Source organism: Pseudoalteromonas sp. SR41-8 (genome assembly GCF_014163915.1).
Taxonomy (GTDB): domain Bacteria; phylum Pseudomonadota; class Gammaproteobacteria; order Enterobacterales; family Alteromonadaceae; genus Pseudoalteromonas; species Pseudoalteromonas rhizosphaerae.
The window spans coordinates 115,344-158,581 of the sequence record NZ_JACJEE010000009.1 but is presented as its reverse complement, the minus strand read 5'-3'; the positions used below and the strand labels follow the sequence as shown (position 1 = coordinate 158,581).

General features: G+C 40.3%; 35 protein-coding genes (1 of these 35 only partly in view). 12 read left to right on the top strand and 23 right to left on the bottom strand.

The genetic code is table 11. The annotated features are described in order from the left end of the window. Positions 1 to 167 precede the first annotated feature (167 nt). Positions 168 to 1,046, bottom strand: a complete 879-nt coding sequence (locus H5162_RS08475; protein ID WP_145237498.1) for a LysR family transcriptional regulator — start codon at positions 1,044 to 1,046, stop codon at positions 168 to 170. Between the two features lie 111 nt (positions 1,047 to 1,157). Between H5162_RS08475 and H5162_RS08470 the strand changes: the two genes are divergently transcribed. Then, positions 1,158 to 2,126, top strand: a complete 969-nt coding sequence (locus H5162_RS08470) for a TDT family transporter (protein WP_182731060.1) — start codon at positions 1,158 to 1,160, stop codon at positions 2,124 to 2,126. Between the two features lie 64 nt (positions 2,127 to 2,190). On the opposite strand, the gene H5162_RS08465 is transcribed toward H5162_RS08470, so the two are convergent. The 3 genes from H5162_RS08465 to H5162_RS08455 form a co-directional block, all read right to left on the bottom strand. Continuing rightward, the gene (locus H5162_RS08465; protein ID WP_145237492.1) at positions 2,191 to 3,048 is read right to left on the bottom strand and encodes a GyrI-like domain-containing protein; all 858 of its coding nucleotides are present in this window, start codon (positions 3,046 to 3,048) and stop codon (positions 2,191 to 2,193) included. 128 nt (positions 3,049 to 3,176) lie between these two features. After that, positions 3,177 to 4,577, bottom strand: a complete 1,401-nt coding sequence (locus H5162_RS08460) for a pre-peptidase C-terminal domain-containing protein (protein WP_182759838.1) — start codon at positions 4,575 to 4,577, stop codon at positions 3,177 to 3,179. Between the two features lie 296 nt (positions 4,578 to 4,873). Next, a complete protein-coding gene (locus H5162_RS08455; RefSeq protein WP_182778256.1) occupies positions 4,874 to 5,044 on the bottom strand; it encodes a DUF2986 domain-containing protein in 171 nt (56 codons plus the stop codon). Between the two features lie 190 nt (positions 5,045 to 5,234). Between H5162_RS08455 and H5162_RS08450 the strand changes: the two genes are divergently transcribed. From H5162_RS08450 to H5162_RS08430, 5 genes are all read left to right on the top strand, one after another. Beyond that, on the top strand, positions 5,235 to 6,725 hold the full coding sequence (locus H5162_RS08450; protein ID WP_182778254.1) for a dipeptidase: 1,491 nt from the start codon (positions 5,235 to 5,237) through the stop codon (positions 6,723 to 6,725). Between the two features lie 217 nt (positions 6,726 to 6,942). After that, positions 6,943 to 7,566: an OB-fold-containig protein gene (locus tag H5162_RS08445; protein ID WP_259398190.1), complete on the top strand. Its 624-nt coding sequence runs from the start codon at positions 6,943 to 6,945 to the stop codon at positions 7,564 to 7,566. Positions 7,567 to 7,628: 62 nt separating this feature from the next. Further along, the gene (locus H5162_RS08440; RefSeq protein WP_145237480.1) at positions 7,629 to 9,731 is read left to right on the top strand and encodes a flotillin family protein; all 2,103 of its coding nucleotides are present in this window, start codon (positions 7,629 to 7,631) and stop codon (positions 9,729 to 9,731) included. A gap of 81 nt (positions 9,732 to 9,812) precedes the next feature. Continuing rightward, positions 9,813 to 15,134: a DNA repair ATPase gene (locus H5162_RS08435; RefSeq protein ID WP_182778252.1), complete on the top strand. Its 5,322-nt coding sequence runs from the start codon at positions 9,813 to 9,815 to the stop codon at positions 15,132 to 15,134. 28 nt (positions 15,135 to 15,162) lie between these two features. Continuing rightward, complete coding sequence (locus H5162_RS08430; protein ID WP_182758545.1) at positions 15,163 to 15,426, top strand: biotin/lipoyl-containing protein; 264 nt, start codon at positions 15,163 to 15,165, stop codon at positions 15,424 to 15,426. Between the two features lie 62 nt (positions 15,427 to 15,488). On the opposite strand, the gene H5162_RS08425 is transcribed toward H5162_RS08430, so the two are convergent. The 6 genes from H5162_RS08425 to H5162_RS08400 all read right to left on the bottom strand — a co-directional run bounded on the left by H5162_RS08425 (position 15,489) and on the right by H5162_RS08400 (position 22,373). Continuing rightward, positions 15,489 to 16,631 carry a N(5)-(carboxyethyl)ornithine synthase gene (locus H5162_RS08425; RefSeq protein ID WP_182759842.1) on the bottom strand — a complete coding sequence of 381 codons (1,143 nt, stop codon included), beginning with the start codon at positions 16,629 to 16,631 and terminating at the stop codon, positions 15,489 to 15,491. Between the two features lie 375 nt (positions 16,632 to 17,006). Next, positions 17,007 to 17,336 (bottom strand): hypothetical protein, encoded by a 330-nt coding sequence (locus tag H5162_RS21360; protein WP_259398189.1) that lies wholly within the window; start codon positions 17,334 to 17,336, stop codon positions 17,007 to 17,009. A gap of 624 nt (positions 17,337 to 17,960) precedes the next feature. After that, positions 17,961 to 18,113: a DUF2256 domain-containing protein gene (locus H5162_RS08415; protein ID WP_182731067.1), complete on the bottom strand. Its 153-nt coding sequence runs from the start codon at positions 18,111 to 18,113 to the stop codon at positions 17,961 to 17,963. Continuing rightward, entirely contained in the window at positions 18,103 to 19,617 is a 1,515-nt protein-coding gene (locus H5162_RS08410; protein WP_182759843.1) for a cryptochrome/deoxyribodipyrimidine photo-lyase family protein, read from the bottom strand. The genes H5162_RS08415 and H5162_RS08410 overlap by 11 nt, the downstream gene beginning before the upstream one ends. A gap of 169 nt (positions 19,618 to 19,786) precedes the next feature. Further along, entirely contained in the window at positions 19,787 to 20,752 is a 966-nt protein-coding gene (locus H5162_RS08405; protein WP_182759844.1) for a carbohydrate kinase, read from the bottom strand. A 463-nt stretch (positions 20,753 to 21,215) separates the two neighbouring features. Continuing rightward, positions 21,216 to 22,373: an ROK family transcriptional regulator gene (locus H5162_RS08400; RefSeq protein WP_220493207.1), complete on the bottom strand. Its 1,158-nt coding sequence runs from the start codon at positions 22,371 to 22,373 to the stop codon at positions 21,216 to 21,218. A gap of 288 nt (positions 22,374 to 22,661) precedes the next feature. Between H5162_RS08400 and fucP the strand changes: the two genes are divergently transcribed. Further along, positions 22,662 to 23,969 carry an L-fucose:H+ symporter permease gene (fucP, locus tag H5162_RS08395; RefSeq protein ID WP_182778250.1) on the top strand — a complete coding sequence of 436 codons (1,308 nt, stop codon included), beginning with the start codon at positions 22,662 to 22,664 and terminating at the stop codon, positions 23,967 to 23,969. Positions 23,970 to 24,049: 80 nt separating this feature from the next. On the opposite strand, the gene H5162_RS08390 is transcribed toward fucP, so the two are convergent. Then, on the bottom strand, positions 24,050 to 25,363 hold the full coding sequence (locus H5162_RS08390; protein ID WP_145237447.1) for a DASH family cryptochrome: 1,314 nt from the start codon (positions 25,361 to 25,363) through the stop codon (positions 24,050 to 24,052). A 94-nt stretch (positions 25,364 to 25,457) separates the two neighbouring features. Between H5162_RS08390 and H5162_RS08385 the strand changes: the two genes are divergently transcribed. After that, the gene (locus H5162_RS08385) at positions 25,458 to 26,069 is read left to right on the top strand and encodes a flavin reductase family protein (RefSeq protein WP_145237753.1); all 612 of its coding nucleotides are present in this window, start codon (positions 25,458 to 25,460) and stop codon (positions 26,067 to 26,069) included. Positions 26,070 to 26,176: 107 nt separating this feature from the next. Here H5162_RS08385 and H5162_RS08380 read toward each other — a convergent pair whose 3' ends face one another. Together H5162_RS08380 and H5162_RS08375 are read right to left on the bottom strand one after the other, a co-directional pair. Then, positions 26,177 to 26,605: an OsmC family protein gene (locus tag H5162_RS08380; protein ID WP_145237444.1), complete on the bottom strand. Its 429-nt coding sequence runs from the start codon at positions 26,603 to 26,605 to the stop codon at positions 26,177 to 26,179. Between the two features lie 219 nt (positions 26,606 to 26,824). Further along, positions 26,825 to 27,424, bottom strand: coding sequence for an FMN-dependent NADH-azoreductase (locus H5162_RS08375; protein WP_182731070.1), 600 nt, complete (start codon positions 27,422 to 27,424; stop codon positions 26,825 to 26,827). A 361-nt stretch (positions 27,425 to 27,785) separates the two neighbouring features. On the opposite strand from H5162_RS08375, the gene H5162_RS08370 reads away from it, so the two are divergent. Then, complete coding sequence (locus tag H5162_RS08370) at positions 27,786 to 28,289, top strand: DUF6622 family protein (RefSeq protein WP_182731071.1); 504 nt, start codon at positions 27,786 to 27,788, stop codon at positions 28,287 to 28,289. A 44-nt stretch (positions 28,290 to 28,333) separates the two neighbouring features. Here the strand turns inward: H5162_RS08370 and yghU are convergent, their stop codons facing one another. From yghU to H5162_RS08355, 3 genes are all read right to left on the bottom strand, one after another. After that, positions 28,334 to 29,173, bottom strand: a complete 840-nt coding sequence (gene yghU / locus H5162_RS08365) for a glutathione-dependent disulfide-bond oxidoreductase (RefSeq protein ID WP_145237410.1) — start codon at positions 29,171 to 29,173, stop codon at positions 28,334 to 28,336. 235 nt (positions 29,174 to 29,408) lie between these two features. Further along, positions 29,409 to 30,005 carry a rhomboid family intramembrane serine protease gene (locus H5162_RS08360; RefSeq protein WP_182778248.1) on the bottom strand — a complete coding sequence of 199 codons (597 nt, stop codon included), beginning with the start codon at positions 30,003 to 30,005 and terminating at the stop codon, positions 29,409 to 29,411. A gap of 103 nt (positions 30,006 to 30,108) precedes the next feature. Next, a complete protein-coding gene (locus H5162_RS08355) occupies positions 30,109 to 30,792 on the bottom strand; it encodes a type 1 glutamine amidotransferase domain-containing protein (protein ID WP_149980845.1) in 684 nt (227 codons plus the stop codon). A gap of 144 nt (positions 30,793 to 30,936) precedes the next feature. Here H5162_RS08355 and H5162_RS08350 point away from each other — a divergent pair, with 144 nt between their 5' ends. Then, on the top strand, positions 30,937 to 31,860 hold the full coding sequence (locus tag H5162_RS08350) for a LysR family transcriptional regulator (protein WP_149980844.1): 924 nt from the start codon (positions 30,937 to 30,939) through the stop codon (positions 31,858 to 31,860). A gap of 8 nt (positions 31,861 to 31,868) precedes the next feature. Here the strand turns inward: H5162_RS08350 and H5162_RS08345 are convergent, their stop codons facing one another. From H5162_RS08345 to H5162_RS08320, 6 genes are all read right to left on the bottom strand, one after another. Beyond that, the gene (locus H5162_RS08345; protein ID WP_182778246.1) at positions 31,869 to 32,603 is read right to left on the bottom strand and encodes a dienelactone hydrolase family protein; all 735 of its coding nucleotides are present in this window, start codon (positions 32,601 to 32,603) and stop codon (positions 31,869 to 31,871) included. Positions 32,604 to 32,672: 69 nt separating this feature from the next. Beyond that, positions 32,673 to 33,998 (bottom strand): glycerophosphodiester phosphodiesterase family protein, encoded by a 1,326-nt coding sequence (locus H5162_RS08340; RefSeq protein WP_182778244.1) that lies wholly within the window; start codon positions 33,996 to 33,998, stop codon positions 32,673 to 32,675. A gap of 69 nt (positions 33,999 to 34,067) precedes the next feature. After that, positions 34,068 to 34,913, bottom strand: a complete 846-nt coding sequence (locus H5162_RS08335; protein ID WP_182759850.1) for a carboxylate/amino acid/amine transporter — start codon at positions 34,911 to 34,913, stop codon at positions 34,068 to 34,070. A 91-nt stretch (positions 34,914 to 35,004) separates the two neighbouring features. Continuing rightward, a complete protein-coding gene (locus H5162_RS08330; protein ID WP_182778242.1) occupies positions 35,005 to 36,432 on the bottom strand; it encodes an amidohydrolase family protein in 1,428 nt (475 codons plus the stop codon). Positions 36,433 to 36,576: 144 nt separating this feature from the next. Beyond that, positions 36,577 to 38,709 carry a M3 family metallopeptidase gene (locus tag H5162_RS08325; RefSeq protein ID WP_182778239.1) on the bottom strand — a complete coding sequence of 711 codons (2,133 nt, stop codon included), beginning with the start codon at positions 38,707 to 38,709 and terminating at the stop codon, positions 36,577 to 36,579. A 252-nt stretch (positions 38,710 to 38,961) separates the two neighbouring features. Beyond that, positions 38,962 to 39,171: a hypothetical protein gene (locus tag H5162_RS08320; protein WP_145237750.1), complete on the bottom strand. Its 210-nt coding sequence runs from the start codon at positions 39,169 to 39,171 to the stop codon at positions 38,962 to 38,964. Between the two features lie 180 nt (positions 39,172 to 39,351). Here H5162_RS08320 and H5162_RS08315 point away from each other — a divergent pair, with 180 nt between their 5' ends. Continuing rightward, positions 39,352 to 40,224 carry a mechanosensitive ion channel family protein gene (locus H5162_RS08315; protein WP_145237382.1) on the top strand — a complete coding sequence of 291 codons (873 nt, stop codon included), beginning with the start codon at positions 39,352 to 39,354 and terminating at the stop codon, positions 40,222 to 40,224. A gap of 77 nt (positions 40,225 to 40,301) precedes the next feature. Here H5162_RS08315 and H5162_RS08310 read toward each other — a convergent pair whose 3' ends face one another. Beyond that, positions 40,302 to 40,850, bottom strand: coding sequence for an HdeD family acid-resistance protein (locus H5162_RS08310; protein ID WP_145237379.1), 549 nt, complete (start codon positions 40,848 to 40,850; stop codon positions 40,302 to 40,304). 720 nt (positions 40,851 to 41,570) lie between these two features. Here H5162_RS08310 and H5162_RS08305 point away from each other — a divergent pair. Then, on the top strand, positions 41,571 to 43,238 hold the 5' portion of the coding sequence (locus H5162_RS08305) for a mechanosensitive ion channel family protein (protein ID WP_182731078.1). Its footprint extends 18 nt past the window's final position; only the first 1,668 of its 1,686 coding nucleotides appear in the window; it begins with the start codon at positions 41,571 to 41,573; the stop codon falls past the right edge of the window.

Here is a 43,238-nt window from a genome sequence, read left to right as displayed (position 1 = left end):
AGTATTATCAACAGCCGTTAGGCGGAGTCAGTATTGCTGATTTTAAAACAGATATGAGCGAAGGCTTCAGCCAATTAGCAGGACAAGGTCGCTCGGTTAATGCCGGTATCAGCTACGCATTTTAAGTAAATTACCTAAATGTAGCCATGATGTTTAGCATGGCTAAATTACAGCTGATCACAAAAATCTATAAACTGCGTTAACAACGGATTTTTGTATTTGTCTTTATGCATCACCAACCAAAACTGCCTTTGCATGGGGTGGTTTAAGTTAAGCTGCGTAACGCGGCCATCTTGTAAAGCGTACTGTGCCGCGAGTGACGATAAACACCCCAGCCCTAACCCTTCAGCAACGCTGTTGATCAGTGCCTCTGTCGTGTTGAGTTCAAAACTTTGGCTCCAATTATCGATATGCGTAGCGAGGTTTTGTAAAAAGAATGAGCGTGAACCAGAGCCAGCTTCCCTTAATACCCATTCGCTGTTTGTTAAATCATTAAAACTAAGCTGTAATTTTGCAGCTAAAGGGTGGGATAGCGGTGCAATAATACACATAGAGTCTTGGCTAAACACGGTTGAGACTAAGTCGCTTTGCTGGGCTTGGCCTTCTATTAGTGCAATGTCGAGCTCAAAATCGCGCAGTTTTTGGCAAATAAGCTCAGAATTTGAAATAAAAACTTGCTGTGAATAATGCTGCTGTTGTTGGCGAAATCCACTGAGTATAAAGGGCAACACATGATTACCAATGGTATCGCTGGCACCTATTCTTAAGGTGCCGCTGGCTTTTGCTTGGGGCGAAAAAAGCGTATTAATATCATTTGCTCTGTGCAGTAATTCATCGGCCAAGGGCAGTAATTTTTGCCCTTCTTGATTTAAAATTAAGCGATGATTTACTCGGTCAAACAGTGGGTGACCTAACTGCTTTTCAAGCTCGCTAAGCGCCATACTGACTGCCGCTTTAGATAGATAAAGCCGCTCTGAGGCTGCGGTAAGTGTTGCATGCTGAGTAATACCTACAAACACTTTAAGTTGTTTAAGAGAAATATTCATGAGTTTTATGTTTAGTTTTTATGAACATGTGTTCTATATAATTAGATTTAACTAAACAAAATGCAAGGTTAAACTTCTGTATAAGATAAACAGTGAGTGTGGAGTATAAACATGTTTAATTATATAAAAGCCAAAGTAATAACCGCACCTACCCCAATGGGTGGATTAGCATTAGGCATAGCCAGCCTTGGTTGGGCTTGGGAAAACATGTTTAATGCAAATGGCGCAGCGCAATACACTGGGGCGGCAATTGCGAGCGTATTATTATTAATACTTGGCTTAAAATTTTTACTGCACCCGCAATTACTAAAAGCCGATTTAGCGCACCCTGTTGTAGGTAGCGTTGTGCCTACTTTTGCTATGGCAACGTTGGTGGTATCTAATTCGTTAGGGCACGTTAATCCATTAGCAGGGGATGTGCTTTGGGTAGGCGCATTTTTATTGCACTTAGGATTTTTATTGAGCTTTGTTATTCATCGTGTTCGTGAATTTAAAATTGAACACATGGTGCCAAGTTGGTTTGTACCACCTGTGGGTATTATTGTTGCCGATGTAGCGTTCTCGGGTAACCCAGCACTGTTGTTTTTAGCACAAGCAGCACTTTATTTTGGCATGTTAATGTACGCAGTTATGTTGCCGTTAATGATTTACCGGATAATATTTGCTGAGCAAATTCCTGATGCTGCACAGCCCACATTAGCTATATTAGCGGCGCCGGCAAGCTTATCGTTGGCGGGGTATTTCACTGTAGTGACCCAGCCGTCGCCAGTGATAATTGGGGGGTTATTTGGTATTGCCATACTAATGACATTAATTATTTATACGGCATTTTTTAAATTACTACGCCGCAGGTTTTGCCCTGGGTTTGCTGCATTTACCTTTCCCATGGTCATTGGTGCTACGGCGTTATTTAAACTCGCGGATTGGATGCTAACTATGAATGTTGATGTACAGTTTATAAACCAAATACATCATTTAGCGGTAGTTGAATTGCTAGTAGCAAGCGCTGTGGTTGGCTATGTAGCGATCCGTTATACGCATTATTTTAGTTCCTTGGCTTTAAACGGCTTGAGGGTGTGAAATTGTAATAGTTTGAATACAGAACGAAGAGGCAATAATGAGATTTTGCCTCTGCGGTTAATTATTATTTTAGCGGCAAGTAAATATCAGTTATTAAATCACACTCATCTACTTCATGAATGAGATTTAAGTAATGAAAGAAGCACGGAAAATCTCTAACTTCTTCAGCACTGTTTGGTAACCATTGACGATATAGATAATAAACAGTGTCGCTGATAGTGTCATGACTGCCAAAGTGCCTGACTAAAGCGCAGCGACCTGCCGGGATCTCACCATTTTTTACGCCGTATTGATTATCGCTAATTGGTTGCTTGACGCTGCCGGCGAAGTCAAAGCGAAAATCGTTGTCGTCAGTCACCGCAGGATCGCTATAAGGGATGCCATAAGTATCACTGGTTTTTACCGGTGATAAGCCTGACTCTTTTCGCCATTTAATAAACTGTGCGGCTGTTTCCATAAGCTTAGTGGCCGAACCGTTGTGGGTAAGCAACGCAACAGCTTGCGGTGCAAAGTGAACAATTTCTACTTTCATATTACTAACCTTTAATTCAGGTATTTTAAAGTCAAACTGCGCATGCCAATGTGGCCAGTTTGGTGTGCTTCTGAACTGAGTTGGGGATTGAGCAAAAACACGTTTGAAAGCACGACTAAAAGCTTCAGGACTTTCAAAACTTGCCTCTAATGCAATATCAATAATGCGTTTGTGATGCTCAAAAGCAAGCCGATAAGAGGCGCGCTTTAAGCGAGCAAATTGCGTGTACTTAGTAACGCTTACCCCCATTATTGAGATAAATAAACGATGAAAATGAAATTTAGAACAACAGGCAACGGCACTTAAACTATCTAATGTAAGTGGCTCATCAATATGGTGGTTTATATAATCACAGACATGATGGATGCGCTGTAGGTGCGTGTTTTTCATAGTTACTCGTTATACTTTTATTCAGAAGTGGCGTCAGTGTGACAAAGTAAGAGAATGCCTGCCTGATTGAAATTGCTCAAGTTGCTTTTTAAATAAAAAAGAGCCCAAAGGGCTCTTAACTGGGGGAATTAATAAGGATTGATAGGGGAGTAGAAGTTATTGTTATTACCATTAATGCTCACGTCTAGTTGCATACCATTATGAGCGTGGCTAACCACATTGTAATTATCACCAGGTAGTAGCTTTACTCTATTAATATTTTGATAGTTTACTGGGCTCCCACATTGCAATGTCACTCTTTGCGTATTAGCCGTTTCTTTAAAGATGTAAACTTCATTGCTGCCGTCAACAACACCTGTACCAGAGGCATCGATGAACAGTGAGGTTGCCTCACTGGCTGCAATAGAAAAATACTGATTGCTGTGATGGCCTAAAGACACTATGGCACGCCCCATTCTGTCTCGTTCTTGGAAGTGTGTATCGGTTAAGCTGTTGTTTAATACAGGCACATCAATAAATCGACTGCTGAAGTTAAGTGTTTCGTGGCAAAAGTCAGTGACTACTTCATCTGATACTGCGCCAGCAACGCCATCTGGGTCGTACACGCTGTTTGCCATTAATGCCATGCCTGCAGACGTTCCGCCAACGACACCGCCCTTATCAAAAACGTGTTGCACAGCGGTTTGTACTTTTGTACCTTGCCATTGATTAAGATAATCAGATTGGTCACCGCCTGCAATCCATACAAATTCGGCACTGCGGATAGCCCAGTCAACATAGTCATCATTCGCTTTGTTGCGAGTATCAATGATCAGTGTTTCTACTGAGTCGGCATTCATTAAGTTCAGTAAATAATCGTTATAAGCGTCAGTACCAGAGGTTCTAAGCACAACAACATCGGCACCGCTGCCAACATGGTTAGCAACGCGATTACTAAATGCTTGATCAACATCGCTGCCACCGCCCATAAGTAATACAGCACCTTGATCAGCTGTTAATGTGTTGCATGAATCAGCACTGCCACCTTGTAAATATGCTTGTAATGAACCTGGCTTTGCAGGGCGAGAGCTATAGCCACAATCACCGCTGCCACTTCCGCCACCGGTGTTACTACCTTCACCAAAATTGACCGTTAAATCGTACCAACCTGTACCGGAGTAACGCGTTACTTTTACATAATAAGTACCCGTTGATTGTGCACTATAACTGCCTGTTTCTGGTACATTGCTAGTTGCCCCTTCGGCAACAGCAGATCCTGTTTCTTGGTATAATGCCCAGTCAAAATCATCGTTAGTGTTGTGCTCAAGGCTGACCTCAATAGGCCCGACTTGAGTTACTTCAAAGCTAAACCAATCAGTATCATTGCGGCTCAACGAGCCTGCAACGGTGGTATTACTACAAAGTTGGGTATTTGCATTGCTTTCAGTGTCGTTTGATTCAACTTCACTTGTTAAGCAAGCATTGCTTGCAAACGAAAAAAACATGCACGCGGCTAGTGATCCATTAAGAATTGAGAGTTTTCTTTTCATTATTGTTACCTGAATTTTAATTACATAGAAGCCTTCCTACTGCGAGGCATTATTGCTTTTAAATTATTCAGGTTTTTTTATTCGTCGAACCATTCACTTAAATGATAGTTGACAGAACATTCTTGAGGAGCACTAGGAGCGATAATAAATAGTTTGTTCATTTATGCCTCCTAAGTGATTATTGGTGTGTTTCAGCATTGTTGCTGAATATTCAATATTACAGTTAGATGTGCAATTTGCAACTATTTATTAACTTTTATTTCACTTCGTCTCAAGCTTTTGTTTTTATTGATTTATCAACACGCTTCATCGTTTAAAGTGTCTATTTGCTGTTCTTGAGCGAGTAGTGCCAATCTTTCACGTTCAGCTTTAGACACATAAGCAGGCTTATTACTTTTATGTAATTTAGCGTTAGCGCGCTTATCTCTTTGATTAAATTTAGTAACGATCTTTTTTCTGCGGTTCATGGTTTATCTTCACGCGCTTAAAATTGGTGGCATAGTATACAGCCTTATTGCAGCCATTAGCTATTTAAATATTTTGCTCTGAATCTTGCTGTGATAGGTACAGTGCTGGCTTAATAAAGGTTAACAACGTTACAATTGCAGAGTCGTTTGGTTTATCCAATTCTCGGTCTTTTAAAAATAGGAATTTGTTTTGAAACAGTTTATTTTAGCCAGTTTGGCACTTTTGGCCGCCAATGCACATGCTAACCTTGATACGCGCAGCGATGCTGCGGCGCAATATGCGGTCAATATATATCAAAGTGCACAAATTCATACCTTAGCTAATTTAGTATCATTCCCGACGGTTAATAAAGACGGCATCAATACTCCTGATAATCCCGACTTTATTGGCTTTAAAGCTTTGTTAAAAATGAAAGCTGCTGAACTTGGTTTTGATTACCAAGATTTAGGTTACACAGTCTTAATTGGTATGGGTCAACAAACAGATAAAGTAACCATAGTAACCCATGGCGATGTGCAACCTGCCAACGCAAGTAAGTGGAAAAAAAGCCCGTTTGAAATAGATAGTACCTCAGAGCCAGGTAAATTAATTGCGCGTGGAACAGAAGATGATAAAGGTGCTATCGCAACCGCTTTATATGCAATGAAAGCTATAAAAGATCAACAGATCACACTTAATAATCGTATTGAGTTGATGATTTACTTAGCTGAAGAATCTGATTGGGGTCCGCTTGAAGAGTTTATGAAAAGCTATCAGCAGCCTAAATATGCGGTTACTATTGATGCGTCATACCCGGTGGTTGTCGCGGAGAAAGGTTGGAGCTTAATTGCACCAACGTTTAATGCTACCTCAGCACAAACAGGAGTGTATGTAAGTGAACTTACTGGCGGCGCTTTTAAAAGCCAAATACCAGAAGATGCGAGTGTGGTGTTACATAACGCCGATACTGCGTTAGTCAGCAAACTTAAACATGCAACGAGTGCGCTTAACGCTGTGGAATTTAACTTTAGCGAGCAAGCTGATAGTGTTGTTATCAGCGTAAAAGGGTTGTCTGCTCATTCATCAGAGCCAGAATCTGGGGTTAACGCCATTGCTTACTTAGCAGAAGTTTTTAAAGGTGTTGAGCTTGAGAATAACAGTGATGGCCAAGTAATTGCGTTTATTAATCAGCTAATTGGTCTTGATATACATGGCAAACAGTTTGGTGATATTGCTTATAAACATGACTTTATGGGACCTATGACAGTAGCACCAACGCTTATTGAACGTAATGGTAATGAACTCACACTCGCTGTGAATTTACGTCGCCCAATGGGTAAAGATGAAGCGGTATTGCGTACGCAAATTGATACCGCACTGAGTAATTGGCAAGTGAGAAATAACGTAAAGTTATCTGGTGTTGATGTGGTGATTGGCACGCCAATGTTGCTCGACAGCGCACCTCATGCACAAGCATTGTTAGATATTTTTAAACATTTTACCGGTGATCAAGAGGCTGGGTTTGTATCTATTGGTGGTGGCACCAATGCCAAGTTATTTGATAATGCGGTATCGTTTGGGCCATCAATGCCAGGCAAGCGCTACACCGGTCACTCGGAGCATGAGTTTATTACAGTTGAACAACTTAAGCTCAATCTTAAAATGTATACAGCAATGATGATAAAGCTGGGTAATATGTAACTTAGGTTGTCATACACACAAAGTAAAACGCCGCTAAATTGCGGCGTTTTTTTACTTCTAAGTCGTTAATTAAGCTAAGTTAACGTTTCAAAGTAGTCGTTCATTTACAATTTTTTATATTAACAACGTTGATTTTCCATAAAACACTTAACATTTACGCGACTAAATGATAAAAAGTTTTATCGCCTACTGCGTTTAAAATAAATGGATAGTTGTAATGATGGAATTTTTAAACTTAGCGCTTACTTTCCCCACCGTTATTTTTTCAGCCCTGTTGTTAGTTGTGATGTTGTTTTGGCTAATAACCCTTATTGGCTTTGCTGATATTGACATGTTTGAATCAGATCTAGAAATTGAAGCCGATGCGTCGCAATGCTCAGGATTGAGTTCATGGTTTAGCATGGGCTTTGGTGGCATCCCAATTACTGTATCTATTAGTCTCGTAGTGATGAGCAGCTGGTTGATCAGCATCTATGCCCATAAGTTTTTTGCCTATCTGTTAGGCGATGGTATGTGGTTTTATATTTTTGGCGTGCTAATGCTGGGCGTTTGTTTACTGATTGCTATGCCAATTGCGGCCATTATATCTCGGCCATTACAGCGCTTTTTTAGCAGCGCACAAACCTCGCAAAGTTCAGATTTACTGGGTTTAGAATGTGTTGTTGTCACTGGCAAAGTAACCAATACATTTGGCCAAGCACGGGTTAAATTTCAAGGTACTGAGCAGTTACTTGAAGTTAGAGCTGAAAATGACGAGCAATTTACATCAGGTGACACTGCGGTGTTGCTTGAATACCTCAAAGAGCAACACTGTTACATTATTACCGCCAAACCTTGGTAATACCCTAGTTTATTTAGGGGCAAGTAACACATAATAAATCGATAATCACGTTAGGACATAACATGGAATTTTTAGATAATCTCATACCTATATTGACATTTGTAGGTATAGCAATCGCTGTTATTTTTGCTATTTTGCTAATTATCGGCAAGTTTTATCGCAAGGTAGAGCAAGGCCAAGCACTGATCATTAATAAAATGAAGAACGAGCCCGATGTCACCACTACGGGCGGAATTGTTTACCCTGTGATCCATAAAATGGAAGTGATGGACATTTCAACCAAGCGCATGGTGCTTGAGCGTAAAGATAAAGGCGGTTTGATTTGTAAAGATAATATTCGCGCCGATATCGCCATTACTTTTTATATTCGTGTTAACGAAAACAAAGAAGATATTTTACGCGTTGCTAAGCAAGTCGGTTGCGCCCGTGCATCAGAGCACGCCACATTGCAAGAATTGTTTGAAGCGAAATTCTCAGAAGCACTTAAAACTGTTGGTAAGCGAATGGATTTTGTTGAGTTATTTACTCACCGAAATGAATTTCGCGATAATATTAAAGAAGTGATTGGCCAAGATTTATCGGGTTATTCACTTGAAGATGTTGCTATTGATTACCTTGAACAAACGTCAATTGATAAGCTCGATCCGCAAAATATTCTCGATGCCGAAGGTATTCGCCGCATCACTGAAATGACCGCAGTACAAAATGTATCTACCAATCAATTGAAGTGTGATGAACGCGCTAAAATTGAGATCCAAAATCAAGAAGCCACCGAAAAGTCACTGGAAATTGAGCGCCAAAAGCAAGATGCCATGTCACGTCAAGTGCGCGAAATTGAAACCGTGAAAGCCCGCGAATATGCCGAAGCTGAAAAAGTACGCCAAGAAGAGCGCTTAAAATCAGAGCAAGCCCGCATTCAAACAGAAGAAGCGATAGGCATTAGCGAGCAAAATAAGCAACGTGAGCTTGATATTGCCGAACAAAACCGATTACGCGTTTTGGGTATTGAAGAAGAGAAAGTTGCTCGTTCACGTGAAATTGAAGTGATCGAACGTGAAAGAGAAACCGAAATCCTGCGCATCAATAAAGAAAAAGCACTGGAAGTAGAACGTAAAGAAATTGCCGATGTAGTGCGTGATCGCGTGATTGTTGAAAAATCAGTGGCTGAAGAAGAAGAGCGCATTAAAGATGTGAAAGTACTCGCAGGTGCAGAGCGCGAGAAGAGTGCGATGATCATTCGTGCCAAAGCCGAAGCCGAACAGTCATTAGTAAAAGATATCGAAGCTGCAAAAGCGCAAGAGCAAGCCGCAGAATATAAAGCTCGTGAGCTTGAAACAATGGCCAACGCAGAGCTTAGAATTGCTAATCAACAAGCTGAGTCGAAAAAGATTTTGGCGCATGCGCAACAAGTTGAAACAGCTGCTAAAGGGCTTGCTGAAGCGGATGTTATTAAAGCGAAGGCCGAAGCAAATGCAATTCAAGGTGAAACTGATGCTAAAGTAATGCGTCAAAAACTTGAAGCTGAAGCACAAGGTAACCGTGAAATTGGTTTATCTCAGGCGCAAGTACAAACAGCCATGGCTGATGCGAATGAGAAACAAGGTGAAGTGGAAGCGATTAACCTTGAGCGTAAGATGCGCGCCGAAGCAAAAGGCCTTGAAGAGAAGCTACAAGCCTTGAACGCAATGGATCAAGATGCTCGCGATTACGAAAGCTTTACGCTGCAGCTTAACCAACAAAAAGAGCTCGTATTGGCAAAAATTTCAGCCAGCAAAGATATTGCCGAGCATCAAGCACACATTATGGCGAAAGCCTTAGGTAATGCTGATATTAATATTATGGGCGGCGATGGTCAGTTCTTTAATCAATTTATGAGTGCAATTAGTTTAGGTAAATCAATTGATGGCTTAGTTGATGAAAGTAAAACCGTACAAACCGTATTTAAAGATCACTTAAATGGTGATCGTAATTTAATTGAAGACCTAAAAGGGGTGTTAGCTGGGGCGAATGGCTCAGCCGAAACACTTAAAAACTTCAACATGAGTAAGTTATTAAAGCAGTTAAGTAATACCTCTGCGGCTGAAAAAAGCCAATTACTAAGCATGTTAGGCGGTAACTTAGGTGGTGGGTTAGATGAGAAAATTAAACTAGATCCAAAAGACTAGCTTAATTTCTAAGTTCTCTCGTTGTAGCCGCAATAGTTTAACTATTGCGGCTAACTTCTATTAAATTTCAGGATAGGTTTCATGACGGACGCAACTCAACAAGCGCTAGAACAAGGCTCGTACGATTTAATTAAACGCCGCTTAAATAATTTTGGTGCTAGTTTAAAAACGCAAATAGATGATGTAAATACACAGCGTATTAACGAGTTTGGTAGCACTGATCTACAAGTAAAAGGGCGTGTTCGCGTTCGTACGGAGCAAAATTGTACCCCGCGCGATATCGTGATTATTGGCGATAAAGTTATCTTTGCTTACAACGTATTTTTGGGATTAAAAAAAGAAACCGCAATCAGTGATGTATTTAGTGTACAAAAGCTGGTGGAGCAAGACGACCATTACGAAATTGAGCCTTACCCAGAGACAACGCGTTTTTTAACCGATAGTCGTTTTATTCGTGATTTTGAAGAACTATATACCTACTACAAACAAACCAGCCTACAGCATTTATATCAACAAAATGGCAAGCTATTTGCTCTATTCCAAATCGGTGACAAGTTATCGGATGTGCGGGTTTTTCGCTGGGAAATTCACCCAGACAACACCATTAATTATATCGATAACCGCGGTGAGCGTGATATTCAACACGCACATGACTATGATTTTGAATGGCTCAAAACTGACCGAAGTAACCACATAGAAGGGCGCCACGCTCATATCAACATCGCCGACCAAGTGTTTGTTGAAACCATTGGCGGTTCACTGACCATTAAAATAGAAAACAGCACTGACACCGGTGAAGGGATTTATCAAGAAGCTGTTGATGATAAAAACCAATCCCTTGCTGACAGCGAAGTTGAGTACGCGCTGGTAGGCGACTTAGTGCTGCTAAAAATTCTCCCATACCGTGAAAAAACATGGCGTTACTTTATTTATAACACCCGCACTCAGCAGGTCATGCGCCAAGATGCAATCGGCAGTGCATGTGTTACTTTACCTGAAGATCACGGCATTATTTTCCCTGGCGGTTACTACTTACAATCAGGACAAGCACGCTCGTTTGAAGAGCAAATAGAAGATTTAGAATTTCACCGACATATAAAGTCACCAAACGGCGAAGATGTTTTATACGTGTTTTACGAGCCAAGTGAAGGCCGTTACGCGCTATTTGCCTATAATATTATTGATAAAAACCTGCAAAATCCAATTTATTGTCACGGTTATGCTATTTACAACGATGGTATAACGCTGACTTTTAAAGCCGATAAAGACCAAGCGGAGCGAGTACACCCGATTCAAATTTGGCAAAGCCCGTTTGTATCGGCTGAATTTGCAGCCAATGCGCCGCCACTTACTAGCTTTTTTGGTAAAATAGGTAACCCCGATTTAGTTCGCGGTATTTCTGATTTATACAGTGTCTGTAAAGCCATTAGCGAGCAAAGCCCGACTTTATTTCATTACGAAGATTTAATTGCCCTTAGCCGGAATATCTTTGACCGTTACCATTGGCTTAACGAAAGCGAATTTGCGGAAATCGCACAAAACCTACACAGCATCAATGAAACCGCTGAGCAAGTGCTTGATGAGTTTGAAAAAGTCACCGAGATTCAAAACAAAGCCAAGCAAGCCTTGGTGGATATTAATAAGCAATACACTGATGTAACCCGAGAAGTACGTCCTGATAGCTTTAAAGTCGCACCGCAATTTGTGCAAGGTATTGATGCATTAAAAATGCTCAAAGGGCAAGTAATAAGCCTTGAAGATATTAAATATATAGATATTGCTGCACTGAATAACTTACAAAGTGAAATTGATATACGGCTGGTGGAAGTAAGCCAAGCAACAGCTGCGTTTTTACAACAAGACAGCGCGCTGGCGCCGTACCACGAAAAACTTAAAGAGCTTGAAGAGCTAAGCAGTAAAAGCGAAAGCGTTAGCGAGCTGAAGACCTATATCGCACAGTTAGATGCGCAAAGTGTAGAGCTGGATTTACTTAACCACACTATGCTTGATTTAGACATCGACGACAGCCGTGTGCGCACGCAAATCCTCGAAGATATCAGTGCTGTTTATGCGTTGGTTAATCGTGCTAAAGCGAGCATTGAAATCCGTCAAAAGAGCCTTGGCAGTGTTGAAGCTAAAGCTGAATTTGCCGCACGCTTTAAGCTTTTTTCGCAAAGTATTACCAACGCACTAAATAATGCTAAAACCCCAGAGGCGTGTGACGAGCAACTTTCACGTTTGCTTATTCAGCTTGAAGAGCTGGAATCGCAATTTAGTGATTTTGACGAATACCTGACAGAGATCATTGCCAAACGTGATGACGTATACGAAAGCTTTGAAGCGCATAAACAAAGCTTAATTGATACCCGTCAGCGCCGCGCATTGAATTTAGCCAATGCCGCCGAGCGTATATTGCAAGGCGTTAACCGCCGTGCGCAAAGCTTTACTGAGCTTGATGCATTAAATACTTATTTTGCCGCCGATCCTATGATCAGCAAGCTTCGTGCATTGACTAGTGAGCTTAAAGAGTTAGGCGATGAAATTCGTGCCGATGATATCCAATCAAAGCTAAAAGCCAGTAAAGATCAGGGCATACGTTCGTTACGTGATAAACAAGATATTTTCACTGACGGCGGCAATACAGTCAGTATTGGTAAGCACGCTTTTAGTGTTAATAAGCAATTACTCGATTTAACCTTATTGCCGCGTGACGAGCAGCTGATGCTGCACTTAACGGGTACTGATTATTTTGAGCCAATAACAGATGAGAAAAGCTTACAAACGTTACAGCAAAGCCGTCATTTGTGGCAACAAACATTAGTTTCTGAAAGTGAGGTGGTTTATCGTGGTGAGTATTTAGCTGCACAAATATTACTCGCTTGTGAAAACAGTGAGCATTCGCTGACTTTTGCACAATTAGAGCAGGCACAACGAGATAAACAATTATTGCAGCTGGTGCAAAAATTTGCTGAACCGCGCTATCAAGAAGGCTATGAAAAAGGCATTCATGACCACGATGCATGGGCAATTATTGACACCTTACTGACGCAAAAAAATAGTCTGGATTTACTTATTTATCCGGCTAGTTGTCGTATTATTGCGCAGTTATTTAGTGCGCAATTGTCATCTGCACAACTGAACGAATATTTCCATCAAGCGAGCAATGCTATTTTGATGGATAAACACTTTGCTGCGACCAGTTTTATCAGCACGTTAACCGCGCAGTTAAGTGAACAGATCAATGTCTTTTTAACTCAAGTTAGCAAATTATCTGCACGTTTTGCTGATTTATCCAGTGACTTGGCCGCAGCTTATTTAGTGCAACAATTAGCGCAACAAAAAACGGCAGAGCAACAGCTATTTATCGTTTCTCAGCAAGCTAAAAATTTAGCTGAACAGTTTAGTAGTGACGCTAAAGCCAAAGGTTATAGCAACGAGCTTGCTCAGGCCTGTGAAAACGTAAAGCAAACTGATGAGCGAGCATTATTATTTTTAAGTTGGCTTAATGCGTACTGCATGCAAAATCCTAAAGTGTCGGCGATGGTGCAGGCGGAAGCGGCTAACTACTTGCATCTCAGTGCCACCACAACATTAAAATACACTGTGTTGGACGTCACCCCAAACACCCAAGTTGAGCGTTTAATGGGGCAGCATAAACGAGTGCAAGAGCAAACTTTACATGTTGATTATGCAGAGTTTTATGCCAGAACTCGTAAATACATCACAGAGCAAGTACCGGCTTTTGAGCAGTATCATGCACTGCGCAGTGATATTTTAGCGGCGCAAAAAGAACGTCTGCAACTTGAGGAATTTAAAGCCAGGCCACTTAGCTCGTTTGTACGTAATCAGCTAATCAATAAAGTGTACTTCCCAATTATTGGTGATAACTTAGCAAAACAAATTGGCTCAGCAGGTAAAAACAAACGCACTGATTTAATGGGCATGCTATTACTGATCTCGCCGCCAGGTTACGGTAAAACCACCTTAGTTGAATACGTTGCTAACCGTTTAGGGCTGACTTTTGTAAAAGTAAATTGCCCGTCGATAGGGCACGATCAGGTGTCACTCGATCCTGCTCAAGCCATTAATGCTACTGCTGAAAAAGAGATTGCAAAAATCAATCAGAGCTTTGAAATGGGCAATAACGTGATGCTGTATTTAGATGATATTCAGCATACTAATCCTGAGTTTTTACAAAAGTTTATTTCTTTGTGTGATGGCTCAAGACGTATTGACGGGGTGTGGAACGGTAAAAGTAAAACCTATGATTTACGCGGTAAAAAGTTTGCCGTAGTGATGGCAGGTAACCCGTATACGGAATCTGGTGAGAGCTTTAAAATTCCTGATATGTTGGCAAACCGCGCCGATATTTATAATCTTGGTGATACCTTAGCCGGGTGTGAGCAAGAGTTTGCCATGAGCTTTATAGAAAATGCGCTAACATCTAATGCAGTATTAGCGCCATTGGCTAACCGCAACATGGAAGATTTATATAAGTTAGTGAGGATGTGTCAAGGCGAAGATATTTCATTAAATGAGCTTGAACACGGCTATTCACAAGCGGAAGTTAACGAAATTAAAGCGGTACTTATACGACTAATCACTATTCGTAATACCGTATTAAAAGTGAACGCCCAGTATATTGCCTCAGCCGCGCAAGATAATAATTACCGCACAGAGCCGCCATTTAAATTGCAAGGCAGCTACCGTAATATGAATAAAATGGCAGAAAAAGTCGTTGCTGCCATGAATGACGAAGAGCTAGAAAACTTGATTTGTGACCATTATCGTGGTGAAGCGCAAACACTCAGTAAAGGCTCTGAAGAGAACTTACTTAAACTCGGTGAACTGCGTGGCACCTTAAGCGCAGAACAGCAGCAGCGCTTTAGTCAAATTAAAGGTGACTTTGTACGTTTAAATAAACTTGATGGCGCCGGCAGTCCGGTGATGATGGCGGTGGAGCAAATGGGTTATTTGCATCAATCACTGGAAGAGATTGCCGGTAAACTTAGTAAAAACAACCTAAGCCACGATTACAGCCAGTTATTACAAAGTGTTGGTGTGAATATTCAAGGTTTAGATAATAAACAAGCAATTAGTAGCATAGCGCAATCGCTTGATAATGGTTTTGTGCAAACGCCTTATATGGCAAGTTTAGAGCAATTAAGCCGTGCTATAGCTGGTAATAACTGTCAGCCACACTTGCAGGCGTTAATTGAGCAACTTGCAGCCCTTGATAATAAAGAGGCTGTGAATGCGCTAACTGCAGCGGTTACCAGTAACAATAACCAAACGTCATTTACTGAGCTTGTTAATGCAATTAACCAACAAACTCAAGGTATCAATAATAACAATGTGCAGGCTCAGTTTGAAAAATTGATTGCTGCATGGGGCGCGAAATAGCATTTAAATTAACCACAAAGGAAGCAATATGGATATCAAAGTACCTGAACTACAAGGAATGATGGGTAAGGCTACGATTTCGGCAATTTACGTTAATGAGGGGGATGCCGTAGTACGAGACCAAACTTTATTTGATGTTGATTTTGATAAAGTGGTGTTGGAAGTGGTTGCTGCCTCTGCCGGGGTTGTTCATAGCTTTAGTGCCAAGCAAGGAGATTTAGCTATATCAGAGCAAGTGGTGATGCAACTGAGAGAAAAAGTTGCTGGTGAGCAAACAACATCAGAACAATGACTCTTACAGATGAACTCGTCGAGCAGGATTAGCTGCTCGGCGTGTTTATTGATGTTTAATAACTAAAGTGCATTATAAGGCGGGTTTAATTGGCGCTTTTGAAACGCTAGAATCGCAGTATTTTTGATTATACCGTCTTCAATATTAATCGCACGACGGATAGTTTCATCTTTTTGCCATTGTGCCTTGCCTGCTAATACTGTAGGTAAGTATACAATCATGGCGGCTGAGATTGAACGTGTTGCGCTTTCCCATAAATAACTAGGTGTATGATCAACCGCGTAATAATCAACGGTTTCATAGCGAAACATCGGATTTGCAAATGTGGTGGGTTTAGCAAAAAAGAACCCCATACCTTCGTCACAGCTTACATCTATAATTAAACTGTTTGCTTTTAGGCAGTCCGCTTCAGATTCAATAACAAAATTAACTGGGTTTGCAGTTTCTTGAAAAGTGCCATTTACGATAATATCGGCTTCGCTAATGAGCTCCGTTAGTGGCCGTTGCGTCCCATCGTGTTCAACCACCATCATCCGTGCTTCATCGTGTTGGCCTTGGCGAACTTTAACGTAATGGCAGTCCAGGATCTCTTCGCGTACTTCGTGATCGGGGCGCTGGATGCAAATCGTAATATCTCTAAAACCATGGGCTTTGAGTGCATAAATTGCACCGCGACTAACAGCACCAAAACTAAAGATGATGGTTTTACGCTGATCACCATAATGTCCGTCAATGCCTTTAAGCTGCAGTGCATGTAATACCGCACAGTAGCCGGCCATTTCGTTATTTTTATAAAAAGTATGACGGCCAACATTGCCTTGTGGCGACCATACAAACATATCTTCAAACGCAATGAGAGTGAGTTTTCTATCAAGTGCAGCTTGGGTTATTTCGCGTTGCTGTACGCAATGTACGTAGCCCCAAAGGGTTCCACCTTCACGTAGCTCTTGTAAATCAGCAAGCACCGGTTTGGCGATGATCACGGTGCCTATTTGGGTTAAAATATCACTGCGACGTGCAACACCAGCGGTTAATGCGGCTATTTGCGCATCGCTCACATTAAAAGCTTCGCCGTAGCCTTGTTCAAAGATCAGTTGTTTTCTAAGTTGTTCTGGAATGCGCTTAAGGTGGTCTGGGTGGATAGGGTAACGTCGTTCATCTGTCTTGCGTGACGTACCAATTACGCCAATAGTTAATTCACTCATGCTATCGCCTTGTTTAAAGTATGCTGAGTTCATAAACGAATGATGCTACTTCGCCAACAAACTGTGGGCTGTTTTACAGGCAAGCGAAACACTTGACTGTAAACAATGGTCTCAGTAAAGGGTTTTGTTATTTACTAAATTAGTATTTTTAATATAAAGCGGTTTTAAATCAGGTGGTTAACTTGCATAGAATGACAAGTTGAAAGTAAATATGACATAGCCGCGATTGGCTTCTGCGTATTAGCATTTGAGTATAACAGTAAAACAGTGGCGCATGCGGTTAACACAGCAATAAGAAAATTAAACAAGTACAATGACTGTGGTGTATTTTGTGATGAAAGGACTCGATACAGCGAGTCCCACTTTTTTAGCAGCTTACTTTTCTGCAGAATATGGGTCTTCAGCCATTAGGTAGGCTCTCAAATCTGCTTTTTGCGGTTGTGCATTAAGCCATGTTCTGAGTTCTTTCACTTTTGTATAAGTGTCTGCGCCGAATTTATCAGCATATATGTCACTAAAGTTTTGCTTGGTACTTTGCTCTCTAATTTGGTTTTGCCATTGCTGTGTTACTACTGCATTCAAAGTACCAGCTAAGCCTTCTTCTTTTAGTAATTCCCACTCACCTGCATCTAACCAGATCCCACCTACTGGTGCGCTGTAATCAATACGATGGTCAGTTGATGAAGAAATACGAAACTTACGCATAATGACCCCCGATACTGGGCAAATTAATGCTTTTTTAGTGTCTGTAGCGTCGGCTTCGAATGAGATATTGTCAGCAAATGCAAAGTTTGGGTTACGCTCTTTCCAAGCTGCAAAGTCTTCGATTAGTATCCAGTGGCCATTACAGTGCGTGCATGTGTGCGAACGAAATTGACCTTCAATAAAACTAGGTTTAAGTAAACCATATACCCAAGTTATCTTAAAATACAGAATTCAGCATTACACAGGGGATTAATATCAAGGCGTTACTTTGCAATAATGGTAATCCCTTTTAAGAAGTAACAACGCGGAGAGTAATTTCCTGTGGAATGCCCGAAGGGTTGGTTTAAACGCAACTTATACTGCGTTATTGATTTTAACAATAGAACCACTATTATTTGCAATCAATGCCTTGCCTAAGTTGCGTTTAATTCCAACTGAACCTCGTATTTTAAGGTAATTTGGGTATACCAATTTACAATTCATAGTATCCCTTAATTTATTTTACTTACCCTGAAAAACCACCGTTAGGATAATTATTGCTATTTATTATTAATAATAACAATGATGTTACCGTATTTTTAGAATCAATAACAAAGCTTTGTTCTGTTTAACTGCAAATTTTAGCTAGCGCGTTGACTCTTCGTTTTTACTGCGTTTACAGCGCTGCGAGCAGTAAATAACGTTATCCCAGTCGCGCTGCCATTTTTTACGCCAAGCAAAATCACGTTTGCAAGTGGGGCAGGTTTTTTGCGGTAAAGTTAGTTTTTTATGAGCCATTGTGATGGTTTGTCTTTGTACTTTTTGATCTAGGGGCGATGCTTACATGCTTTTTTAAAATCGCAGGAATAGCGCGCTTAACCTCAATACGTTCGCGATATTGCCAAAGCCGTTCTCTCGCTTCTTTAGACGCTTTGGTTAAATCAATCATCGGTGCAGGGTAATCGTCACCTAGTTTAAAGTCGTTAAATAATGCTTCCATGGGTGTTTGCTCCCAAGGTTCATGCAAGTATTCTACAGGCAGCTTTTCAAGCTCTGGGCACCATTTTTTTATAAATTCACCGCTCGGGTCTTGATCCTCAGATTGTTTAATCGGGTTGTAATGTCTAATAGTATTAATGCCCGTAACCGATGCTTGCATTTGTATTTGCGGGTAGTGGATCCCCGGTTCAAAGTCTAAAAAATAGTTAGCCAACGGCAGGCTTGCATGTTGCCAGCTGATGTTTAAATGATGCGTAACAAAACTAACTAACATAGCGCGCATTCTAAAATTAATATAACCGGTGGCTTTTAAACAGCGCATACAGGCATCAATAATAGGAATACCGGTTTGCCCCTGTGCCCAGCGTTCAATATCGCTAGTAACTTGTGCGTCATCACGATATGGAAATGCATGGTACCCCGGATTTAATGCTTTTAATTCCATGCTGCATTCGCTTTCAAACTTTTGCATAAAATGGCAATGCCAGTGCAGGCGAGATACAAATGCAGCAAGCGGGCGCTTCCAACCTTTTTTATCAGCATGAGTGCTATGATATGCGTCAATCGCCATTTGATACACTTGCCTCAGGCTGATATTTCCCCACGCTAAATAGGGCGATAGCCTAGAGCAATGAGTACGGCTTAAACTAGGGCTAGATATTCCTTTTTGATAACCCTTACCGCGTTCAGCAAAAAAACTTTGCATTACTTCACGGGCAAGTCGTGGGCCCCCATGCTGAAAATATTCATTATCTTGCGTATAGGCACTAGGCAGCTTGGGTGTTTTATAGTCAGTAAGGGGGAGTGGCTTTATTTGCTTCCAGTTAGGTATAGCAATAGGTGCTTGCATGGTTTGTTGCCAGCGTTCGTTCCAATTGTGGCGATTTTTTTTGCCACGTATCACAGCCCCGGTTGGCGACTCTAACCAGTTAATATGATGGTGTTGGCACCATGCTTTAATGGTTTTATCACGTTCAAAAGTGTTGTTTAGCCCTATTTCTTGATGGCTAAAAATGTTTGTGATTGCAAACTGCGAGTGAAGCGATTCAAGCAGGGTTTGCATGTCTTCATTAAATATATACACGCGGCTATTAAAGCGAGCTAGTTGGGTATTTAAATCAACAATTGATTGATAGACAAAGCGCCAATGCCGCTCGTTGTAATGCCCATCGTCAAGCAGTAAAGGTTCAAAGTTATAAATTAATAGTGTGGGCAGGCAATTACTAAACGCATTTTTTAAAGGCTGATGATCGCTTAGGCGTAAGTCACGTTTAAACCAGACTATGTTTATTTTTTCTTTCATACTGGTGATATCAAAACCGTATCGTTTATAAATAATTAGGCATAAATAGTTTTATACGTATTAAATGTAAAAGTAGTTTAAAAGCGATTTTGTTAGACGACTAAAACTAAAAATATGAGTTTTAGTCGTTAGTATAGAGGTTACAAATAGGCTGCTTGATTGTAAGTGCTCAGGCAGACAGGTCTTGCTGCGTTGGTAAAGCGTCGAATGCACCAAACTTTGCGACAGTTGAGGCGCCACACTTAGTTGCAAAGTCGATTGCTTTTAATACGTTTTCAAAATTATTGACCCAATCAGTAAATTCGTTTTTATCACTTACTAGCGAAGCTACTTGGTATAAAAAACCGCCTACAAAAGCATCACCGGCAGCTGTGGTATCTACGACATTCGCTGGTGGACAAGGATATGTACCACTAAATGAGCATGAGGAAAATGTAATTGGCTCGCCACCATCAGTCATTAAAACCAATGACACGCCATTGTCTACCCAGCTTTTTATTGCGGTTTCAATATGCTCAATGCCATACAGGGCTATCAGCTCATCTTTACTTGCTTTAATAACATCAACCGTTTTAGCTATATCATTAATAATGGATGGGGCTGTAAGTGGTTCATCCCAAAAGGCAGGTCGAAAATTAATATCAAAGCATGTAACCGAGTCTGCTTCTTTAAAGTGTTTTAGTGCATTTAACGTAGTATTTAATACGTTAGCCTTAGCTAAAGAGCCTGAGCAAAAACTCACTATTTTAGGGGCTGCAAATAAAGAGGGGGTTAAATCGGAAATCTGCAAATCATAATGCGCGGCGTCTTTATCGTAAAAATCAAATGTACGTTCACCGCTTTCATCTAATGAGACAAAGGCTAGTGCAGTTTTACCTTTTTTAGAAAAGCTAACATGTGATGTTTTAACATTATTTGTATCGAGTGCCTTTATTAAAAAACGACCAAACGGATCATCGCCTACCTTACCAAGCAATGAGCTCAAACCGCCTAACTTTGCTACGGCGACAGCTACATTTGCGGGGGCACCTCCTGCAAATTGAGTGAATCCTAGCTCGCTGCTTAATACTGTTTTATCTATACAATCATTTGAGAGTAAATCAATTAAGGCTTCACCAATTGCAACTACTTCCATTACGTTATTCCTATAAAAATTGTCAGGGTATCGTCTCGTTTTAAACGATACCTTTGGTTAAATCTAAGCCTTGACCACCAAGACAGTTATTGATTTTGGTGTCAAAAAATACGTCGCTTTATGTATCTTCTCGAATCAAGCCAGCTAACTTAGCTGGGTTAATGGCATTGATAGATTCACTCTTTTTTGACCAGATGTGCCCGTTACGATTATGTGCCCAAATCCTAAACCATTTTTTGCTTTTTGTTGCGTGTGATTACAAACTTGCTGTTTTATCAGCCCGCCTCACCAGTTTGGGCAAATTTGTAAATAGAATGTAGAGAACTAAAAGAAATAAATCAACTATTATTACTTATTTTTTTGTACAAGTTTATGGAGTTATTTAATTGAATTTATTTGCGGGTAATCCAGAATATCAAAGCGCCGGCGAATAGCGCCGGCTGCTTGATAAATTTATTGGAAGCTAGTTGTGGGAAAGGCTGACGTTATCTTGAGAAAAATTTATAATTAACGGTAGGTTAGCGCAACCTATTGATTGAGCTTTAGCACCAATAGAGCCGCTTTGTACGGCACAGCGATATATGCCACGATGATCGGCTTGGCTTAATTTTAACTTTGTTGCTAATACTATTTTTTCTCTTACATTGATAGGGATTGCACCATCAATCACAATGGCTTCAAAATCAAAAATAGCCAGTGAGCACAGTGCTGCATAGGCAAGGCCATCTGCAACTTGATCTATCCATTTATCTAAAACAGGGCCTAAATCTCCCCAATATTCTTTTGAACTCCACACTATGTCGGTATTGTAACCATCATCTTTAAGCATTTTTTCAAGTATATACAGCGAAGACTGCATGATCAGCTGTTGCGATGTTAGTTGGCCTTCACTATTGAGTACAGGCCTTGGTAATGAGCCAATAGCTCCCGCATTACCTTTTTTACCAGTAAATAAGGTTTCATTTATAACGACTCCACCACCAATAAAAGTGCCAATAAAAATGTATAAAAAATCAGTAAAGCGAGCTGGGTTGCCAAAGCTCAGCTCTGCTGAGCATGCTGCGGTATCATCATTACATACATAGACAGGAAGAGAGATGATCTGATTGATTCTTTGTTTAAAATCGAAAGACTTCCACTCATTCATTACTTTCTTTGGTGCGCCAGCTTCTTCAGTCCAATTCCAAATTTCAAAAGGAGTTGCAACACCAATACCTAGAATACGCTCGGCTAACTCGTCACTTAAGCTCATTTTAAGTACGCTGATACCTTTTTCAAGAAAAGTGAGCAGACTATTTACAGTAGGGTAGGCACAGTACTCATTTAAGGTTGCGCGTATATTTCCGACCAAGTCAATTAAGGTTAAATCATAACTTCGGCGACCAACTTTTAAGCCGATGCCAAAAGCACCATCAGGATTTAAGGCAAACGGAATAGTGGGTTGGCCAACACGGCCACGCTGTGGCTCTTTTCTTATTAATAACGACTCGGCTTCTAAGCTATTGATAATAACTGTAACGGCTTGTGCAGAAAGACCCGTTTTTTGTGCTATCTCGGCTTTTGGCGCACTCCCTTGTTGACGAATTAAAGACATAATTCGACGTTCATTGTGAGCACGCAAGCCAGATTGGCTTCGGCCTTCTTGTGAGACGAGTCGAGGGTTTTTAGCTTTGATAATGATTCCTGTCTAATCTGTTATTGTCTTGAATAACTTAACTAATTGTACACTGAGCGGACATACTTGGCGACAGCATTGGTTTTATTACTGTGCTGATCATTTAATATTAAATTAACGACAGAGTACAATTAAGTATTGTTAAATGTAATAAATAACTATAGTTGATTTATTGACGAGGTGATATTTACCTGTTTAAATGCTTTACTCAAAGTTAACAACTGAGACATGGCAATGACCACACACACACATACAAAAACACCTCTTGTCTCTAAGGAGATGGTGGTTCCCTTTATTTTGCTTGTACTTTGCTTTGCAGCATGGGGTGCTGCAGCAAATATGACTGATCCGTTAGTTAAAGTATTTAGTAAAATATTTACTATGTCTTCAGTGCAATCGGCACTTGTACAGTTTAGCTACTATGGCGCCTACTTTTGCTTAGCCATTCCTGCCGCTTATATAAATAAACGCTTTTCTTACAAAACGGGAGTATTGACAGGCTTAGGCATGGCTGCGATAGGGGCATTTATGTTTTATCCCGCAAGCCAAGCAATGACTTACGGCTTTTTTTTAGCCGCTTTATTTGTGTTAGCTGGTGGTCTATCTATTTTAGAAACTTCAGCAAACCCCTATGTGATGGGAATGGGAAATCAGCAAAGTGCAACCCGTAGACTAAATTTAGCGCAATCTTTCAATCCTGTTGGTACTAATATCGGTGTGTTTTTAGCCGCAACCCTTATTTTACCTAGCCTAAATATAGCTTCCTCAGATGAGCGTGCAGCTATGAGCGCTGAGCAACTAACTCAGGTAATAAAAGCAGAACTAGATGCGGTTATGGTGCCTTATGTGGGTATGGCTTGCGTACTTGTGCTTATTTGGCTGGCAATTGCATTTACTAAAACACCTAACTTTTGCAAGCAAAAAAAGGTATCTAAGCATGTCGATTTTCGTGCAACCTTTAAACGATTATTTAAAAATACACATTATCGCTTTGGCGTTATTGCGCAGTTTTTTAATGTTGCAGCGCAAACCTGTGTATGGACCTTTACCATTCAATACGTTATGGAAGCACTTGATACAAACGAAGTGACCGGTGGAACGTTTTTGCAATACAGTATGATCACTTTTCTGTTCTCTCGGTTTATGATGACATGGCTTATGGGATTTATTAGACCAGCAAAACTATTAATGGCAACCTCTGTAATTGCGACGCTATTATGTTTATATATGGTGCAAATGCCAACTATAAGTGGGGTTTGGGCTTTAGTTTGTATATCGGCTTGTTTATCGTTAATGTTTCCCACTATTTACGCAATTTCATTACATGGTTTAGGCGATGATGCAAAGTTAGGTGCTGCCGGATTAGTAATGGCTATTTTAGGTGGAGCGATAGTACCCGTGGTACAGGCTGTATTTATTGATACCTTCAGTGTCGCTTTTTCTTATATTGTGCCAGCAGGCTGTTTTATTATTGTGGCTGGTTATGCAGCATTTGATTTAAAAACAAAAATTAGAACATTTAATAATGTTGCACCTTGCTAAAATGCACAAAACCGAGTCTTAAAGGCTCGGTTTTGTGTGCTACAACTTTTATTCTCACCACCGCTATTCTTTAAGCATTATTAACTGCTTAACGGCCAATCTGCGGCATCTAACGAGTCTATGGCGTGTACCTCATCACCTTGCCAGTGATTAATAAATTGATTATTAGCATCGTAGGTTTGGGTTTGCTTTACTAAATTGAAATGCCTACCCGAGCGAGGATCCGCGCCAACACCTGCAAGGTATTGCCAATTTCCCCAATTAGATGCCACGTCGTAATCAATCAGTTGTTGTTCAAAATAAGCAGCGCCAAAGCGCCAATCTAGCTTGAGCTCGTTTACCAAGCAGCTTGCAACTAATTGCCGGCCACGATTTGACATATAGCCGGTTTTATTCAGCTGTTTCATACATGCATTGACAATGGGATACGGTGTTGTGCCTGTGCACCATTGCTTAAATCGCTGTGGGTAAAAACTGGTTAGTGGCTTACGCTTTGTAATTCCGGCAAAAGAAAATAACTTATTGCCATAACGCAGGCTGTATAGTTGAAAGTATTCACGCCACAGTAATTCAAAATAAATCCAGTAAGTTGAGTCGTTTGCGCCATGAATGTGCTCATAATTACGCAAAGCGTTGACTATTTGCCGAGCACTAATGCAGCCATTAGCAAGCCAAGGAGAAAACTTGGTTGAGTTTTCAATACCAGCTAAAGCGTTGCGAGTTTCTTTGTAGGTAGATGGATTAGCACTTGAAAAGTAATCAGCTAGATGATCAGTCGCACTTTGTTCACCACCTGCGAATAACGTTCGTTCTTTACTGACATTAGGCAATGTAGTTGGCCAAGGCATTGGAGCAATTAAAGGTCTGGCTATGTACACTGGAGGATCTAAAAGTGTATTTATAGTGGGCGTTGTTTGCTCAATTAGCTTTCTGAATTGGCTAAATGTTGCTGGCAGTTCATTAATAGTAAAAGGAAGTTGCTGGTTGTCATATAAGGTAAATGTATTAGCTTGTTTAATAACAAGATCACCATGATTTTTCGCTACATTGAGTAGCGTTTGCTGCTCATCGTAACCAATTTGTTCACTGCAATATAGAGTACGCACGTTGTGATGGTGATAATAATGTTCAATCACCTCATGAGCAGCTTGATGGTAGATCACTAAATGTTGCCCATAGTCTTTCAGAGTATTGTTTAACTGTTGTAAAGATTGCGCTAAAAACTGCCAGCGATGTTGTCCCATTGATTGGCAATCATGGTGATTGCTTTTAAACCATTGAGGGTCAACACAATATATAAAGCTAAGTGCTGTATCTTGCTTTGCAGCAAGAGAGATTAGTGCGTTATCGCTTAGTCGTAAATCGTTAGTAAACCAGTACAAAGAGTGTGTCATAGTAATAAAGCGTTTTTTTCATTTACTTTGTCTTTAATACGTAACAAAGTGAAAAGGCGTTTAGTTTAATGAGTTTAAATTTAATGAGGTGATGATGTATTTTGATTTAACTGATCCTGACGAGCAAAAAGGGGCATACAGTAAATTGGTTGGTGGGATCACGCCAAGGCCTATCGCATGGATAAGCACGTTAAGTAGTGATGGCGTGGCGAATATTGCGCCGTATTCATTTTTTACCGTGGCAAGTGTAAACCCGCCAGTGTTGAGTGTGACTCAGGTAAATCCAGCTGAGAATCAAAACAAGGATACCTTAAACAATTTACTGGCCACAAAAGAGTGCGTTATCAATGTGGTCAGTCATAATCTGGTGGAGCAAATGAATCAAAGTTGCGGTAATTTTTCTTCGCAAACTAGTGAATTTACGGCTGTGGGGATCGCATCATGTGCAAGTCAATCAGTAACTCCATTGGGGGTGGCAGCAGCTAAGGTTCGTTATGAATGTAGCTTACGTGACGTGGTCACTATTTCTGAACAAGCAGGTGGCGGGCAAATGATGTTATTAAATGTAGTTGGTATTTATATTGATGAAAGTGTACTTGTTAACGGCTATATTGACCCAAGAGCTTTAAATACCGTTGGTAAAATGGGCGGAGATTACTTTACGACAACGCATGATTTATTTAGCTTGGCTAGGCCAGAGATTTAGCTGAAATTTTACGTTATTTTATGTTTATACCTTTTACGTATAGTAAAAACCGTGCAGTAAAAAGCCAAGTAATAATTACTTGGCTTATATACGGTTAATTTTTTAGCTTAGTTGAGTGCCATAGTGAGAGATATCTCAGCATTCATTAATTTTGAGATAGGGCAGCCTTGTTTGGTTTGCTCGCACAGTTTTTTAAATTCTGATTCAGCAATACCGGCAATTTTTGCCTCTACACTTAAGGCTATATGACTAACCTCAAAGCCATCATCCACTTCATCTAAACTAACCACTGCACTGGTGGTGATATCATCAGCAACGTAATTTGCTTCAGTTAACGCAAGTGATAGCGCCATACTAAAGCAAGCACTGTGCGCCGCAGCTATTAGTTCTTCTGGGTTAGTGCCCGCTTTATCTTCAAAGCGCGTATTAAAACCATAGGGCTGATTATCTAAAGCGCCGCTTTCGGTGCTAATTTGACCTTTACCAGATTTAATATCGCCAGACCAATGTGATTGTGCAGATTTCTTAATCGTCATACTCATCTCCTTTGTAATAATTTCGCTAACTGTGAAAAGATTTCACCTTTGCATAGCGAAATGGGCGGTTTATAGAGAGTGTTGCAACATAAGCACCAAGTTTACAAAAGTATTGAATGTTGAGTTACACGGATCCACTGACGATAAGAATGTGTAATAAATGAAATCAGCATGGCTAACTAAAAAGCGGTCCTTACTGACCGCTTGTTTATCAAAAAATTAAAGTGCCGATACGTAATCTGAAATTTCTTTACTAGCGGCGTTTTTGCTGTCATCACCACCTGGCATATTTAGGCCTTCAGCATAAATAAAGTCCACATCGTTGATACCTAAAAATGCAAAAAAGTCTTTTAGATACTTAGTTTGCGTATCCATATCAGTACCTAAGTACATACCGCCACGAGCAGCAAGAATAACTACTTTAGTGTTTTCAACTAACCCAACTGGGCCTGTTTCAGTGTATTTAAACGTAATGCCAGCGCGAGCAACACGATCGATCCACGCTTTTAATGTAGATGGAATACCAAAGTTATACATAGGGACGCCCATCACGATGAGCTTATTATTTTGCAGCTCAGTGACCAACTCATCAGAAATAGCAGCCAGTTTGTTTTGCTCATCGCTGCGTTGTGAAGGCTCTGTCATCCATGCGCCCATTTCAGCTTGAGTTAGGTGTGGTAATGAGTTTTCGGCAACATCACGACGAGTCACTGTAATGTCAGTTTTTTGTGTAAGCTCAGCAATGAACTGCTCACTAAGCTGATGTGAATTACCGTTTTCACCGTTGAGTGATGAGTTGATTAATAATACGTTCTTCATAGCCGTTCCTTTAATTGTAAATTACTAATAAGAGCATATCCTTTTATATTACAAATTAACAATGCAATTTAATGGCTTAACCATTCGATTTAAGAGAATGTTTTAGTTTGCTGCTGAGTGGTTTTTGGTTATCAAATTGCGCTGTTGTTTTGCTACGACTGAAATGATGGCGATTACACTCTGCGATATTTGTTTGTCGTCGCCTTTTACTATTCTCTAAGTTAGCATCGAGATGGCCCATTAAGCTTGCTACGTATATAAAGGTTAAAAAAATGTAATTGTAACTTTATTAATTATTTAAATAAGATTAAGCTCAAGGCACTAATACAATAAGCAATAACAACAATAAAAAGGAAGTTTAGTGATTGATATAATTAAACATACACCGCTGTGGGTGTTCGCGTTATTTGCCGGCCTGATTGTGCTTGGTGTCAAACAAACCCGAGCAAGAGAGGTCACGTTACGCAGTGTTTGTGTGTTACCTGTCGCAATGGCTGGCCTGTCAGTTTTTGGGGTGTACTCCGCATTTTCTGGTGTAATTGCATTAGCAGTTTGGTTTGTGTGTTTAGTACTTGGTTGGGGAGTCGCTCGTCAATTCGGTTTGCCAAAGGGAGTGCGCTACATAAGTGAGCAGCATGTGTTTCATATACCTGGTAGCAAAGTACCATTTATACTAATAATGGCCATTTTCTTTACTAAATATTGTGTTGGAGTGATGTTGGCAATACAACTAGCAGTTACGCAAAGTACAGAATTTATGGTTATTGTCAGCGCGATTTACGGTATTTTAAGTGGCATATTCTTAGCTCGCGGCTTACAGATCCTGCAGGCGCGAAATAACCAAATAGATTTACAGCCAGCATAAGTAACAGCGCGGTTAGTCATACTAATCGCGCTGTTAGGTTTTCGTTAAAAGTCGCTTTTACTGTGGCGCTCGGCTAGTTGCTCATCTTCTGGGCCCCAAGTCCGGTTAACTCTGCGACCACGCTTTACTGCAGGGCGGCGTTCAATCTGTTTTGCCCAGCGCATCACGTGGGTATATGATTCAACATCTAAAAACTCGGCGGCGTCGTATAAATATCCCAATACCAGCGAGCCATACCATGGCCAAATAGCAATATCTGCGATTGAATAGTCACTACCAGCCATGTAATCATGATCACTTAAATGGCGGTTTAATACATCTAGCTGGCGTTTAACTTCCATCGTAAATCGGTCAATAGGATATTGCATTTTGTGTGGTGCATAGGCATAGAAATGACCAAAACCACCGCCTAAATAAGGTGCTGATCCCATTTGCCAAAATAACCAGTTACGGCATTCGGTTTTACTGGTGTGGTCGCTTGGCACTAGCGCATCAAACTTCTCTGCTAAGTATTGTAAAATAGCACCTGATTCAAACACCCGCGTTATAGGGGTCGTACTGTGATCCATCAGCGCTGGAATTTTTGAATTAGGGTTAACACTCACAAAGCCTGAGCCAAATTGATCGCCATCGCCGATTTTAATTAAAAACGCATCATATTCGGCTTCAGTGATACCAAGCTCTAATAGTTCTTCAAGCATGATGGTGACTTTTTGGCCATTAGGGGTTGCCAGTGAGTAAAGCTGAAGAGGGTGCTCACCAACGGGTAAATCTTGCTGGTGCGTAGCGCCTGCAATTGGTCGATTTATTTTTGCCCAGTCACCGCCACTTTCCGCGTCCCACAGCCATACTTTAGGCGGGGTATAGTTTTCGCTGTTACTCATCAAAACTCCTTAAACGTTGGTTACTTTAATTAAGGTTACGAACAACCCATCCTAGTTGATCATTTAGAGCAAGGGAAGCAAAGATAACTTTCATTGGTAATATGAAGATCATTTAGATGAGGTCATGGATGGCCTTATCCACGAGGGTATAAAGCGCTAACCGAAATAGAGAAAGCGCAAATTTATTTAATCCGAGATAATGACGGTTAATATTTTATCTTTAACCTTGCTAACTTTAAAGCTTATAACTTGCGCTTTTCTTATCTTGTTTTGCTAAATAATAGCCAATAAGAATACCAGCGAGTGCGCCAAACAGGTGGCTTTCAAATGACACATGGGGACGCTGTGGCAAAACACCCCAAATTAAACCACTATATAAAAATACCACCGCGACACTAATAGCAATGGCCTTAAATGACCGATGCATAATGCCGTAGCAAATTAAAAAGCCCCACAAGCCATAAAGTACACCGCTCAGGCCAACGTGAATATTAGCGCGACCAAATAGCCAAACCAGTAATCCTCCAACCACAGCAGTAAAGATAAATACAGCCCAAAACCGTTTGACGCTATATTGGCAGACTAGCCAGCCAAGCACTGCAAATGGGATTAAGTTACTAAGCAAATGTGCCCAGCCGCCATGTAAAAAAGGCGCGAAAAAAATACCCGTTAAGCCACTTAGATTGCGAGGGTAAATACCTAATCCATTTAAGTTAACGCCTGGTAAGCTATTAATAATTTGCAGTAAAACACACAATAAAATAATACCAATAAGCGTAAAGCGTTTACTGACTAGAGGAGGAATGCTCAAAGAGCTTTTTGGGTTTGCCATACATCACTTAATTTTAAATATGTTTGACTGAGTATACCTATCCTGATGCTTAATTGAAAAGCCTTGCTGGGTTAAGCAAGGCTTTAGTTACAATATTAAAGAATTAGCCTAATTGGGTTAGCAGTTTTTGCGCTGCAAGCTCAGAGCTGGCAGGATTTTGACCGGTGATCAATAAGCCATCGACTAATGCGAGCACACCCCAATCATCCGTTTTTTGGTAATCACCGCCTTTTTTGATCAGCTCATCTTCTACCAACAATGGAACAATGTCAGTAAGTTGCACAGCGGCTTCTTCACTATTGCTAAAGCCAGTTACTTTCTTACCTGCAACCAATGCACTGCCATCTGAATTTTTAGCATTTAAAAACACGGCACTTGCGTGGCAAACAGCTGCAACAGGCTTTTCTGTTTTGATAAAGTCTTCAATCAATGAAATTGAGTCTGTATTATCAACTAAGTCCCATAATGGGCCATGGCCGCCTGGGTAAAATACGGCGTCAAAGTCGCTGGCATTTACATCACCAAGCGCTTTTGTATTGGCCATCAATGTTTGTGCTGCACTGTCGTTATCAAAACGTTTTGTAGCATCTGTTGCGGCATCAGGTGCGGCGCTATTTGGATCAATCGGTGGTTGCCCGCCTTTTACTGATGCGAGTGTAACCTCAGCACCGGCATCAATAAATGCATAATAAGGAGCCGCAAATTCTTCGACCCAAAAGCCCGTTTTATGACCGGTATTGCCAAGCTCTGCATGAGAGGTAAGAACCATAAGTATTTTTTTAGCCATAACCATATTCCTTCTGATGATTTAAATTTTTAATTTATCTTACTAACTACTATATGCACTAAGGTCACTTTAAACAACGATGATAAATTCAACTTTATTGGTTTAATAATTGATACAATAAAGTAAGTCAGTATAGGAGATCTTATGAAGGTATCGTTTGAGCAACTCAAAAGTATGGTGGTATTTGCACAAATTGTAGAGCAGGGCAGTTTAACGGCGGCCGCCAAACAATTGGGGTTTACTCGTGCAGTGGCAAGTTATCACTTAAAAAAATTAGAAACCCAACTGGAAGTGACGCTGCTTAATCGTTCAACGCGAACTATGGCACTGACCGAAGCGGGGATTGCTTATTATGAGCGCTGCAGAATTATTACTGAGCAAGCTAATGCGGCTAAACAGCAAATAGAAAATATAAAAAGCGAACCACAAGGCTTACTTAAAATTAGCTGCCCGGTGAATGTCGGTATGCAGTTGGTTGTGCCTGCAATCAATGATTTTAAACGTCAGTATCCCAAAATCGATATTGATTTACAGTTAAGTGACGAAGTGATTGATATTATTAAAAATGGCTTTGATTTTGCGATTCGCGGTGTGGCGCTTAGTGACTCCAATTTACAAGCGACTAAACTCACTACGATGAGTACCTGTATTTGTGGCTCGCCAGATTATTTTGCCCATTACGGTAAACCTAAAACTCCAGCGCAATTAAGCGAACATCAATGGGTGGTGTATCAGCTCGGCAGTAAAACATTAACGCTACAAAAAGATGGTAAAAAACATAACTTAACTATGCAAGGTGGTTTAAGGACTAATAACGCTGCGGCGCGAACTGCTTTTGTTGAAGCAGGCCATGGTATCGGGCGTATTCCACTTTACGATGCATGGCCAAAAGTTCAAGCTGGGCTATTGGAAATTGTACTCGATGACTATAAAAGTAAAGATATAGAACTTTACGGCGTATTTCCACCCGGCGGCGCTGATTCTAAGAAGCTGCGCTTATTTATCGATTATTTAAAAGATTATTTTATAAAAAGGCATACCGCATTGGGTATGCTTAAAAATGTCTAATTTATGGCTTACAAAGTACGGTTAAATAATGCAACGGCTTGCTGGTACATGGTGATTGCTAGTGCGCCGTCGTATCGCTCACCCTCATCACGCATAAAGGCATGTTGGGCGTTAACTTCTTGCCATTGGTAATTAATACCCGTATTAACAGCTTGTTGATAAATTTTATCGCGACCTTGTTGTGGCACATGGGGGTCTTGCTTTCCCCAAATAAAGTGAATCTCACCTTGTATATCAGCCATGCGTTCAAACGAGTTATTACCGGCTTGTGCGGGGAGTGTATCGCTATGAATGTCGGTGGCATATAAGCAAAATGCGGCTTTTATGTGTGGGTTTAATGCGGCTCTATAAGCTAAGTGACCGCCAATACAGACACCCATAGTACCTATAGAGCCGGTGCAATAATCTTGTGTTTGTACAAAGTCGAGCAACGCTTGGGTATCGCTATCGTGGGATTCAAGTGATTTTGCCCACTTATCGTTATTACCTTTATCTTTACCCGCATCATCATAAGCAAGCACTGTCCCGATAGGGTTTAGCTCATGAAACACTTCTGGCACAAGTACTACAAAACCATGGCTTGCTAAAAGTGCAGCGCTGCGAGCAATAGGCGCGGTTTGCTGAAATATTTCAGAATAAAAAATAATCGCGGGAAATTGCCCTGACATTTCGGGGCGGTAAACCGTGGTGCGCATTAAACCTGTTGGGGTAGGCAAGTCGGCATGGTGGTGTTGGATGATCATAAAAGCGCTCAGTTAAATAATATAAAATATATGGTAACTGAGCGCGATAAAATAAACACGCCTTAAAGTTTAAATACTTGCAGGCATTTTATTACAGCTAGCATAGTAACTTACGGTTGCTGGCCAATCGGAAAATATCCCGATGACCCCCACTTCTTGTGCTAAAACATCAACCACAGTTAACATGTCGCCATCGTTATCTATAACATCACTAATAGATTGATAATAATAACCGCCGCCTTCATTTAGAGGGCCAGAGCGTTCAAGGCTCCATGCAATAATATTAAGCCCTGCGGCCTTAGCATCTATAGCGTACTGTGAGGGTACAATATTACTGTCGTTATCTATGGTTAGCAGCATCCAAATAGGGGGCGCTATAATTTTAACGCCATCAGTAGCTAGCTCTGCCATGCTTGGCTGCCATGTTGCTGCGTTATTAGGATCAAACCCTGCATTGCTGTCGCGACCATCCAAATACACACTTTGCGCTGCAAATTCAGGATTAGTGCTAATCCAATATTCTACGTCGGCTAGGTTAAATGATTGCGGATAAACATGGTTTGCGGGTACGTCCATTTGCGTGTATTCATCCAGCATTTTTTGTGCATATTGCGCTTGAGTCATACCATTAAAAGGCATGCTCACTTGAGGCGATTTCAGCTCTGGGGTCATTTTTACACCCAGCTCTTTAAATAGCGCAATACTTTGTTTATGGGTCATGAGTGTACCTGAGGTGGCGTATAAATCAGTGCGCCAACTCGGTGTTCCATTCATATAATCGTTAACATTGGTGGCATTGGTGTTCGCGCCATCCATTTTACCCTCAAGGGTTAAAAATTCCGCCAGGCTAATATCGCTGGTGCAACATTTAGCTGCAGCGGGTGTACCACTGTTAGGATCCGCTGGCGTAAATGGCACGCTGCATTTAGCGGCAAGTTCTGGGATCGCTAAAATATTAGTGGTGGTATGTAAATCGCATTGTGAATGGCGGCATACCAGCTCTTTATCATTTGTAAACGTCACATCGCACTCGACAATGCCAGCGCCCATACGAGCTGCTGCAATGTAAGATTCTTTAGTGTGCTCTGGGTATTGCATAGGTGCACCGCGGTGACCAATTGAAAAATCAGTACGATAAAAAGGGCCGTCTTTGCACGATTCTAATTTTGTTTTTAGTGCGCTGGTGGCCATATCGTCAATTAAGTAGTCGGGGCGAGCACCGAGTTGAATATTCGTACCTTGCGCTACTTCAACAATAACCGGGGTAGGAACTTTAACAATTTCAACTTCAGTGTTGGTAACAACCACTTCTTTTTCGACTATTTCTACATCGTCATCGCAGCCAGCTAGTGTAATTAATAATAAACAACTAGTCAGTAAAGGTGTGAGCTTCATTATTTGTCCTTAAAAATCAGAGTGGACGCTACCTTACTAATTATTAGTGACAGTTTAACTACAGAGTAATTAATTTACTCTTTTAGCCATTATTTGGTTTACCACTAAGGCAAATAGCATAACCCCCGCGCCAATACTTAATCTGAGTATGTCCGCGTCTCTATTCCAAATAAGTACATTAACAACAATGCCTGCAGGAATAAGCAAGTTGTTCATCACCGCCAGTGCGCCCACATTGACAAGCGTGGCGCCTTTATTCCACATAAAATAGCCAACACCAGATGCCACAACTCCTAAATAAATCAATATGCCCCATTGTGTTGAGGTGCTCGGTAATTTGTTTGAGTTACCAAATAAGACATAACAGCTACTTGCAACAATCAGTGCACCAATAAAAAACCAGCCAAATACAGTTTTATCATCAAGCTGCTTACCTAGCATTAAACGTTTGTAGGTTACTTGTCCTACAGCAAAACTAATATTAGCGCCTTGTACCAGTAATAATCCGACTAAGAAGTTACTGTCTAAGTTTTCATAGCGAATAGTAATTGCACCCAGCACGGCAATAAAAGCGACTATAAAAAACTGTGGGTTAAAATACTTGTTGCACGCATCGTTTAATAACGTGATGTAAAGCGGGGTCATTACAGTAAATAGCAGTACTTCAGGCACACTTAAGAACAAAAATGAGTGGTAATAAAAGCTATACATAATACCGAGTTGTACTGCGCCTATCAGCATGAGTTTGCAAGCAAGTTGGGGAGGTGTTCGTTTTAAAAACGGTAAAAATAGCAGTGTGGCTAGGGCTACGCGAATTAATACACTAAACCAAGCATCAACTTGACCTGCTAAATATACGCCAATTAAACTAAATGAAAACGCCCATAATAGAGTGACGGCAAATAAGTAGCCCATAGTGCTTACTCCAAACTAAAAGCGCGAGTGTATACTACAACGAGTATTAAAGGGAGTGGCTCAGTGAAGTAACCTGAGCCCGGTGATTAATTTACTGTTGTGAACTAACGAATTGCTTGGCATCTACTTTTAGCTGTTCAAGTGCTGCTTTATTGTAATAACGACTATGAGAAATAACCCCAGTGAGCTTTTGCGTGTTACGTACATCAATTAATGGGTTATCAGTTAAGAAAATGATATCGGCGGTTTTGCCTTCTGTAAGTTCTCCAAACTGCGCCGTTTTACCTAAAAACTGTGGTCCAGCAAGTGTTGCTGATTGCAATGTTTGTAATGGCGTTAAGCCATAATCACTAAAAATAGCCAGCTCTTGATGAAGAGATAAACCTGGGTAAATATACGAATTTAAAAATCCAGCGTCGGTCCCAGCAATAATTGATACGCCAGCCTGTTGTGCTAAAGGTAGTAATTGAGCTGTTTTAACAAAGCGTTCTTTACGTTGTTTGATTTGATCTTGGGTATCTTTATTGGCTCTGTCTACACGCCATTGGTAAGTGGCTTTAAGACCTTTACCTAAATAATTTAAAAACTCATCATCTTGATGGTTATCTTCATCAATATAAGCGGTGATTTGACCACCAATTAAAGTAGGTACTACGGCCGTGTTATTTTGAGCTAACACGGCGTATTTATTTAAAGCTGTTTGGTTATCAATATTTGCTGTAACAATTGGCAAAGCACTGCGGTAACTCAGTTCACCTGAAGCCACTTTTGCTGATATTTCAGGTTCATTAATTGCTGCGGCTTTTAACAAGTAGGTCATATGCTCAATGGCATCTAACCCTGCATTTGATACATCTGTAACTGATAGCGAAAACGGAATATGACCAGATATTTGGTAGCCACGCTTTTTCACTTCTTTAACTGCTTTTAAATAAAGTTCAGGTGTTAATGCACTATCGGTGATTTTCACAAAATCCACATTCATAGCATCAAGCGTATCAATAGCAGCATTCATTTCCTCGACAGTTTCAACTTCTAAGTCGCCAGGCCAAATAGAGTCTTTACCTTCGAGTTTGGGCCCTGATGTATAAATGGTCGGGCCAACTAATTGGTTATTATTAATTTGCTCTCGCCAGCTTAAAACTGACTCACTTAAATCAGCAGCAGCATCACGTAATGTAGTAATGCCATACGCGAGGTAAAGTGGTAACAGGGCTTTGTTTTCGGCTATAAGCGCTTCACCGCCGCCAAAATGGACATGCATATCCCAAAGGCCTGGCATTAAAAATTGATCATTAGCATCAATGTAATTCTCAGTAATGTAGTTATTTTTTAGTGAGTTGTTAGCGCGCTTTATGATCACACCATCGCGAATAGCAAGGGATTGTTCAACGCTGAGTTGTCCGGTTGTTACGTCGATGATCGTCGCATTAGCGATCACTATATCGGCGTGCTCAGTTGGCTCTGTGGCACATGCAGTCAGTAGTAAGCAAGTTGAAAATAAAAGTATATTTTGCATTGTGTAACTCTAAATTTTTTATTTAGATTAGCATATATATCTTCTGTAAGGTGTTGATTTGAGTTAGAAGGTAACAAAGTTAGGATGAATAATGGCGATAAAAAATGAGAGTCCATTACGGACTCCCATTATAATCATTTTGGTTTACTTAACTAAACCACGGCGCTTAAGTAGGGCGTCGGTAGTTGGCTTTTGACCACGGAACTCAATATAGCTTTGCATTAAGTCGCGGCTGTTACCTTTTGATAAAATCTCTTTGCGGAAGCTATCACCGTTGTCACGAGTTAAGCCGCCTTGCTTTGTCATATGTGCAAAGGCATCAGCTGCAAATACTTCAGTCCAAAGGTATGCATAGTAACCTGCTGAATAGCCACCAGCAAAGGTGTGGCTAAAGTAACAAGACTTATAACGCGGTGGTACTGGGTAGTAAGCAATGCCGTGTTTCTCTAACGCATCATGCTCAAATTTTTGTACATCAGTTATTTTCTTATCAACACCAAATGAATGCCATTCCATATCAAGTAATGCTGCAGCTAAATACTCAGTGGTGCCAAAACCTTGATTGAAGTTTTGTGACTCAAGTACTTTGTCGAGTAATTCTTTAGGAATTGGTTCACCTGTTTTGTAATGCTTCGCGTAGTTAGCAAGTACAGTTGGTTCGATGTTCCAATCTTCGTTCGCTTGTGACGGGAATTCAACAAAGTCACGAGCTGTTGCAGTGCCTGCAAGGCTTGGGTATTTTACATCTGAGAACAAACCGTGTGCCGCATGACCAAATTCATGGAACATAGTCGTAACTTCAGAGAAGGTCATCAGTGTTGGCTGACCGTCTGCAGGTTTAGGGATGTTTTGTGCGTTATAAATTACAGGTTTTGTGCCCTTTAAGCCACTTTGGCTAACATATGCACTCATCCAAGCACCACCACGTTTACCTTCACGAGCATAAGGGTCCATGTAGAATAAACCAATAGCACTACCATCGGCGTTGAACACTTCAAACGCCATTACATCTTCGTGATAAAGTGGTAAATCTTTACGCTCTTTGAAAGTAATGCCGTACAGTTTTTCCATCGCAAAAAATAAACCGTTATGGATCACTGATTGCATTTCAAAGTATGGCTTAACTAAAGCAGGATCTAGGTCGTACTTAGCTTGGCGCACTTTTTCAGAATAGAATGCCCAGTCCCATGGTTGTACGGCAAACGTTTCGCCTGATGCATCAATTACTTTTTGAATTTCAGCAGCTTCAGCTTTTGCTTTATTTACAGCTTTAGGTGCCAAGTCATCTAATATGCCATAAACGTTTTCAGTGGTTTTAGCCATACGTGTGGTCATTACATATGAAGCCCAATCGTTATAGCCAAGTAGTGCTGCTTTTTGAGCGCGCAAATTGGTTTCTTTGATAATGATAGGGCCATTGGTATTTTGCGCACGAGTCGCTGATGCTTTAAAAATACGTTCACGTAACTTACGGTTTTTTAGGCTGCTGAGAATCGGCTGTTGCGTGGTGTTCACTAACGTGATCATGTAGCCTTCTTTACCTGCTTTTTTAGCGGCAGCGGCAAGGCTTGCTATTTCAGCGTCAGAAAGGCCAGCAAGTTCGCTTTTATCGGTTACTAATACTACGTCCTCTTTAAACGATTTTAATACGTTTTGCGAGAAGGCTGTTGATAACTTAGCAAGCTCAGCGTTGATTTCACGCATTTTGGCTTTTTGTGCTTCATCTAATTTTGCACCAGCGTTAACAAACTTAGTGTAGTAAAACTCAACTAAACGCTGATCTTCGGCATTTAACTTCGCTTTATTGCCATTAATGGTTTCAACACGTGAAAATAATGCTTTGTTAAGATAAATATCATCAGAATGCGCAGATAACACTGGGGCCATTTTTGCTGCAATACGTTGATACTCATCATTAGAGATCAAACCAGATAAGTTATAGAAAGCGGCTGAAACGCGATCAAGCAATTCGCCCGATAGTTCTAATTCAACTAAGGTGTTTTTAAATGTAGCTGGAGCTGGGTTGTTTGCGATAGCCGTGATTTGCGCTTTTTGCTGGGCAATACCTGCATCAAATGCCGGTTCATAATCACTGGTACCAAATTTATCAAATTCTGGTGCCATATATTGTAATGGGCTTGGTTTCATCAATACGTTGTCTACATTGACTGTTTGTACTTGAGTCGTTTGCTCTTTTGTATCAGCATCGTTTTGCGAACTACAAGCAGATAATAATAATGCACTAGCAATTGTAGTTGCTATAAGGGTCTTACGCATGAGAACTCCATAAAATAGGTGAGCCTTGAAAAACAGGCGAGACATAAAACACCCATAACTTAGCAAATTTTCATGTATATACAACTAAGTTTATCGGTTTAAGGTGGGGATTAAGCGCAAAAAACGTGTTTTTAGGTAAAAATAGTGCAAATCGAGAAATAGTAGCCTTAAACAGTAGGACGTATTAAAGCTACTACAGGTTGGTACTTAATTGGGAGTTTTGGTTTATGTTGCATGCGCGAAGTAGCAAAATTAGTTGTAACCTAAAACAAACTTTTTTTCGCTACCAAAACTAGCCGGTTGTTGGTGACCAAACTCTTTATTAATGCAATTAAGAGTATGTTCTTGCTCTGCAAGCACAGACAAAATTTTATTGCGGTATTCAATACTTGATTCAAACAGTTGCAAATCAACTAAAGGTTGTAACGTGGCTAATTTTTGATTTAAGGTCAGTTGTGACATCATTCGTTCCTCGTGCTTTATTTAAGCTTACAGTACTTATATAGCATTACCTGTAAGAAAATGTTAATGATTTGTTCATAAAAAACATATTGAACTTTAACTTCTCCGTAAATGCCATTATGGCGTGCTAAACTTACTTAACCCTGAATAGCTATTTGTTTTATTAATTTTGGAAAAAGTATGACGTTAGAGTCAATCTCTCATTATTTATCGTATGTAATTTTTAGTTATAACAATATCGAAATTACTGTAGCTAAAGTTATTCAAGTGCCTTTGATACTCTTTGCCATGTGGTTTGTGGTTACATGGATTGGTCGATTAATACGAAAAACTCTGCTCGCACGTAAAATGAACCCTGATGCGGTGCATTTATTTACCCGTATTTATTTAGTGTTAAGTATCGCAATTTTAATATTTACCTCCCTTGAAGTGTTAAATATTCCGTTAACAGCATTTGCCTTTGTTTCTGGCGCTATAGCTATTGGTGTAGGATTCGGGGCACAAAATATCATTAATAACTTTATTAGTGGCTGGATTTTAATGTGGGAGCGGCCAATTCGTATTGGAGATTTCTTAGAAGTGGGCAACGCTAAAGGGGTGGTTGAAACGATTAATACCCGCTCCACGCGCATTCGTCGTAACGATGGTGTGCACATGCTTATACCAAACAGTCAACTACTCGAAAACACAGTGACGAATTGGACCTTGATTGACCGCAATGCTCGTTCGTCTGTCAGTGTTGGTGTGGCATATGGATCAGATGTATTGTTAGTTGAAAAACTGATCAAACAAGTGTTGAGCGAACATCCTGCAATACTCCCGACGCCGGCATCTTCAGTGTTATTTGATGATTTTGCTGAAAGCTCTTTAGTGTTCAATGCTATTTTTTGGGTTTGTGCTGAATCAGAAACCATGTTGCGCCAAGTCCGCAGTGATATTCGTTTTAGCGTATATAAAATATTTGCTGAGCATAATGTCGTTATTTCTTTCCCACAACGCGATATACATATTGATGGTGAAATTGCATTAAGGCGGGGACGAGCAACGAAATAAATCCAGCGGTACCGGTATAGTCTTGCAGAAGTAATTTGCTGCAACGAGTAGCAAATTACTTCGTTTTTATTGATGAGTTATTGCTGTTGCACCATCTTTTTTAGCTTTAATGAAAATAATACAATTAAAGCACCAAATAGTACGGCGTAAGTGGCGACTAACCAAAGTAAAGTATGGATCCCTGCGCTAGGATTAAAGATTAAATATAAACCAAATAATACTGATATTGCCCCAGTAATAATTAATATCCACTCATTAGATATTTCCGCTCTTAATTTAAGCGCAATTAAAATTTCAACAGCGCCAATCGCTATGGCCCACGCAGCGACATAATAAAGTAATAGTATCGCGGTAACGTTTGGTGCAAATAGGGTAACTAGTCCTGCGATGATTGATAACACCCCACCGGCCAATAACCAGCGCCAATAGGGATTGTGTTGCTTAGAGTTCCAAGCAACCCATGTTCTTAGCATGCCATCAAATAAAAAATAGCCCGCAAAAAATAACAACATAATACTCAGAGATGCATTGGGTGCTAACCAAGTAATAACGCCAAAAATAATTGCAATGAGGCCGCGTACTAACAGTACTGACCAGTTTTTTGAAAGTGTGGTGGTTAGATCCATTCTATTCCTTAATGACAGCGCTAAAATTATATTTAACAGCATAAATACTGCATATACGTTAGCTTGTGTAGGTACTTAGGTCAAACTCCACGTTATGTGTATAGCGTTGGGGCATTTTGACCTTTGGGAGCTAAAATTCATTCCATTTTAGGGGCGAGTAGATCATGACGCTAGATTTGTAACCTACGTGGGCTAAGTGAAAATAGAGCAAAGTTTGTGCATCTTCCCATGTTTCTAATCTACATCTATGCGGGCAACAAAAAATTAAACGTCCTAGGCAAAACCGTTCGAGCTAATAGACCCTGATTTTACCTAATGAGCGCTTTTATTCATTCAAAATAAAGTTTTTGAGACTTTTCCACGTCGTTTTGTAATACGTTTCTTAAATAGCTTAATGATGTGTTTGGCTAAGGTTAAAAATGAGAGAAACCGACGTCTCTTGATGCTATTAGCTTTAAATTTGATATGCCACTTTCTTTTTGTTTTACGTCCTAATCACATGCAGCGTTATTGCTTACTTATGGGAAATAACCACACTATATAGCTTTGTCTTACCTAAAAACCAAATATATTGCTGTAATAGTAACCTAGAAAGATAAATACGCCCTAGAGCGAAGTTTCTAGTGAAGTATACTGTTTTTAACTTTTAAATAAGTGTTAACGCTTTTATAGTTAATAACAGGTAAGGTGCTAAATTAAAACAGCTCAAGGAATTGATTTATGGATAAGTACTTCATAACATTATTAAAACTAATTGGCTTGTCCATATTATTTTCTTTGAGTTTCAGTTTATTCGCACAGCCAGAGATAACGGTAAAATCTCTGTTTGATAATGAGAACAAAGAAGATAGTCAAAGTAACCCTAATTCAGAGGTCGAACAGTCATTACAAGCAACGGTAATTACTTCCGCGGAAACCGGCAAAGAAATTGATATTGATTCTTTGCCCTATGATGAATTCCACCGTATTACTCCTAGTACTACAATGCGGGCTTATTTACGTGCTGTAAACCAACGCGATTATGCCCTAGCAACAAATTATTTAGATTATCGAAATTTACCACCTGAAGTTAAAGCAATTGCACCAGAGTTACTGGCTGAGCAACTGTCACTGGTTTTTGATCGCACGCTATGGATTGATATCGATACATTAAGTAACAAACCTGAAGGAAAGAAAAATGAACCAGTACCTAGTTATCGAGATTTAGTTGCTGAGATAACGACGTCGCGAGGGCCTGTACAAATATTATTACAACGTGTTCCTGATGAAAAAGGAAATAATAAAGTTTGGAAAATATCGAATGCAACAGTTAGTAATATCCCATTTTTAATTGATGAATTTGGTTATAACGTGCTTGGCGAGTGGCTTTATAATAATTTACCCAAAACACAGTTGTTGGGAGTAATGGTATGGCAGTGGGTTTATTTTATCGGGTCGTTTTTTGCGTTCTTTTTGCTTGCGATATTAATTACACGAATTTTTGCAGCGATCTTACATCGTTTTATAGTGCAAACACCTGACGATGTACTCGCGCTTATTAAAGGGCCTATCTGCTTATTGTTGGCTGTACTTTTATCGCGTTCACTTTATGATATTTCCAATGTTACTATTACAGTCGTTGCGCTTGCTCAAGGCGCAACAGTATTATTAGTTGCATGGACTTGGGTGTTTTTACGTTGCGTTGATATTATTAAACATCGCCTATCAGATCGCTTTATTGAGCAAAAAAAACCACAAGCTGTATTTTTGTTGCGTCCAGCAAGTAATGTGCTAAAAACTCTGGTCGTGATTGTGGCCGTATTATTGTGGTTTGAAAATTTAGGTTTTAATGCCACCACCTTACTTGCAGGCTTAGGTATTGGTGGATTAGCCATTGCATTGGCAGCGCAAAAAACGGTAGAAAATATAATAGGGGCAATTACTTTATATATCTCTTCGCCAGTGAAAATAGGTAACTTATGTAAATTTGGTTCAAGTATGGGAACCATCGAAGAAATAGGCTTACGTGCTACCCGAATACGTACTTTAGATCGATCTGTTATATACGTCGCAAATGCAAAATTTGTTGATATGCAGTTAGAGAACATTTCAGAGCGAGAAAGAATTTCCTATCGCCCTAACTTAATGCTCAGTGCCAAAACTAAACAACATGATCTATTAGCTTTTATGGCCGCATGTAAAAACTTACTTGATAAGCACGAAAAGATTGATGACACGCCATGTCGAGTTCGTTTTAAAGGCTTTACGCCATGGGCATTACAAATTGATTTATTGAGTTATGTAGTAACAACTGATTTTTCCGAGTATATGGAAATAATCGAAGAGTTAAATTTAGCTATTCTAGGCTTACTCAATGAGCATAATTGTCAATTAGCGAATCCTGAATTT

What these genes read in the sequence shown, in the direction of transcription:
- H5162_RS08380 (WP_145237444.1), bottom strand. Translation starts at nt 26,605, where the DNA reads ATGACGATTAAGAAATCTGCACAATCACATTGGTCTGGCGATATTAAA.
- H5162_RS08385 (WP_145237753.1), top strand. Translation starts at nt 25,458, where the DNA reads ATGTATTTTGATTTAACTGATCCTGACGAGCAAAAAGGGGCATACAGT.
- H5162_RS08470 (WP_182731060.1), top strand. Translation starts at nt 1,158, where the DNA reads ATGTTTAATTATATAAAAGCCAAAGTAATAACCGCACCTACCCCAATG.
- H5162_RS08360 (WP_182778248.1), bottom strand. Translation starts at nt 30,005, where the DNA reads ATGGCAAACCCAAAAAGCTCTTTGAGCATTCCTCCTCTAGTCAGTAAA.
- H5162_RS08345 (WP_182778246.1), bottom strand. Translation starts at nt 32,603, where the DNA reads ATGATCATCCAACACCACCATGCCGACTTGCCTACCCCAACAGGTTTA.
- H5162_RS08315 (WP_145237382.1), top strand. Translation starts at nt 39,352, where the DNA reads ATGACGTTAGAGTCAATCTCTCATTATTTATCGTATGTAATTTTTAGT.
- H5162_RS08325 (WP_182778239.1), bottom strand. Translation starts at nt 38,709, where the DNA reads ATGCGTAAGACCCTTATAGCAACTACAATTGCTAGTGCATTATTATTA.
- H5162_RS08390 (WP_145237447.1), bottom strand. Translation starts at nt 25,363, where the DNA reads ATGACACACTCTTTGTACTGGTTTACTAACGATTTACGACTAAGCGAT.
- H5162_RS08445 (WP_259398190.1), top strand. Translation starts at nt 6,943, where the DNA reads ATGATGGAATTTTTAAACTTAGCGCTTACTTTCCCCACCGTTATTTTT.
- H5162_RS08465 (WP_145237492.1), bottom strand. Translation starts at nt 3,048, where the DNA reads ATGAAAAACACGCACCTACAGCGCATCCATCATGTCTGTGATTATATA.
- H5162_RS08375 (WP_182731070.1), bottom strand. Translation starts at nt 27,424, where the DNA reads ATGAAGAACGTATTATTAATCAACTCATCACTCAACGGTGAAAACGGT.
- H5162_RS21360 (WP_259398189.1), bottom strand. Translation starts at nt 17,336, where the DNA reads ATGCGTAAGTTTCGTATTTCTTCATCAACTGACCATCGTATTGATTAC.
- H5162_RS08425 (WP_182759842.1), bottom strand. Translation starts at nt 16,631, where the DNA reads ATGAGTGAATTAACTATTGGCGTAATTGGTACGTCACGCAAGACAGAT.
- H5162_RS08410 (WP_182759843.1), bottom strand. Translation starts at nt 19,617, where the DNA reads ATGAAAGAAAAAATAAACATAGTCTGGTTTAAACGTGACTTACGCCTA.
- H5162_RS08435 (WP_182778252.1), top strand. Translation starts at nt 9,813, where the DNA reads ATGACGGACGCAACTCAACAAGCGCTAGAACAAGGCTCGTACGATTTA.
- H5162_RS08335 (WP_182759850.1), bottom strand. Translation starts at nt 34,913, where the DNA reads ATGGGCTACTTATTTGCCGTCACTCTATTATGGGCGTTTTCATTTAGT.
- H5162_RS08355 (WP_149980845.1), bottom strand. Translation starts at nt 30,792, where the DNA reads ATGGCTAAAAAAATACTTATGGTTCTTACCTCTCATGCAGAGCTTGGC.
- H5162_RS08330 (WP_182778242.1), bottom strand. Translation starts at nt 36,432, where the DNA reads ATGCAAAATATACTTTTATTTTCAACTTGCTTACTACTGACTGCATGT.
- H5162_RS08310 (WP_145237379.1), bottom strand. Translation starts at nt 40,850, where the DNA reads ATGGATCTAACCACCACACTTTCAAAAAACTGGTCAGTACTGTTAGTA.
- H5162_RS08475 (WP_145237498.1), bottom strand. Translation starts at nt 1,046, where the DNA reads ATGAATATTTCTCTTAAACAACTTAAAGTGTTTGTAGGTATTACTCAG.
- H5162_RS08350 (WP_149980844.1), top strand. Translation starts at nt 30,937, where the DNA reads ATGAAGGTATCGTTTGAGCAACTCAAAAGTATGGTGGTATTTGCACAA.
- H5162_RS08320 (WP_145237750.1), bottom strand. Translation starts at nt 39,171, where the DNA reads ATGTCACAACTGACCTTAAATCAAAAATTAGCCACGTTACAACCTTTA.
- fucP (WP_182778250.1), top strand. Translation starts at nt 22,662, where the DNA reads ATGACCACACACACACATACAAAAACACCTCTTGTCTCTAAGGAGATG.
- yghU (WP_145237410.1), bottom strand. Translation starts at nt 29,173, where the DNA reads ATGAGTAACAGCGAAAACTATACCCCGCCTAAAGTATGGCTGTGGGAC.
- H5162_RS08430 (WP_182758545.1), top strand. Translation starts at nt 15,163, where the DNA reads ATGGATATCAAAGTACCTGAACTACAAGGAATGATGGGTAAGGCTACG.
- H5162_RS08455 (WP_182778256.1), bottom strand. Translation starts at nt 5,044, where the DNA reads ATGAACCGCAGAAAAAAGATCGTTACTAAATTTAATCAAAGAGATAAG.
- H5162_RS08405 (WP_182759844.1), bottom strand. Translation starts at nt 20,752, where the DNA reads ATGGAAGTAGTTGCAATTGGTGAAGCCTTAATTGATTTACTCTCAAAT.
- H5162_RS08440 (WP_145237480.1), top strand. Translation starts at nt 7,629, where the DNA reads ATGGAATTTTTAGATAATCTCATACCTATATTGACATTTGTAGGTATA.
- H5162_RS08415 (WP_182731067.1), bottom strand. Translation starts at nt 18,113, where the DNA reads ATGGCTCATAAAAAACTAACTTTACCGCAAAAAACCTGCCCCACTTGC.
- H5162_RS08340 (WP_182778244.1), bottom strand. Translation starts at nt 33,998, where the DNA reads ATGAAGCTCACACCTTTACTGACTAGTTGTTTATTATTAATTACACTA.
- H5162_RS08460 (WP_182759838.1), bottom strand. Translation starts at nt 4,577, where the DNA reads ATGAAAAGAAAACTCTCAATTCTTAATGGATCACTAGCCGCGTGCATG.